Below are 57,671 nucleotides of genomic sequence, written 5' to 3' on the forward strand. Positions count from 1 at the left end.
CCTGCGTGATGGATGCCGTCGAACCGGCCGAGCTGGTCTGCGTGATCGTCGCCTGGTTGTTCACGTCCGTTTGCGTGACGGTCGCGCTGTTGCCGAAGCCGAACTGCTGCGTGATCGTCGCGGTGTTGGAGGCGGCCGCCTGGTTGATCGTCGCGCTGTCGCCGAACTCGAGCGTCTGGTTGACCGTGGCGCTGTTGCTGTCGGCCGTCTGCGTGATCGAGGTCGTGTTGCCGTTCGACAGGAGCTGGTTCACCGTCGCGGTGTTGCCGGCCACGCCGCCCGATTGCGAAATCGTCGTCTGGTTGCCGCCGCCGAACGACGAAGTCACGTTGGCGGTTTCGGCGCCGCTCTGGGTCGTCGTGACCCGGTCGCCGCCTTCCGCGAACTGCGTCACGTTGGCGTTGGTCACGCCGCCCGTCTGCGTGATCGACGTCGTGTTCGCGCCGGCCCACGAGGTCTGGACCGTCGCCGTGCCGTTGTTGCCGGTCTGCGTGATGCCGACGGTGTTGCCGACCGTGTCCGTCTGCGTCACGGTCGCGTTGTTGCCGATCGCCGACTGGCTCGGCGTGCCCTGGTTGATCGTCACCGTGTTCCAGCCGCCGCCCTGCTGCGAGATCGATGCGCTATCGATGTAGCTGTACTGGTTGATCGTGTTGGTGTCGTATTGCGGGCCGCCCGTGTACGCCGACGTCGTCTGGGTGATGTTCGCCGAGAAGTCGCCGCCGCCGGACTGGGTCACGTAGTTCGATTCGTGCGACGTGCCCGTCTGCGACACGTTCACGCTCGAATACGGTTGCGCCCACCAGGAGTTCTGCTGGATCACGGTCGTGTCGCCGCTGCCGCCCTGGGTCGTCACGTTGGCGACGAACCCGTACGCCGGATTGTTGCCGAGTGCCGACTGCGTAATCGATACCGAATCCCCGCTCGTCGCCGCCTGTTCGACGGTCGCCGAGTTGTAGTTGCCGGACTGGCCGACGTTCACGGTGTTCCCGGCCGAGTCGGCCTGTGCGGCGGCCGATGCGAACATCAGCACGGCGATTGCGATTGCAGACTTGGTCACCTTCATCTCTTGCTCCTGATTCGAAAGAAAATTCGCCGGAAAAGTCGGTCTTTTACCGGCACCCCCGCCAATTGAGGGCGCTCTCACGCCCACACGTCACACCACTTCATGCCCGTCACTTGCAACCTGCGTAACCGTCGCTACCGCGTCAGCACCGTGGCGCGCGCGCCGTTGCCGGTCTGAATCACCTGGATGCCGGTGTTCGTGCCGCTCTGCACGATGTTCACCGCGTTGTTGCTGCCGTTCTGCGTGACGCGCGCCGACAGCGACGTGCCGACCTGCGTCGAGCTGACCGAATTGCCGGCGCCGTTCTGCTGCACCTGCAGCGTGTTGCCGTTGCCGCGCTGGGTCGCGTTCAGCGTATTGCCGACGCCGGACTGCGACGCCGCGACCCAGTTCTGCGCACCCGTCTGGCGCGCGACGATCGCGTTGTTGTCGCCGGCCTGCAGGGTCGTCGCGCCGTTGTGGCCGCTCTGGTCGAGCGACGCGGTATTGCCGCTGCCGCCCTGCTGGACCGAGACGATGTTGCCGCTGTAGTCGAACGCCGGTTCGGGCGGGCCGAGATCGCTGTACGCCACGGGCGCGCCCCACGCCGCCTGCACGGCGGCCGCCGCGCACATGGCTGCCAGCACCCGCCGCACGACGCGGGCGCGGCCGTTCCGATCACGCTGTCGATTCATCATGTGTTCTCCGCTGGCCGGCTTCATGCCGGTTCAATGACTGGACGCCCCCGCCCGTTCGACCTTCTGCGGGTCGTACGCGGTGTTGGCGTCTTCCATGTCCTGTGCGTACTGGCGGTCTTCCTGCAGATACCGCTGCATCGTCGGGTCGTACCAGTCCTGGTCGTTCTTCAGCGCCCAGGTCTGGTTCGCGACGCCCTGCACGATCAGGTGCGTGAGCGCCGATTCGATCGCCTCGTTCACGCAGATCTGCGCGGGTTCGTTGCGGGTCAGCCCGGCTTCCGCCTGCAGCAGGTCCTTGAATCCGACGAAGCGGTAGACCCCCGTGTCGACCTGGTAGGAGTAGACGGTCTTGGTCGTCGATACGCTGTTGAGCACCTGGCCCGTGCGGATGTCGATCGCGCGCAGGTTCACGGTGACCTGGTCGATCCGGTACTGCGTCGACCCGCTGATCCCGAGATACGCCACGCCGGCTCCGCCGGTGCGGACGTTCGTGTCGTAGCCGACGATCCCGCCTTCGAGCACGATGTTCGCCGGCAGCAGCGGCGCCATCGCATCGTTCTGCGCCTTCTTCGCATCCGCGCCGTCGGTGGCGCGCATGATCTTGCGTTCGGTCAGGAGGTCCTGCAGGTTCTCGCGCTCCACCGGCGTGAACCAGCCCGAGTCGCGCATGGCCTTGACCAGGAACGACGCGCCGCCCTGCGTGACCTGCGACGAGAAGGAGCTGTCCGGCGACGCCTTGTACTGCCCGGTCAGGTCGCGGAAGCCGTACACGGCGGCGACGATCTTGCCCTTCGGCGGCGGGAGGTGCGTGAGGTCGCGCGTGGTGCGCGTCGGCGGCGTCAGCGTCGCATTGCTCAAGGCCGGCATCGGCCGCGTGACGCAGCCGGCCAGCGACAGCAGCAGCGCCGCGCCGGTTGCAATCCGTTTCATCCCCGTGTGGAAGCGCACGCGTTCAGCGTTTTTTTTCATGATGTGCCCGATCGTTATTCTTGGATTTATTGGCCGTTGCTGACGATGAACGTGGAGGTCGCGCCCGTCGTCTTGTCGGTGGTCGTCACCTGCAGGTTGCCGTTGCCGGCGGAGCTCACGACGATCGTGAAATTGCCGGTGCTGATCGTCCCCGGCTTGAGTTCGCCGTTGGTGCCGACGATCGAGTTCGTCACCGAGCCGGCGACGCGCGACAGGATCGCCTGCTGCAACTGCGCGTTGAACTGGTCGAGGGACGACGTCGACGTCGGCGATGCGCTGGCGGACAGCGACGGATCGGTGTACTTGCTCTGCGCATTGGCCTCGTTGAGCAGGTTGGGGCCGTTGGCGGGGTTGCCGCCGAAATTCGGGTTGTTCGGCTGGTAAATCAGCGCCGACGACCACGCATACGGCGAAACCGCGGTCATGGCGACCAGGGCGATCAGGCCCAATCCGTTTCGACTCATTTTCCGTAACCCCTTTGTTCGATTAATCGACTAAATCTCGTCTTTCGCCAGATCCGAATCGGGAAACAGCAAATTCGACAGATCGTCCTGAATGACGGTTTGAAAGGAAATATTGGCGGCGCTTTCGGCCACGGCCCGGACGTTGGCGCGGGCGATCGGCAGGAAAGTCTGGAATACGCGTTTTTGCTGGAATTCCACCCAGATCAGGCTGCCGTAACGTCCCGACGGCCGTTCGTGAATGGCGACGATATAGCGCTCGCTCAGCGGGATGTCCGCCCACGTCTGCGAGAAGTAGGTATAGAAATCGCGGCCGGCGAGCGTCACCGCGTCGGTGGTGACCGTGCCGCCGAGCCGGTCTTCCGGAAGCGCCGCGCGGGCGGCCGCCTTGGCGCCGGCCGCGGCGCTTGCGGCCGGCTTGCCCGCCGCCGGGCCCGTGCCGGGTGCGGGCTTCGGCGTTTCAAGGACGCGTTCGGCGTTCAGCAGGGTCGACGGCGGCGCGATCGGATGGCCGCCGTTCGCGGCGGCCGGAGGCGGCGCGTCGAGGGTGTCCTGGGCTTGCGCGCGCGCCGCCGCGACCAGCGACAGACACGCCACGGCCCCCCAGGCAATGCGCCTGCTTGCGCTCGATCCCATTTCCCCGACCCCGATGAATTTGTACGACTCACGACGCCGCTCGATTTTCGGGTTATTCGTTCCCGGCTGAACACGGCACATGGTGGGGGGAGTCAGCAAGAGGCATGCCTGCCCTTGTTTCAAACGGAATGGCTTATTCCTTTTCCATTCGTCTTATTTTTCAATTACACATCCCGTTCACGTGAAACGTTTGCGCGCACGATATTCATTAACAAGCTTTCTTTTGGTATTCGGAAATCCGCTTTTAAATCGGACGATATTTCCCGCCGCCCGTCATTTGGAAATTCCTGATCGCGCCGGGGCGGGCAAACGTAACGTGCCGCTACGGGGCGCGCGTAACGACATGACGTAACGTACCGTTACGCACGTAGAATCGTCCGACGAAAGCGCGGGTTCCGGCGCGCGGCGCCGCCGGCCCGTCCATTTCCACGTCATTCATGTGAACCGACTTCGGGAGCACGCATGTCATCTCGCACGTATCTCGTCACCGGCGCGTCGCGCGGCATCGGCCACGCGCTCAGCGCAACACTCGCCCGGCGCGGCCATCGCGTGATCGGCCTCGCGCGGCACACGCAGGGCATCGATTTCCCCGGCGAACTGATCGCGTGCGATCTCGCCGACCTCGAACGGACGGCGGCCACGCTGGCCCGCATCGGCGAGCGGCACGATGTCGACGGCATCGTGAACAACGCCGGCATCGCGTTGCCGCAACCGCTCGGGAAGATCGATTTCCCGTCGCTGCAGGCCGTGTTCGATCTCAACGTGCGGGCCGCGATCCAGGTCACGCAGCACTTCGTGGGCGCGCTGAAGGCGCGTGGCCACGGGCGCATCGTCAACGTCTGCAGCCGCGCGATTTTCGGCAGCCTCGATCGCACCGCGTATTCCGCCGCGAAGAGCGCGCTCGTCGGCTGCACGCGCACGTGGGCGCTCGAGCTGGCCGAGCATGGCGTGACCGTGAACGCGGTGGCGCCGGGCCCGATCGAGACCGCGCTGTTCCGCCAGACGCGGCCGGTCGGCAGCGAAGCCGAACGCAAGGTGCTCGCGACGATTCCCGCGCGCCGGCTCGGCACGCCCGACGACGTGGCCGCGGCGATCGCCTTCTTCCTGTCCGACGAGGCCGGCTTCGTCACGGGGCAGGTGCTGTCGGTGGACGGCGGCGGCAGCCTCGGCGGGCGGAGCTGACGCAACCGGTGCGACCTCGCGCGGTGTGGCCGGCGCGGGCGCGCGTCCCGCGTGCAGCGCATCGCACCGCGACGCACCGCATCGCACCGCGACGTCGACCGCGACCGCGACCGCGGACGGTCTGCCGGCTGGCGCACATATTCCGCCGCTCCGTTAGCATCTGACGAATCCGACTTTGGGGGCCGCACGCGCGACGCTAAGATCGCCGATCCTGTAGATCGAGCGTTCCAGAACAATGAAAAAGTCCGCTGCGCCGTTGCATGCCTTCCGTATCCGTGTCGCCTGCGCCGCGATCGCCGGCGCGCTGTCGCTCGCCTCGTGCGGCGGCGTCGACAGCGACGCGCCGTCGTCGCAGGCCGATACGACGACACCGCCGCTGGCGGCGAAGCGTCCGAACATCCTGTACATCATGGCCGACGATCTCGGCTATTCCGACATCCATGCGTTCGGCGGCGAGATCGACACGCCGAACCTCGACGCGCTGGTCGCGTCGGGGCGGATCCTGTCGAACCATCACACGGGCACCGTCTGCGCGATCACGCGCGCGATGCTGGTTTCCGGCACCGATCACCATCTCGTCGGCGAAGGCACGATGGGCGTGCCGACCGACGAGCGGCGCGGGTTGCCCGGCTACGAGGGCTACCTGAACGACCGCGCGCTGTCGTTCGCACAACTGCTGAAGGACGCCGGCTATCACACCTACATCGCGGGCAAGTGGCACATCGGCTCGGGGATCGTGGGCAGCGCGACGGGCAGCGGGCAGACGCCCGACCAGTGGGGCTTCGAGCGCAGCTACGTGCTGCTCGGCGGCGCGGCGACGAATCACTTCGCGCACGAGCCGGCCGGCTCGTCGAACTACACGGAAGACGGCCGCTACGTGCAGCCGGGCCAGCCCGGGCAGCCGGGCGGCGCGGGCGGCAGCCCGGCCGTGTTCTATTCGACCGACTTCTACACGCAGAAGCTGATCTCGTACATCGACTCGAACAAGCGCGACGGCAAGCCGTTCTTCGCGTACGCGGCCTACACGTCGCCGCACTGGCCGCTGCAGGTGCCCGAGCCGTGGCTGCACAAGTATGCGGGCGTGTACGACGCCGGCTACGACGCGATCCGCAACGCGCGGATCGCCCGGCAAAAGGCGCTGGGCCTGATCCCCGCCGATTTCCGGCCGTTCGACGGGCTGCCGGAAACGACCGTGGCGTCGCCCGCGACCGCGAACAACGGCGCCGCGAACGCGAAGTACGTCAGCGCGGTGCACTCGGCCGCGGACGGCTACGGCGACTACGGCCCCGGCAAGGTCGACAAGCTGTGGTCGAGCCTGTCGCCGGACGAGCGCAGGGCGCAGGCGCGCTACATGGAGATCTATGCGGGGATGGTCGAGAACCTCGACTACAACATCGGCCTGCTGATCCAGCACCTGAAGGACATCGGCGAATACGACAACACCTTCATCATGTTCCAGTCGGACAACGGCGCGGAGGGCTGGCCGATCGATTCCGGCGCGGACCCGACGGCGACCGACACCGCGAACGGGCAGGCGCCGATCTACGCGACGCTCGGCACCGACAACGGCAAGCAGAACGCGCAGCGCCTGCAGTACGGGCTGCGCTGGGCCGAGGTGAGCGCGGCGCCGTTCCGGCTCACGAAGGGCTACTCGGCCGAAGGCGGCGTGTCGACGCCGACCATCGTGCGGCTGCCCGGGCAGAGCCGGCAGTTGCCGACGCTGCGCGCGTTTACGCACGTGACCGACAACACGGCGACGTTCCTCGCGGTCGCGGGGGTCACGCCGCCGTCGCAGCCGGCGCCGCCGCTCGTCAACACGCTGACGGGCGTCGACCAGAACAAGGGCAAGGTGGTCTACAACAACCGCTACGTGTATCCGGTCACGGGCCAGTCGCTGCTGCCGGTGCTCACGGGTTCGGCCAGCGGCGAGGTGCACACCGCGCCGTTCGGCGACGAGGCGTACGGCCGCGCCTACCTGCGCAGCGCCGACGGCCGCTGGAAGGCGCTGTGGACCGAGCCGCCGCTCGGCCCGCCCGACGGCCACTGGCAGCTTTACGACCTCGCGTCGGATCGCGGCGAGACGACCGACGTGTCGGCGCAGAACCCGTCGGTGATCGGCACGCTCGTCGACCAGTGGAAGACCTACATGAGCAACGTCGGCGGGGTCGAGCCGCTGCGTCCGCGCGGCTATTACTGAGGACGGCGCGATGCGGCTCCGCTTCTGGACGACCGGCGCGACGCTTGCCGCCGCGCTGTTCGCCGCCGCGTTCGCGGTGGGCTATGCGAACCCGGCGGCGCAGACGGGAGGCGCATTCGACGACGCGAATCGCGGCCGCGCGCTCGCGCCGCTCGGCTCCGAGTCGCAGTGCCGGCGTTACGCGGGGCTGCCGGCCGGATGGCGCGACGATCCGCAGGCCGGGATGGTGCACCTGCGCGGCGGCGCGTTCGTGTTCGGCAGCACGCGCGGCTACGCGGACGAGCGCCCGGCCGGCGACGGCCGCACGCGCGTCGGCGGCTTCTGGATCGACCAGACCGACGTGACGATCGCGCAGTTCGCCGCGTTCGTGCAGGCGACCGGCTACGTGACCGAGCCCGAGCGGCAGGGCGGCGCGGCGGTGTTCCACGTGCCGACGCGCGACGAGATGAACGCGCGCGACATCGCGTGGTGGTCGTGGGTGCCGGGCGCGTCGTGGCGTCATCCGCGCGGCCCCGGCAGCGGTGTCGACGGGCTCGGCAACCTGCCCGTCACGCTCGTCACGCAGCGCGACGCGCTCGCGTATGCGCGCTGGCTCGGCCGCGACCTGCCGACCGAGGCCGAATGGGAATACGCGGGCAAGGCCGGCCGCGACGACGCGTCGCTCGACGCGGCGCCGCGCGACGCGCAGGGCCGGCCGGCCGCGAACTACTGGCAGGGCGTGTTCCCGGTGCTCGACACCGCCGAGGACGGCCATGCGGGGCTCGCCCCCGTCGGCTGCTATGCGGCGAACGGCTTCCGGCTCTACGACATGATCGGCAACGCCTGGGAATGGACGAAGGACAGCTACTCGGGCCCGCACCAGCCGCATGCGAACGGCGACACGGCGGCCGTCGCACCGCCGACGCGCCGGCACGATACGCCGATGGTCATCAAGGGCGGCTCGTTCCTGTGCTCGCGCGACTACTGCGTGCGCTATCGCGCGTCGTCGCGCGAACAGCAGGAAGCCGATCTCGGGGCGTCGCACATCGGCTTTCGCACGATCCTGAGGGATGCATCATGAAGCAACGTATCGCGCGCGTCGTGTCGGTGTGGCTGCTCGCCGCGTCCGGCATCGCGCTCCAGGGCGCGGCGATCGCGGCCGAAGCCGCCGCGCCGCCCGTGCGGGTCGGCGTCACGCGCGGCGTGCACGCGCAGATCCTCGACGAAGTGAAGCGGGTTGCGGCTTCTCGCGGGCTGGGCGTCGACGTCGTCGAATTCGACGACGCGTCGCGCATCGACGCGGCGCTCGCCGACGGCCGGATCGACGCCGCCAGCTTCGAGGATGCGCAGCAGCTCGCCGCGACGCGCGCGCGGCAACGCTACGCGCTGACCGAAGTCGCGCCGACCGTCACGCTGCCGATGGCGCTCTATTCGCGCAGGCTCAAGAGCCTGAACGAGCTGCAACCCGGCGCGACGGTCGCGATTCCCGCCGACCGGCGCGGAATGGCGCGCGCGCTCGTGCTGCTGCAGAACGACACGCTGGTGACGCTGCGCGAGCAGGCCGGCCTGCATGCGACGCTGCGCGACGTGACCGGCAACCGGCTCGGGCTGAAGCTCGTCGCGCTGCGCCGCGACCGTCTTTACGCGGCGCTCGACACGGCCGCGTTCGTCGCGATCGACAGCGACGACGCCGCGCGCGCCGGGCTGCAGCCCGCGCGCGACAGCATCAGCCTCGAGGACGCGCGCTCGCCGTACGCGAACGTGCTGACGGTGCGCAGCGCCGATCGCGCGCAGCCGTGGGTCGCGCAACTCGTCGCCGCGTATCACTCGGACGACGTCGCGCGCTTCATCCTCACGCGCTACCAGGATTCGGTGCGGCGGCCGTGGTAGAGACCCTCCTGCTCGCGTGCCACGCATGCGGCCGCTGCTGCAACAGCCCGCCGACCCTGTCGCTGCGCGAGCTGTTCCGGCACCGGCACCGCTTTGTCGGCGCGCTCGCGCTCCGGCGTCTGCCGAAACGGCGGATCGGCGAGCGCTGGCGTGCGGGCGGGCGCGAGCATGTGCTCGACGCGGACGACGTCGCGGCCTGCGACGCGCTGGCGGAGCGGCTGTTCCATCGCCCCGGCGGCGCGGGCGGCGAGTGGCTCGCGCTGACGCTGCAAGGCTACGACTATCCGTCGCTCGGCCGGTGCGCGGCGCTCGCCGCCGACGGCCGCTGCGGCGTGCATGCGCACAAGCCGTCGATCTGCGGCGCGGTGCCGCTCGATCCGATGCTGCCGGACCGGCTGCAGTCCCGCGTGCTGGCCGCGCGGCGCGACGATGCGGCATGGCTCGGCGCGAACTGCATCGTCGATGGCGAGGCCGCACGCGCGTCCACCGGGGCGCCGTTCCCGATTCCGCTGGTGACGGACGGACAGGTGGCCGAGCGCGCGGCGCTCGACGCGCATCGCGACGCGCTCGCGTTCGAGCGCGCGGTGTGGCGCGACGCGGTGTGCGCGTCGCTGGCCGGCGGCGGGCAGACGTTGCGCGACGCGCTGTCGCGGCTCGCGCCGGGCGGCTACCTGACCGTGTCGATCGTGCCCGTGCTGCTGGCCGTCGCACCGGTTTCCGCGCATTGCCGCGCGTTGTGCGTGGACTTCATCGACGCGCAGCTCGCGCTGATCGGCGCGAACGTCGAGGCCGCGCTCGCGCGCCGGCATGTCGACGACCGCTCCGCGACCCGCGAACTGCGCGGCTTCGCGCAGGCGCTCGAACGCGCGCGGCAGGCACTGGCCGCGATGCCGGCGCCCGCGGCGGGCGCGCGAGACGATGCGCCGCGCATCGATGCGTGGCTCGGCGATACGCGCGGCATCGACACGCTCGCCGCGTGACGATCGCGGCACGCGGCGCGTGCCTTACACTGGCCGCTTTTCCATCGCTATCGCGGGAGCGGGCATGTACGCGTCGACCTTCATTTTCCGGGCCGGGCAATTCGACGACGAATTCCACCGGCTCGACCGGCAGATCGCCGAGATGGCGCGCGCGACGCCCGGCTATCTCGGCGAGGAGACCTGGGAGAACGCCGAGTCGGGGCTGATCCAGAACGTCTACTACTGGGAGTCGGAGGCGGCGCTGCAACAGCTGATGCAGCATCCGGCGCATCGCGAAGCGAAGGCGAAGCAGGCGCGCTGGCTCGACGGCTATCGCGTCGTGATTTCGCAGGTGCTGCGCGAATACGGCGACGGCCGGCTGGCGCAGCCGCACGCGGGCGAATCCGCCTGATTGGCTGCCGTTTCACCGGCTTCGCGTGACGGACGGGCGATCGCGCGCTGCGCATGCGTCGCGCAAACGCAAGCGCGAACGGGTCGATGCGATGCGCGTCGCGCAGCGCCCGCCCGAACCGCGTCACCGCATCACAGCGCCTCGACCAGCAGCCGCTTGCTCTTGCCGCAATACTCGTGACACGCGGCCCGCGCCGCGATCGCCGCGCCGTGCACGTACCTCGGCGCGTCCGCGCGCCGCGACATCGAGACGACGATCGACGGCGGCGACGGCTGCAGCGGCAGCTCGACGACTTCGCCGCGCTCGATCAGCGCATCGACGAACAGCACCGGAATCGCGGCGACGCCGAAGCCGTCGCGCACCAGCTGCACGATCACCGAGATCGACGGCGAGCCGGTGATGCGCGTGTCCGACAGCGGCACGCCGTGCGCGTGCGCGAGCGTGCGGACGATGTCCTCGAGCGCGCGATGGGGCGCCGTGCCGCGCCCGTAGGTCAGGATCGGCTGGCGCAGCACCTGCCGCGCGAGGCCCGTGCGCGTATTCGGCAGCAGCCCCGCGCGCGCGATCCAGCGCACCGGATAGCTCGCGAGCGCGTCGCACACGACCGACGCCTCGTCGCTGCCCTCGACGCGGATGATCAGGTCGAGCTCCCCGGCCATCAGCCGGCGCTGCAGCACGACGCTCACGTCGACGGTCAGGTCGATTTCAAGCTGCGGATAGTCGGCCGCGAGCCGCCGCATGCAGTTCGGCAGCCAGCTGTGCACGACGGTCTCGATCACCCCCAGCCGCAGCTTGCCGCGCAGCGCGCTCTCGCCGGACGCGGCGGCCTGCAGCTCCTGCGTCGCCTCGACCACGGCCTTCGCGTAGCCGAGCAGGTACTCGCCGTTCGGCGTGAGCCGGAATTCGCGGCTGTCGCGGTCGACGAGCACCGTCTGCAGCTCGTCCTCGAGCGCCTTCACGCGCTGCGAGATCGCGGCCGGCGTCGCATGCAGCGCGGCGGCCGTCGTGCGGAAGTTGCGCAGCTTCGCGAGCGTGACGAAGGTTTCGAGAAAACGCGTGTTCATGGCGGTCGGGCGGACGGTGGCAGCGCAGCTTGCCGGTGAGGAAAAGTGAACGGAGCCGGGGAAAACCCCGAGATCCGTTAAGAAATTCTATACACGAAGCGCAAAAAAACTCGTTGGCGACAAAATTTTTTCTTTTCTATTCTTCGCCGTATCCGATGACACACCGCCGTCATCGCCACGTCATCCCGATCCGCGAACGACTCTCATGACCCCTTCCGAATTCCGCCAGTCCGTGCGCCGCGGCGCGTTCCGCGGCCCGACCGCCGGCCATTGCGGCCCGTTCGCGCAAGCGAATCTGGCGATCCTGCCCGACGCGTACGCGCACGATTTCCTGCGCTTCTGCCAGGCGAACCCGAAAGCGTGCCCGCTGCTCGGCGTCGGCGAGCCGGGCGCGTTCCGGCTCGACGCGCTCGGCGAGGATCTCGACATCCGCACCGATGTGCCGAGCTATAACGTATACCGCGACGGCCGCCTCGCCGAGCGCGTCGAGTCGCTGGAGGCGTTGTGGCGCGACGATTTCGTCGTGTTCGCGATCGGCTGTTCGTTCTCGTTCGAGGACATGCTGGCGCGCGAGGGGATCGGGCTGCGCCACGTCGAGGAGGGGCGCAACGTGCCGATGTACCGCACGTCGATTCCGAACCGCCGCGCCGGCATCTTCGGCGGCCAGCTCGTCGTGTCGATGCGCCCGATGCGCGGCGCCGACGCGATTCGCGCGGTGCAGATCACGAGCCGGTTCCCGGGCGTGCACGGCGCGCCGATCCATCTCGGCGATCCGCGCGAACTGGGCATCGCCGATCTGGGCGCCCCCGAATTCGGCGACGCGGTGACGATCCGCGACGGCGAACTGCCGGTGTTCTGGGCGTGCGGCGTGACGCCGCAAACCGCGCTGATGGAGGCGCAACTGCCGATCGCCATCGCCCACACGCCCGGCCACATGCTGATGACCGACATCACGAACGCATCGCTGGCCGTGTTCTGAGCCGCGACGACGCCCGCCCTCATTCGACGCCATTTCGACGGCACACAACGACAGGAGCACCACCATGGAAAGCAAGACCCTCGCGGCGAGCGCCGCGGAGCCCGCGGGCCCCGAGCGCAACGGCCTGTTCTCGTGGTACGCCGATGCGCAGCCGCGCGAGCGCCGCGCCTTCTGGAGCTGCAAGGTCGGCTACATGCTCGACGGGATGGACACGCAGATGCTGTCGTTCGTGATCCCGACCCTGGTCGCGACCTGGGGCCTCTCGCTGGCGGACGCCGGCCTGATCGGCACGATCACGCTGCTCGCGTCGGCGGCCGGCGGCTGGATCGCCGGCATCCTGTCGGACCGGATCGGCCGCGTGCGCACGCTGCAGCTCACCGTGCTGTGGTTCGCCGCGTTCACCGCGCTGTGCGGGCTCGCGCAGAACTACCCGCAGTTGCTCGCGGCGCGCGCGCTGATGGGCTTCGGCTTCGGCGGCGAATGGACGGCCGGCGCGGTGCTGATCGGCGAAGTCATCCGCGCGCGCGATCGCGGCCGGGCGGTCGGCCTCGTGCAGTCGGGCTGGGCGATCGGCTGGGGGCTGTGCGCGCTGCTGTATGCGCTGCTGTTCTCGGTGCTGCCGCCCGAGCAGGCATGGCGCGCGCTGTTCTTCGTCGGGCTGGCGCCCGCGCTGCTGGTCGTCGCGATCCGCCGCTACGTGAAGGAGCCGGACGTCTACGAGAAGGAGAAGGCCGCGCAGGCGAAAACGGCCGATGCGCCGCGCCTCACCGAGATCTTCTCGCCGCAGCTGATCACGACGACGCTGCGCGCGGCGCTGCTGACGACCGGCGCGCAGGGCGGCTACTACGCGATCACGACGTGGCTGCCGACCTTCCTGAAGACCGAGCGGCACCTGACCGTGATGGGCACCGGCGGCTATCTCGCGATGATCATCCTCGGCTCGTGGGTCGGCTACCTGGCGAGCGCGTACCTGACCGACCGTCTCGGCCGCAAGCCGAACTTCATCCTGTTCGCGGTGGGCTCGATGGTGATCGCGTTCGCGTACACGTCGCTGAACCTGACCAACGCGTCGATGCTCTGGCTCGGCTTCCCGCTCGGCTTCTTCGCATCGGGCATCTTCTCCGGGATGGGCGCGTTCCTGACCGAGCTGTTCCCGACCCGCGTGCGCGGCTCCGGCCAGGGCTTCTGCTACAACGTGGGCCGCGCGATCGGCGCGCTGTTCCCGTTCCTGATCGGCGCGCTGTCCAAGCAATACGGGCTCGGCACGAGCATCGGCCTGTTCGCGGTCGCCGCGTACGGCGTGGTGATCGTCGCCGCGCTGACGCTGCCCGAAACGCGCGGCCGCGAACTCGACGCCGCGTGAGCGGCGGGGCGTCCCGCCTTTCGCCGCCGTTTTCTTCCCCCGTTCCATCGCCACCGTGACACGGCGCGCGCCGCGCGCCGTGCGGCGGCGCTCGTCTCCCGATTCAACGACGCTTCGACCCGACATCATGACCGACCGACACCTTTCCCCCGTTCCCTCCGACACCGCGCGCTGGCAATTCTGGATCGACCGCGGCGGCACGTTCACCGACATCGTCGCGCGCCGGCCCGACGGCACGCTCGTCACGCACAAGCTGCTGTCGGAGAACCCCGAGCAGTACCGCGACGCGGCCGTGGCCGGCATCCGCCACCTGCTCGGCCTGGCCGACGGCGAGCCGATCACGCCGGAGCGCGTCGACATGGTGAAGATGGGCACGACGGTGGCGACCAACGCGCTGCTCGAACGCAAGGGCGAACGCACCGCGCTCGCGACGACGCGCGGCTTTCGCGACGTGCTGCGCATCGCGTACCAGAACCGGCCGCGCCTGTTCGATCTCGACATCGTGCTGCCCGACGCGCTGTACGAGACGGTCGTTGAGATCGACGAGCGCGTCGGCGCGCAGGGCGAGGTCGTCGCGCCGCTCGACGAACGGGCCGCCGAAGCCGCGCTGCGCCGCGTGTTCGACGACGGCGTGCGCGCGCTCGCGATCGTGCTGATCCACGGCTATCGCCATACCGCGCACGAACGCGCGCTGGCCGCGCTCGCGCGCCGCATCGGCTTCACGCAGGTCTCGGTGTCGCACGAGGTGTCCCCGCTGATGAAGATGGTGTCGCGCGGCGACACGACCGTCGTCGACGCGTACCTGTCGCCGATCCTGCGCCGCTACGTCGAGCAGGTCGCGCGCGAGATGCCGGGCGTGAACCTGCAGTTCATGCAGAGCAGCGGCGGGCTGACGCGCGCCGACGCGTTCCAGGGCAAGGACGCGATCCTGTCCGGGCCGGCCGGCGGCATCGTCGGGATGGTGCGCGCCGCGCAGGCGGCCGGCTTCGAGCGGGTGATCGGCTTCGACATGGGCGGCACGTCGACCGACGTGTCGCACTACAACGGCGAATTCGAGCGCGTGTTCGAGACGCAGGTGGCCGGCGTGCGGATGCGCGCGCCGATGATGAGCATCCACACGGTCGCCGCGGGCGGCGGCTCGGTGCTCGGCTTCGACGGTGCGCGGCTGCGCGTCGGGCCCGAGTCGGCCGGCGCGAACCCGGGGCCGGCCGCGTACCGGCGCGGCGGCCCGCTGACGGTGACCGACTGCAACGTGATGCTCGGCAAGATCCAGCCCGATCATTTCCCGCGCGTGTTCGGCCCGCGGGCGGACCAGCCGCTCGACCGCGACGGCGTGGTCGCGAAGTTCGCCGCGCTCGCCGACGAGATCCACGCGGCGACGGGGCGGCGCGAGACGCCCGAGGCGCTCGCCGAAGGCTTCCTGGAAATCGCGATCGGCAGCATGGCGAACGCGATCAAGAAGATCTCCGTGCAGCGCGGCCACGACGTGTCGCGCTACGTGCTGACGACGTTCGGCGGCGCGGGCGGCCAGCACGCGTGCGGCGTGGCCGACGCGCTCGGGATGACGCAGGTGTTCGCGCACCCGCTCGCGGGCGTGCTGTCCGCGTACGGGATGGGCCTGGCCGACCAGACCGCGATGCGCGAGCGCGCGGTCGAGGTCGTGCTGTCCGACGCGTCGCTGCCGGCGCTGCACGCGGCGCTCGACCGGCTGGCCGACGAGGCCGTCGGCGCGCTGCGCGAGCAGGGCGTCGCGCCGGAGCGGATCGCGACCGAGCGGCGCGTGCACCTGCGCTACCAGGGCACCGATTCGGCGCTCGACGTGCCGGCCGGCAGCGTTGCCGCGATGCAGCAGGCGTTCGAGGCCGCGTACCGGCAACGCTACGCATTCCTGATGCCCGGCACGCCGCTCGTCGCCGAGCTTGCGTCGGTCGAGGCGATCGGCCGTTCCGACGCGCCGGTGGAGATCGCGCCGCTCGCGCCGCGCGGAGCGGGCGAGGGCGACGGCGCCGCGCCGCGCGCCGCTTCCGCCGTGCGCTTCCATTCCGGCGGCCAGTGGCACGACGCGGCGCTTTACGTGCGCGACACGCTGCTGGCCGGCGACACGATCGACGGCCCGGCGATCGTCGCGGAGCGCAACGGCACGACCGTGGTCGAGCCCGGCTGGCGCGCGCGGATGACCGCGCAGGGCAATCTCGTGATGACGCGCGCGACGCCGCTGCCGACGCGCCGCTCGCTCGGCACCGACGCCGACCCGGTGCGGCTCGAGATCTTCAACAACCTGTTCATGTCGATCGCCGAGCAGATGGGGCTGCGGCTGCAGAACACCGCGTACTCGGTGAACATCAAGGAGCGGCTCGACTTCTCGTGCGCGATCTTCGACGGCGACGGCAACCTGATCGCGAATGCGCCGCACATGCCCGTGCACCTCGGGTCGATGGGCGAGAGCATCCGCACGGTGATCGAGCGCAACCGCGGCCGCATGCGCGACGGCGACGTCTTCATGCTGAACGACCCGTACCACGGCGGCACGCACCTGCCGGACGTGACCGTCATCACGCCGGTGTTCGCGGACGGCTCGGACGCACCGCTGTTCTACGTCGGCTCGCGCGGCCATCACGCGGACATCGGCGGCACGACGCCGGGCTCGATGCCGCCCGACTCGACGCATATCGACGAGGAGGGCGTGCTGATCGACAACTGGCAACTCGTGTCGGCCGGCGAGCTGCGCGACGCGCAAACCCGCGCGCTGCTCGCGTCGGGCCGCTACCCGGCGCGCAACGTCGAGCAGAACATGGCCGACCTGCGCGCACAGGTCGCCGCGAACCAGAAGGGCGTGGACGAGCTGCGCCGGATGGTCGCGCAGTTCGGCCGCGACGTCGTGCTCGCGTTCATGGGGCACGTGCAGGACAACGCGGAGGAGGCCGTGCGGCGCGTGATCGGCGCGCTGCAGGACGGCGCGTACCGCTACCCGCTCGACAACGGCGCCGAGATTCGGGTCGCGATCCGCGTCGACCGCGCGGCGCGGCGCGCGGAAATCGATTTCACGGGCACGTCCGCGCAGCTCGACAACAACTTCAACGCGCCGAAGGCCGTGTGCATGGCCGCCGTGCTGTACGTGTTCCGCACGCTGGTCGGCGACGACATCCCGCTGAACGCCGGCTGCCTGAAGCCGCTCACGGTGATCGTGCCGGCACGCTCGATGCTGAACCCCGAGTATCCGGCGGCGGTCGTGTCGGGCAACGTCGAGACGTCGTCGGCGATCACCAACGCGCTGTACGGCGCGCTGGGCTGCGTCGCGTCGAGCCAGGGAACGATGAACAACTTCACTTTCGGCAACGAGCGGGTTCAGTACTACGAGACGATCGCGGGCGGGAGCGGCGCGGGCGACGGCTTCGCCGGCGTCGGCGCGGTGCAGACCCACATGACGAACTCGCGGCTCACCGATCCGGAGATATTGGAATGGCGCTACCCGGTGCGGCTCGACTCGCACCGGATCCGCGCCGGGTCGGGCGGCGCCGGGCGCTGGCGCGGCGGCGACGGCGCGGTGCGGCGGATCCGCTTCCTCGAGCCGATGACCGCGTCGATCCTGTCGAACAACCGGATCCACGCGCCGTTCGGCGCGGCCGGCGGCGCGGCGGGCGCGCTCGGGCGCAACACGATCGAGCGCGCGGACGGCACGGTCGAGGCGCTCGACCATATCGGCCGCGCGCAGATGGCGCCGGGCGACGTGTTCGTTGTCGAGACCCCGGGCGGCGGTGGATACGGCGCCGCGGACTGAGCCGCATCGCGGCGCGGGCACCCCGCGCCGCTGCGCGGACGACATTGCCACGGATTGTGAAATGAAGTCTGCGCATTCACGCATCATAAGAATGAAAAAATGACGGAAAATCGGGTCGCAGTCATGCGATCCGACCCTGCTGTCATGCGTCTGTCATCATGCGATCCGGGATTTCCCGGATCCGCCGCAAACGCCCGCCCGCCGGGCACCTTGCCGGTTGCGCCGGCCGCATTGCGCAGTGCGTCAAACGCGTTCTCGCGGACTGCCAATCATGAATAATCCGGCTTGCCAACTGAGCCCCGATTCCTTGACACTCTGCTCTAAATGTGAGTGCCAATCCCGATCGTCATTTGATAAGATGGGTCTCATCATTCGTTTGGCAGCACCTGCGCGCGTCATGCGCGAACGCCGGGTCGCATTAGTTGGAAACAAGTACGGGACGAGGCCCATCTTCACGGCAATCACCGCCGGCCGGGAGCGCGCGATGTGCGACCCGGAAGGGCGGCCGGCCGGCTCGCCTCCGTCTACACTGTGCGTTTTTTCTGGATCGGGGCGTCTCCATGGATGACGAAAACGATAGCGCGGTGCTCGAAGCGCACGTCGGTACGCGCAGCCCCTGCTGGCGTCTCGGCAGCGACAGCAACGCCCTCGAGCTGGCGGCCGTTCGCGGCCTGACCAACGTCGCCGTCGCACTGACGGCCGAGCAGGCCGCATGCGTGCGCGCGCTGACCGGCGTCACGTCGCACCTGGTGCTCGACATCGTGCTGTTCGGCGAGTCGGTCAGCCTTCATCTCGTCGGCAGGAAGGTCGACACCACCGACTGGGCCGGCACCGCCTCCGCCTATTCCGACACCGAATCCGTCGCGGGCGATCTCGCGCACGGGCTCGCGTTCGCCGAGCAGGTCGTGTCCGAAGTGAATTCGCTCGTGGTCATTCTCGACCGCAACGGAATGGTGCAGCGCTTCAACCGCCTGTGCGAGGAAGTGACGGGCCGGCGCGAGGTCGACGTGATCGGCCGCAGCGCGTTCGAGCTGTTCATGAGCCCTGAGCAGGGCGCGCAGTCGCGCAGCAACATCACGGGCTTTTTCGCGAGCAACCATTCGTTCGCCGTCGAGCGCTACATCAACACGGTGAACGGGCCGCGCCTGTTCCAGTTCCGCAACAAGTTCGTGCAGAGCGGCAGCGGCGTGGACGAGCAGTTCCTGATCTGCTCGGGCATCGACATCACCGAGGAGCGCAGCGCGCAGCAGCGGCTCATCGAACTCGCGAATACCGACGTGCTCACCGGGCTGCCGAACCGTCATGCGATCAGCGAGCGCATCCACGCGGCGATCGCGGCGGAAACCGCCGCGTCGCGCGGGCAGGTCGGCATCCTGTTCCTCGATCTCGACAACTTCAAGCGCGTCAACGATCACTACGGCCACATCACCGGCGACCGGCTGCTGCAGGACGTGTCGGCGATCATCAACGGCTGCCTGCCGTCCGGCGCGACGCTCGCGCGGCTCGGCGGCGACGAATTCCTCGTGCTGTTCGAGCATGGCACGCGGCCGCTGCTGGAGGCGACCGCGCAGATCATCCTCGAGCGGCTGCGCACGCCGATCCATCTCGGGTTGATGGAGGTGTACACGAGCTGCTCGATCGGCATCGCGATGCATCCGCAGCACGGCGATTCGCTCGAGACGCTGATCCGCAGCGCGGATACCGCGATGTACGTCGCCAAGGAGGCGGGCAAGCATACGTACCGCGTGTTCTCGCTGGAGATGAACCAGAAGGTGGCGAAGTACATGTGGCTCGACACGAATCTGCGCAAGGCGCTGGAGGAGGAGCAGTTCGTGCTGCACTACCAGCCGGTCGTCGATATCGCGACGGGCGACGTGCACGGCGTCGAGGCGCTGATCCGCTGGCAGTCGCCCGATCGCGGGCTGGTCGCGCCGATCGAGTTCATCCGTTTTGCGGAGGAGTCCGGCCTGATCGCGCCGCTCGGGCGCTGGGTGATGCGCACCGCGGCCGCGCAGGCCGCCGCGTGGAAGGCGCAGGGGCTCGACATCCGGATCGCGGTGAACGTGTCGGCGCGGCAGTTGCAGGACATGAACATCGTGCACCAGCTGGCGTCGATTCTCGACGCCGCGGGGCTCAAGCCCGGCCTGCTCGACATCGAGCTGACCGAGAGCTGCTTCATCGAGGACGAGGATGCGGCCAACGGGCTGATGCGGCAGTTCCGCCAGCTCGGCGCGGAGATCCATCTCGACGATTTCGGCACCGGCTATTCGTCGCTGTCGCAGTTGTCGCGCCTGCCGCTCGACGCGATCAAGCTCGACCGCACCTTCATCACGGGCATCGACCGCAACCCGCGTTCGCAGGCGCTGGTGCGCTCGGTCGTGTCGCTCGCGAAGGCGCTGAATTTCGCGGTGATCGCCGAAGGCGTCGAAACGCATGCGGAAGCCGAATTCCTCAAGCAGCTCGACGTCGATCACGCGCAGGGCTACTACTACGCCCGCCCGATGCCGGCGCAGGCGTTCGAGGCGTGGCTCGCGGAGACGAGAAAGCTCAGGCTGATCGCCTGAGCCCCGTTGCCGCGCAGGCGCCGCCGGCAAGCGGCGGCGCCTGTCGCGTTACACCGTGCGCAGCTTCGACACGCGCCGGTTCTGCAGCATCACGAGGCGTTCCATGTACGCGAGATCCTTCGGCTCGATCGTGAACGCCGCATGCACCCACGCTTCCGTGATGTCCATCAGCTCGGAGCGCGTCAGCTGGAACACCCGCTCGCGCGCGCGCAGCATCGCGCGCACGCCGTTCAGCTTCGGCTTCGTCACGTCGATGAAGGTGCGGGTCGCGAGATACGCGTCGCCGGCGTCGAACGTCTGGTCGATCAGCCCGCGATCCTCGTACCACTCGGCCACGTGCGCTTCACCGGTCGCGATCAGCGATTCCGCGAGGCCGCGGTCCGCCTTGCGCGCGACGAGCGAATAGCCGCCCATGCCCGGGAACAGGTTGAACGCGATCTCGGGGAACCCGAGCTTCACGCCCTTCTGCGCGAGCACGTAGTGATGCGCGAGCGCGGCCTCGAAGCCGCCGCCCAGCGCGCTGCCCTCGACCATCGCGATCGAGATCGCCCCGGTGCCGAAGCCCGTGTAGATCTCGTACACGCCGTCGATGCACGAACGCGCGTAGGCCATCAGCAGGTCGCGCTTGCCGCTGCGGATCGCGTCGACGAAGAAGCTCAGGTCGCCGCCGACATTGAACAGCTCGGGGACGAGCGAGCCCGTCACCCAGAAGTCGAACCGCAGGCCCGAGTCGCGTGCGACGCGCGCGAGATGGATGATGTCGGTGACGAGCTGCTGGTTGAAGCACGGCCTCGGCTCCGATCGCAGCATCATCCACATGACGTTGCGGCCTTCTTCGTAGAACGCCGTCAGTTGCGTGAGTTCGCCGGCTTCGTAAAACGGGCGGCAAGCGGGATGGGATTGGAGTTGCATGGTATGTCCTCGTGAGATGTGGTTTTTGAAGACCGCCGCGCCCGGCGCCATGCGGAACATCGGGTTGCCCGCCTGGGGCCGGGCGCGAGGCACCGCCATTGTTGCGCGCACAAACTTGGCCGATGTGTTGAATGGGTCACCCGATTGCGTGGTCGGCAAGCGCGCGGCGGCGGGACAATCGGCGGTGGGCGAGCGGATCGATGCACGACTTCCGTGCGCCGCGGAAAGCCGTTTTTCCGAGGATTTCACGCAACGCGCGTGCGCGGCTCGGGGGCCGCGCGGGTATTTCGCATGCGTTCTTTTTTGAGCGGCGTGCAGTGACGTGCAGTGACGACGGCAACGCGGACCGATCGCCGCTACAACGGAAACGGGATGGGCCGCGCTCGCGTGAGTGGAGCGAACGGGACGAAGCGGTCCCGCATGACAGGGGCAGGGGCGATCGTGGTCGATGCAAAGCGACGCGACGCCGATTTCGTTCGGCATGCAGATCGACTGACGGACGCGCGGCGGATCGATGCACGCGGCTGGTGCGCGCGACGTGCCGGCGGCACGAACGGGGCCCGGCATCGGGGCGCATGTGCGATCGGCACGCCGGCGCGGCCCGCGCATCCGGCGCGATCGTTCGGCGCGGGCGCGCCCCGGAGCGTGCGCCGGGGCCTGCGTTACGACGGAAATCCGGGCAGGGTATTCACCGATCGCGACGCGCTTCCGCCGGGATTTTTCGACGTTAGAATCCCGCGCGCGTCCTTACTAAGCGACGCGACGGCGAACGCGGTGCGCGGCCGGGCGACGCGGCGATGCGCGCTCACGGGAACTTGCCAGGATCGGCCCGAATCGGCCACCATTCGCTTCCGGCCCGACCGCGCCAACCCGTCGCGGTCCGGCCTCATACCGACAGAAATGCCAGTCCGCCGTGAGCGACCGAACGAAGCGGCCGACGCGACCGGCTTGGAGGAGAACAGCCATGTCAGAAAAACATCGGATCCTGGTGCTGGACGACGATCCGGAGGTGCGCGTCTGGCTGACGGGCGTGCTGGAAGAGGCCGGTTACGAGGTCTCGGCGGTCGACAGCGCCGCCCGGATGCAGCAGCAGCTCGCGGCCGCGCCGCACGCGCTCGTGATCCTCGACCTGAAGCTGCGCGGCGAGGACGGCCTGACGGTCGCGCGCGAGCTGCGGCGCCGTTCCGACGTGTCGATCATCATGATCAGCGGCCTGGGCGACGAGACGGATCGCATCCTCGGGCTCGAAACCGCGGCCGACGATTTCGTCACCAAGCCGTTCTCCGGGCGCGAACTGATCGCGCGTGTGCGCGCCCAGCTGCGGCGCACGATCGAACTGTCGATGCCGCGCCCCGCGTCGAACGGAGGCGGCCCGCGCTACTGCTTCGACGGCTGGACGATGGACCTGGCCGCGCGCACGCTGACGCACCATGGCGGCCCGTGCGCACTGACGCAGGGCGAATTCGAGCTGCTCGCGGCGATGGTGCAGCAGCCGTCGCGCGTCTGGTCGCGCGACCAGTTGCTCGAACATACGCGCGGCTTCGGCATCGACGTGTACGACCGCACGATCGACGTGCTGATCCTGCGCCTGCGCCGCAAGATCGAGCCGAACCCCGAGCAGCCGACCTATATCCGCACGCAGCGCGGCGTCGGCTATGTGTTCGCGGTACCCGTCGTGCGCGTGTGACGCGATGCGTACGACGTTCAGGCTGTTGCCGCCGTTGAGTGTGCGCGCGAAGCTCATCGCGACCTTCCTGCTGCTGTTCGGCATCACGCTCGCGGTCGTGGTGGTCGGCGTGCTCGGCATGCGGGCGAACCAGAACGCGCTCGACGAGTACGAGGCGAACGTGGTGCCGGAGATCGCCCGCGCGCTCGAACTGTCGGACAAGGTCGCGCAGCTTGCGGCGGTCGCGCCGAGCATGATGCTGACCGATTCGCCGGACTTGCTGCACAACGACACCGAGCTGCTGCGCGGCCTGCTCGGCGATATCCGGCGGCTGTCGCCGGGCTTCGGCAGGCAGCCGGGGCCCGCCGCGAAGGCCGGCGAGCAGCTCGCGGTGATCGACGATCTCGACGCGATCGATCAGGATCTCGCGCGGTTGCTGGTCGTGTCGGGCCGGCAGCGGCAGCTCAAGGAGGCGCTGAGCGACCTGCGGGTCGCGAACGACCGCATCGGCGAGCGCATCGCGCGCGACAAGAGCCGGATCGCGCAGCGCGCGCCGACGCTGCTCGAGATCTGGGCCCGCACGGCCGGCGCGCTGCAGGCGGCCAACGCGGCGGAGCTGGGCAGCGCGGAAAGCGACAACGAGGCGCTGTGGCTGCGCGTGCGCGAACGCGGCGAGGACCGCCTCGAGCCGGCGCTGGCCGAGGCGCTGCAGCATCTCGACGGCGGCGCGCTCAGCGTGTTCGCGGTGCGCCGCGAGTTCCTGTCGAGCGAGGCGCAGACGGGCTATCTCGTCACGCTCCTGCGCGGCCATTCGGATCACCTGAGCGGCAAGTCGGCGCGCTACGTCGAGCGGCTGCGGCAGATCGCCAGCGAGCGCAGCGACAAGGTGCGCAAGGTCGCGGTCTCCAGCCAGTCGGGCCTGCTGCTGCTGGCCGTCGCGGGCGTCGCGGTGGCGCTGCTCGGCGTCGCGTACGCGAGCCGCATCCTGCACAAGCTGCAGGCGATGACGCGCGTGATGGGGCGGCTCGCGAAAGGCATCACGTCGGACCGGATGCCGTCGACCCACCGGCCGGACGAGATCGGCGAGCTGGCGCGCGCGTTCGAGGTGTTCCGCACCAACCTGATCGAGAAGGAGCAGCTGACGCAGGGCCTCGAGTCGCAGCGCCGCCTGCAGGAATCGGTGCTCAACTCGATGAACGACGGGGTGTCCGTCCACGACACGCACGGCAGCCTGATCGCGTGGAATCCGACTTTCGCGACGCTGCTCGGCATCGATGCCGGCCTGCTGCACGCGGGCCTGCCGCTCGCCACGCTGCGGCAGGCGATGCACCGCCCCGCGCGCTGGCGCCAGGTGTCGCGCGAAACCGCGACCCGCACGTCGGACGGCGCGCGCATCGCCGTGTCGGCCGAGCTGCACCTGCACGACCGGCGGACCCTCGAATTCCACTGCCAGCCGCTTCCGGACGGCGGCTGGGTGGCGGTGTGCCGCGACCTGACGAGCCGGCGCGCGGTCGAGGCGGAGTTGCGCCAGGCGCAGAAGATGGACGTGCTCGGCCAACTGACGGGCGGCGTCGCGCACGATTTCAACAACTTCCTCGTCGCGATACTCGGCAACCTGGAGCTGCTGCTGCCGCGGCTCGACGGGCAGCAGGACGCGCAGACGATGGCCGAGCGCGCGCGCCGTGCGGCCGAGCGCGCGTCGCGGCTGACGCGGCGGCTGCTCGCGTTCGCGCGGCGCCAGCCGCTGCAGGCCGAACGCGTGTCGGTCAGGGCGATGCTCGCGGAGATGCTCGATCTGGTCGAGTACTCGGCGGGCCAGCGGGTCGCCGTCGTGCTGGAGCCGGCCGTCGACGCGATGTGGGTGAACGTCGACCGCGGCCAGCTCGAGAACGCGGTCCTCAACCTCGCGCTCAACAGCGCCGCCGCGATGCCGGAAGGCGGAACGCTGGCGCTGGCCGCGCGCCGCGCACCGGCGGCCGGCGGCGGCCCCGCGCCGGACGCGATCGTGCTGAGCGTCACCGACACGGGGTGCGGGATCGCGCCGGTGCTGCTCGACAAGGTGATCGAGCCGTTCTTCACGACCAAGGCGGCCGGCGAGGGGAGCGGGCTCGGGCTCAGCAGCGTCTACGGCTTCGTGCGCCAGAGCGGCGGCGACCTGCGCATCCACAGCGAGGTCGGCCGGGGCACGCGCGTCGAGCTGTGGCTGCCCGAGAGCGCGCCGCCGGAGCGGCGCGGCGCGCCGGTCGAGGCGGCGGCCGCGCAGGTTGCCGCGCCGGCCGGGGCCCGCGTGCTCGTGGTGGACGACGATCCCGAGGTGCGCGACACCGCGCTCAGCCAGTTCGCGGCGCTGGGCGCGCGGGCCGACGCGGTGGCGACCGGCGACGCGGCCTTGCGCTGGCTGGCCGAGCACGGCCCCGTCGCGCTCGTGCTGTCGGACATCTCGCTCGGTGCGGGCGGCAGCGGCATCGCGTTCGCGGCGCGGCTCGCCGAGCGCTGGCCGGCGCAGCGCGTCGCGCTCACGTCGGGCCTGCCGCCCGAGGTGCACCAGGCCCATCCGGACTGGCGCGCGGACCTGCCGTTCGTGCCGAAGCCGTTCGATCTGGCGGCGCTCGCCGCCCTGCTGGGCTGACCCGCGCCGGCGATTGTTTCGATTGTTAATGGCGCGGCGCGTTTCCGAAATCTTCGATTAACCGGACTGGGGTCTCATGACACCCACGGCACCCGGTGGCGCGCCCTCGACGGCGCGCCGCACGATGCGAACGATTCGAAAAAAACTGGAGACATCGAATGACGAAGCTCAAGGCAGGTTTGCTGACGATGGCGCTCGCGATGACGGCCGTCACGGCCGCCACGGCCGGCGCGGCGACGCTGCGGATCGCGTGCGGCGCGGCCGGCGTCGACCAGGACATTTGCCAGGTCTCGGCGAAGCGTTGGGCCGAAAAGACCGGCAACGAGGTCGAGTTCATCAGCATGCCGAACAACTCGAGCGAAACGCTGGCGCTCTATCAGCAGTTGCTCGGCGGCGGCTCGGACAAGATCGACGTGATGCAGATCGATACCGTCTGGCCGGGCATTCTCGCGAACCACCTGATCGACCTGAAGCCGTACAGCAAGGGGCTGGAGAGCCAGTCGTTCCCGAGTATCGTCGCGAACGATACGGTGAACGGCAAGCTGGTCGCGATGCCGTGGTTCATCGATACGGGGCTGCTCTACTACCGCAAGGACCTGCTCGACAAGTACCGCGCGAAGGTGCCCGCCACGTGGGAGGAACTCGACGCCACCGCGCGCAGGATCCAGTCGGGCGAGCGCGCCGCCGGCAACGAGAAGGTCTGGGGCTACGTGTGGCAGGGGCGCGCGTACGAAGGGCTCACCTGCGATGCGCTCGAGTGGGTCAGCAGCTACAACGGCGGCACGGTGGTCGACGACAAGGGCCGCGTGACGATCGACAACCCGGGCGCGATCAAGGCGCTCGAACAGTCGGCGAAATGGGTCGGCACGATCAGCCCGAAGGCCGTGCTGAACTACGGCGAGGAGGAGGCCCGCGGCGTGTTCCAGGCCGGCAATGCCGTGTTCATGCGCAACTGGCCGTACGCGTGGGCGATCGCGAATCGCACGGGCAGCCCGATCAAGGGCAAGGTCGGCATCGCGCCGCTGCCGAAGGGCGGCGCGGACGGCCGTCCGGCCACCGCGCTGGGCGGATGGCAGCTCGCGGTGTCGCGCTACTCGCCGAACCCGAAACTGGCCGCCGATCTCGTGATGTACCTGGCGAGTGCGGAAGTGCAGAAGATGCGCGCGATCCAGGGTTCGTACAACCCGACGATGCCGGCGCTCTACCGCGACAAGGACATCCTGCAGGCCAGCCCGTTCATGGCTGACCTGCTGCCCACGTTCAACACGGCGGTCGCACGGCCGTCGACCGTGACCGGCGCGAAGTACAACCAGGTCAGCAACCAGTTCTGGAACGCCGCCCACGACGTGCTCGCCGGCAGCGACACCGCGTCGGGTGCGCTGGCGCGGCTCGCCGCCACGCTGAACCGGCTCGCGCCGGGCGGCGTCTGGCACTGAGCGCCGCGGCGCGCGATTGACCGATCGAGCCGGCCCGCCCACGGCGCCGGCCTGACAGGAGACACCGGATGAGAACCGGAAGCATCGAATTGGGTAGTAGTCCTGCCTTTGAGGGGAAGCCTGCGCGGACCCGGGCCGGGATGGCCCGCGCGCGGCGGCGCCAGGCATGGCTGCTGGTGGCGCCCGCGCTGCTCGTGCTGGCCGCGATCGCCGGCTGGCCGCTGCTGCGCACCGCGTGGTTCAGCCTGACCGACGCGCAGCTGTCCGACCTGTCGCAGCACCGCTTCGTCGGCCTCGACAACTATCTCGGCGCGGCGGGCGTGCTGCGCGACGCGGCCTGGTGGCAGGCGGTCGGCAATACCGTGCTGTTCGCCGTCGTGTCGGTGGTGCTCGAGACGGCCTCGGGCCTTGGCGTCGCGCTGCTGCTCGACGTGCCGTCGCGGCTGCGGACGCTGCTGCGCGCGGCCGTGCTCGTGCCGTGGGCGATCCCGACCGTGGTGTCGGCAAAGATCTGGAGCTGGATGCTCAACGACCAGTTCGGGATCGTCAACGCGATGCTGATGTCGATCGGCGCGATCCGCGAGCCGCTCGCGTTCACCGCCGACGCGCACCTCGTATTTCCGACCATCGTGCTCGTCGACGTGTGGAAGACCACGCCGTTCATGGCGCTGCTGATGCTCGCCGCGCTGCAGACGGTGCCGCGCGATTGCTACGAGGCCGCACGGGTCGACGGCGTGCCGCGCTGGCGCGTGTTCCGTTCGGTGACGCTGCCGCTGATCCTGCCCGGCGTGCTGGTCGCGATGATCTTCCGGTCGCTCGACGCGTTGCGCGTGTTCGACCTGATCTACGTGATGACGTCGAACAGCCGGATCACGAAAAGCATGTCGGTCTATGTGCGCGAGCAACTGATCGATTTCCAGCAGGTCGGGTACGGATCGGCGTCGGCGATGCTGCTGTTCGCGACGATCGTGCTGTTCACCATCGGCTACATGGCGGTGAGCCGCCGCCGGCTGCAGGAGGCGTGACATGAAGAAGCATCCGCTCGACGTCGCGGTGTACTGGCTGCTGTCGGCACTCGTGCTGGTCATCTCGCTGTTCCCGTTCGTCTACATGATCGGCACGTCGGTCAAGCACGGCGACGCGCTGTTCGATACGTCGCTGTTCCCGGCGAGCCCGTCATTCGACAACTATCGCCAGCTGTTCCGCGACCAGCCGTTCGGCGCGTACCTGCTGAACTCGGCGCTCGTCGCGGGCGGCGCGGTCGCGCTGTCGCTCGCCGTGTCGGTGCTCGCCGCGTATGCGCTCGGCCGCGTGTCGTTCCACGGGCGCGGGGTGCTGATGATGTGCATTCTCGGCGTGTCGATGTTTCCACAGGTCGCGATCCTGTCGGGCCTGTTCGAACTGGTTCGCGCGCTCGGCCTGTACGACCACCTCGGCGCGCTCGTGCTGTCCGACCTGATCTTCACGCTGCCGTTCACGATCTGGATTCTCGTCACGTTCATGCGCGAACTGCCGCGCGAACTGGAGGAGGCGGCGCTCGTCGACGGCGTCGGCGTGTTCACGCTGATCTTCCGGATCTTCCTGCCGCTGCTGCGGCCGGCGCTGGCCGCGACGTCGCTGCTCGCGTTCGTGTCGGCCTGGAACGAGTTCCTGTTCGCACTGACCTTCATGATCTCGTCGAGCCAGCGCACGGTGCCGGTCGCGATCACGATGATCTCGGGCGCGAGCAGCTACGAGCTGCCGTGGGGAACCATCATGGCCGCGTCGGTCATCGTCACCGTGCCGCTCGTGCTGCTGGTGCTGGTGTTCCAGCGGCAAATCGTCTCCGGCCTCACCGCCGGCGCGGTCAAGGGTTGACGCGCATCGGCCCGCACAGGATCAAGAGGGAAAACATGAGTCAGATCAAGTTGAGCGGTCTCCACAAGCGGTTCGGCGCGACGCCCATTCTCAGCGACGTGAATCTCACGGTCGAGCCGGGCGAGTTCTGCGTATTCATCGGCCCGTCGGGCTGCGGCAAGTCGACGTTGCTGCGGATCGTCGCCGGCCTCGAGGAGCCGTGCGAGGGCGACGTGTGGATCGACGGCCGCTGCGTCAACGCGCTGGCGCCCGCGCAGCGCGACATCGCGATGGTGTTCCAGAGCTATGCGCTCTATCCGCACATGTCCGTCTACGAAAACATGGCGTTCGGCCTGCGGCATCTGCGCCTGCCGAAGGACGAGATCGACCGGCGGGGGCGGGTCGCGTCCGAGTCGCTGCGGCTCGGCGAGCTGCTCGAACGCAAGCCCGGCGCGCTGTCCGGCGGCCAGCGGCAGCGCGTCGCGATCGGCCGCGCGATCGTCCGCAAGCCGAAAGTGTTCCTGTTCGACGAGCCGCTGTCGAACCTCGACGCGGCGCTGCGCGTGAAGACGCGCGTCGAGATCGCGAAGCTGCACCGCAGCCTCGACAGCACCAGCATGATCTACGTGACGCACGACCAGGTCGAGGCGATGACGCTTGCCGACAAGATCGTGCTGCTGCGGCCGCTCGAAGGGCGCAGCGGGCTGGCGAGCATCGCGCAGATCGGCACGCCGCTCGACCTGTATCACCGCCCGGCGAGCCAGTTCGTCGCCGGCTTCATCGGTTCGCCGGCGATGAACTTCCTGCCGGCCGTCGTCGCCGCGCCCGGCGCCGACACGGTTCGCACGCTCGCGGGCGACTGCCCGCTCAGCGCCGACGTGTCCGGGGACGGCCTCGAGACGGGCGCGGGCGTGACGCTCGGCATCCGCCCCGAGCACGTGCGGGTCGGCGCCGGCGCGGTGACGGGCCAGGTCGCGCACGCCGAGCAGATGGGCGAACACACGTATCTGTATCTCGACACGCCGCTGTGCGCGCAGCCGATCGTCGCGAAGACGGAGGCCGGCGGCGTGGGGATCGGCGAGCGCCTGCGGTTCGATCTGCCGGCAGGCGCACTGCATCTGTTTCATCCGGACGGGCGCGCGGCGGTACGCAGGCCGCGCGAACCCGCCGCGCCGGCGCTCGTCGCCGTCTGAACGGCGCGCGTCGCCCGGCCGGTCCGGTTTCTGGTTTCAGGCGGCCACGGCGCATGGCCGCTGTCGAATGGGCGCCAAATCATCGATAAAGGATAGTCATGCAAAATAAAAAACTTTCAGTGATCGTGTGGAACGAGTTCGAGCACGAACGGGAAAACGCCGGCGTGCGCGCGATCTACCCCGACGGCCTGCACCAGGTGATCGCCGCCGCGCTCGCCGAGACGCCGCCGCTCGCCCATGGCGCGTTGCCGCTCGAGATCGGCACCGCGACGCTCGACCAGCCCGAGCACGGCCTCGACGAAGCGCGGCTCGCCGCGTGCGACGTGCTGATCTGGTGGGGGCACAAGGCGCACGCGAAAGTCTCCGACGAGATCGTCGAGCGCGTGCAGCGCCGCGTGCTGGAGGGGATGGGCCTGATCGTGCTGCACTCCGGGCACTTCTCGAAGATCTTCCGCCGCCTGCTCGGCACGAACTGCTCGCTGAAGTGGCGCGAAGCGGCCGAGAGGGAGCGGCTGTGGGTCGTCGAGCCGTCCCATCCGATCGCGGCCGGGCTCGGCGAGTATTTCGAGCTGCCGAACGAGGAGATGTACGGCGAGCGCTTCGACATCCCGCAACCCGACAGCACCGTGTTCATTTCGTGGTTCGAGGGCGGCGAGGTGTTCCGCTCGGGCTGCTGCTGGGAGCGCGGCCACGGCCGGATTTTCTATTTCCGTCCCGGCCACGAAGCGTACCCGACCTATCACGACCGCAACGTGCAGCGCGTGATCGCGAACGCGGTGCAATGGGCCGCGCCGCGCGTGAACCTCGTCGACCGGTGCCCGGAATCGGCGCCGCTGGAAGTGCTCAGCGAGAAGGACGGCCAGTTCGCGCACGTGGGCATCCGGCAAACCCGGGGAGACCTCGCATGAACGACGACTACAAGGTCGAGCTGCCGGAAGCGGCGGCCATCGCACGCGGCCGGCGCCTGCGCGTCGGCGTGATCGGGCTCGGGATCGGCCGCAAGCATGTCGAAGGCTGGCGCGAGCATCCGGACGTCGACGTGGTCGCGCTCGCCGACCCCGACGCGAAGCGTCTCGCGAAGGTCGGCGATGCGTTCGGCATCGATGCGCGCTACGCGTCGGCCGCCGACATGTTCGTGGCGCAGAAGCTCGACGTCGTCAGCGTGTGCACGCCGAACAAGTTCCATCGCGAACTGACGCTCGCCGCGTTCGAGGCCGGCTGCCACGTGCTGTGCGAGAAGCCGATGGCGATGAACGCCGACGAGGGGCGCGAGATGCTGGCCGCCGCGCGGCGCGCCGACCGGCGGCTGATGATCAATTTCTCGTACCGCTTCAGCGCGCAGTCGCGCGCACTGAAGGCGCAGGTCGAGAGCGGGCTGTTCGGCGATTTCTATTTCGGCCGCACGGTCTGGCATCGCCGGCGCGGGATGCCCGGCTTCGGCGGCTGGTTCGGCACGAAGGCGCTGGCGGGCGGCGGGCCGCTGATCGATCTCGGCGTGCACCGCCTCGATCTCGCGCTGTGGCTGATGGGCTATCCGAAGCCCGTGTGGGTGATGGGCAGCACCTACGATCCGATCGCCCGCGAGCTGGCCGCGCGTGCGGGCAAGACGTTCGACGTCGAGGATCTCGCGGCCGCGCTGATCCGCTTCGACAACGGCGCGACGCTCGCGCTCGAGGCGTCGTGGGCGACCAACATCCAGGAAGCCGAACTGATGGAAACCCGCCTCCTCGGCACGCGCGCGGGGCTGCTGCAGAAGAACCTGAACGAGGGCTACACGTTCGACGCGCACGTGTTCATCGAGCAGAACGGCGCGCAGTTCGACATGCGCCTGAATCCGCCCGCGGAAGGCGCGCACTCGGCGATGTACGACTACGCGGAAGCGATTCTGTGCGATGTCGCGCATCCGGCGCCGGGCGAGGAGGGGCTGATCGTGATGGAGATCCTCGACGCGATCTATGCGAGCGCGGCAGCGGGCGAGCCGATCCGCATCGATGCGCCGGCGGCGGCCGCCGCGCCGCCGGTGCTCGATCTCGACGTCGCGGGCTGACGCCGCACGGGGCTGGCGCGCGACTCGTCCACCGCGCCGGCCCGTCGGTTTCGTGACGGACGACGCAGCACACCTACCGATTCGAAGACGCCGCGCATCGCACGCGGCGCACCGACAACGTTTGGAGACACGTTCATGATCGACGAAGCAGGCTGCGCCGTGCGCGGCCCCGCACGCATGCCGTTCAGGCTCACGCGGCTCGGCGCCGCGCTCTCGCTGGCCGTCGCGTCGGCCGCGCTGCATGCGGCGCCCGACCCGGCCACGACCGTCGCCGCGGACAGCGCGCCGGGCGGCCTCGCGCAGGCCACCGGCGTGGTGCCGGCGGACACGAGCCCCGCCAACGTGGTGACGCCGACGCCGTCGTCGGCGTGGAACCAGCTGACGCCGTGGACGCAGTTCCATGGCTATCTGCGGGCCGGCGTGGGCACGAGCGACGGCCATTCGCAGGCCTGCTTCCAGTTGCCGGGCGCGCCGAGCAAATACCGGCTCGGCAACGAGTGCCAGGTCTACAGCGAGCTGGAGATCGACCAGACGCTGTACCGCTTCTCGAACGGCATGCAACTGTCGGCGGTGGGCATGGCGAGCCTCGTCAACGATCTCGACCGCACACCGACCTTCGACGGCGATCATGGAAAGATCCGCCTGCCGCAGTCGTACGTGCAGCTCACGAATTTCCCGGGGCTCGACGACATGCGGATCTGGTTCGGGCGCATCTACTACCGGCGCAACGACGTTCACATGAACGACTTCTATTACTGGAACCCGAGCGGCCTCGGCGCGGGGATCGAGAACGTGCCGATCGGCGGCGGCCTGAAACTCAGCTATGCGCTGTTCCGCGAGGATTACATCGACCAGCCGAACTACGCGACGCGCCACGACCTGCAACTGTCCGGCGTGCATCCGAACCCCGGCGGCGAACTGCAGTTCGGGCTGTCGTACATTCCGGCGCGCGCGCCGGTGCTGAATTCGAGCGGCGTGCTGCAGGACGCGCACGGCGGCTGGTCGTTCACGGTCCAGCACGTGCAGACCAACCTGCTCGGCGGCAAGAACAAGCTCGCGCTCCAGTACGGCGTCGGCCCGGGCACCGGCCTCAGCTATACGGGGACGCTGACGAACGACAACCGCTACAAGAGCCTGCGCGTGCTCGACGCATTCGACTGGCAGGCGACGCGGGATTTCAGCGGCCAGGTGGTCGGCATCTACGAGCGCGACATCGCGCCGTCGGGCGGCTCGCAGACGTGGGTGTCGATGGGCGTGCGGCCGGTGTATGCGTTCACGCAGCACATCAAGCTGCAGGGCGATCTCGGGCACGACCGCGTGACGCCGTCCGGCGGCCCGACCCGCACGCTGCTGAAGGCGAGCGTCGCGCTGACGCTGGCGATGGACCGCTCGTTCTGGTCGCGGCCCGAATTCCGCGTGTTCTATACGTATGCGCACTGGAACCAGGCGGCGCAGGATGCGGCGACGCCCGGCGATCCGTTGTCGACGACGGGCATTTTCGGCACCTCGCGCTCGGGCTCGACGGTCGGCGCGCAAGTCGAATGGTGGTGGTGACGCGATGACGGAACGCTGTACGACGATATCGCTCGGGGCCGAAGGCGCGCCGTTCTCGCGCATCGTGTTCGGGATGTGGCGGATCGCGGACTGGGCGCTGTCGGTCCGCGAACGCCGGGCGCTGATCGAAGCGGCGCTGGAACTCGGCGTGACGAGTTTCGACCATGCCGACATCTACGGCGACTACGCGGCCGAGGGCCTGTTCGGCGACGTGCTGGCCGAGGCGCCCCATCTGCGCGAACGGATGCAGATCGTCACGAAGTGCGGGATCCGGCTCGTGTCCGCGCGCCGGCCCGCGCACGGCATCAAGCACTACGACACGCGGGCCGCGCACGTTGTCGCGTCGGTCGACGCGTCGCTGCGCGCGTTGCACACCGACCGGATCGACCTGCTGCTGCTGCATCGCCCGGATCCGCTGATGGATGCCGACGAAGTCGCCGCGACCCTGGCGTCGCTGCGCCGCGACGGAAAGGTGCGGGCGTTCGGCGTGTCGAATTTCACGCCGGCGCAGGCCGCGTTGCTGCAGGAGCGCATGGCGGCGCAGGGGATGTCGCTCGCGACGAACCAGGTCGAATGCTCGCTGCTGCACCTCGCGCCGCTCGACGACGGCACGTTCGACCAGGCGCAGCAGTGGCGCTGCCCGCCGATGCTGTGGTCGCCGCTCGCGGGCGGCCGGCTGCTGACGGAGGCGGCGCCCGCCGCGACGCGCGTCCGCGCGACGGCGGTGCGGATCGGCGACGCGCTCGGCGTGTCCGCGACGACGGTGCTGTTCGCGTGGCTGCTCGCGCTGCCGTGCCGGCCGCTGCCGATCGTCGGCTCGGGCCGGATCGCGGCGCTGCGCGAAGCGGTCGCGGCCACGCGCGTCACGCTCGAGCGGGAGCACTGGTTCGCGCTGCTGGATGCGGCGCGTGGCGTGGAGGTGCCATGACGCGCGCGATCGACACACGAGGACGGATCGGGAGACACGATGAGTGAAGCGACCCTGAACGCGCCGCCGGCCGCGCGTGGCGGCATGCGCGACGGCGAGCCGCGCCTCCTGGCGGACATCGGCGGCACGCATGCGCGCTTCGCGCTGGAGACCGCGTCCGGCGGGATCGGCGACGTGCGCGTCTATCGATGCCGCGACCATGCCCGCGTGGACGACGCGGTGCGCGCTTTCCTGCGCGACATGGGCGGCGCGCGGGTGCGGCACGCGGCGATCGCGATCGCCAATCCCGTGGACGGCGACAGCGTCGCGATGACGAATCATGACTGGCGCTTCTCGATCGACGCGACGCGCCGCGTGCTCGGCCTCGACACGCTGCAGGTCTGCAACGACTTCACGGCGCTGGCGATGGCCGTGCCGCACCTGTCCGCCGGACAACGGCGGCAGGTCGGCGGCGGGCGTGCGACGCCCACCGGGACGATCGGCGTGCTGGGCGCCGGCACGGGGCTGGGCGTCTCGGCGCTGGTGCGCGCGGGCGACGCGTGGGTGCCGGTGTCCGGCGAGGGCGGACACGTGTCGTTCGCGCCCGCCGACGCACGCGAGGCCGATGTGCTGCGCCATGCGCGAATGCGCTGGCCGCACGTGTCGTTCGAGCGGCTGGTGTCGGGGCCCGGCATTGCGGTGATTCACGCGGCGCTCGCCGCGCGCGACGGCCGCGACGCACCGGAGGCCGAGGCGCCGGATACGGCCGCCATCGTCGCCCGGGCGCTCGCGGGCGATGCACGCTGCGCGGCGACGCTGGAATGCTTCTGCGGCATGCTCGGCACGTTCGCGGGCAATCTGGCGCTGACCCTCGGCGCGACCGGCGGCATCCATATCGGCGGAGGTGTCGTGCCGCGCCTCGGCGCATGGTTCGATACGTCGCCGTTTCGTGCCCGCTTCGAGGCAAAGGGCCGCTTTGCCGAATACGTCGCGAGGATTCCGACCTTCGTGATCACCGCTCCGCATCCGGCTTTCGTCGGCGTGTCCCGCGTGCTCGCCCGCGCGTTGGGCGAGGCGGGTTAGGGCCTGTTTGAGGTTACGCTTCGGAGATGGAAATCTCCGAAGCCCGATTCAAATGGATCGAACATTGCCTGCTGCGGCAGCGAGGCAATGTGAGCCTGTCGAACCTGCAAGTGCTCAACGCGATCCGCCCTGTTGCCGAACACGGATGTAAATGGCGCGGCTTGCCGCCCGTTTCGGCCGCTGGCACACGATCTATACGTGGCGAACCGCTGGTTGCGCAACGGCCTACAGGACCGAGTGTTGACCGAATTGCAGCGTGCGCAGATCATTCTCGTTCGGATTGAAGTGGTATCGCTGGATAGCGTGATCGTGAAGGTTCATCCTGACGGCCCCGATGGGTTAAAAAATAGACCCCAAGCCATCGGCAAGTCTCGCGGAGGATGGACAACCCAGATTCATATGATTGCCGCGGACGCTCGAACAGCCATAGCGTTCAGACTGTCGCCCGGCCAAGCCGGTGATGTGCCGCACGGACGTGCATTACTCGAACGCCTTGGGCTACCGAATCGGTCGCTGCACCTGTTGATGAAGGCGTACGAAGGCAACGAAACCCGACAACTCGCGCTCGATCTCGGTTTCGTCCCGGTCGTTCCTCCGTTGGGTACGCGCGTCGACCCTTGGTAGTACGACCGGGAAAGGTACAAGCATCGCGACGAAGTCGAGCGGTTGCTCCGTCGATTGAAGGGCTTTCGTCGCATCTTTTCGCGCTTCGACAAACTCGATTGGATGTTCATTGCCTTTATCGACGTCGCCTTGATCGTCGAAGCCCTTCGTTAGGGTGAACAGACCTCAGGATAAAGCCGAGGCGAAGTGATGAAACGCAGGTGGTGCAGAAGGTGATGAGTCTGATGAACCAATTTGTTGATTATCGATAAATATTTTAATCATCTAATTTTAATTGGCGATCGTTGAGTATCAAGGATCGAAAAATCAGACTCGTCTGATAGACCTAATCAAGTCTTGTGGTGTAGTTTTTTCGTATATCTTATTGAATCAATCCGGATCGAAAAAACCGTGCTAATACATTGGGTGCCAGATGATAAGTCAGCTTGAGGCACTGTGCTTGCCGAGACGAGGAATTCATGTCTTTACCCACGCAGTCCCGTGTCGTGTCGAATCCACACGTGTAATCGAATTCCCTATTCACGAAACGGAGCTGGATATGAAGAATGCGCAAGGCCGAAACATGGTGCGTTTGGGTGATGTTGCCGACCACGGCGGTCGTGTGATCGAAGCGACCGACGAGCCGACCCACATGGGGATCGGTGTAGCGCTGTATGGTCATCTGGTGTTTTGCCCTGAATGCGGTGGATCGTTTCCGCTTCTGGCAACCGGACCGCGTAGCCATCGCGGTCGACTCGTCGGCTATATCGACGGCAAGACGGGTTGCGGGGCCACCGTGATTGGTTCTTGATCGAGGGAGAAGCGGGATCATGGTGACGTTCACGCAAGCACGCACGCTGTCCATTTCCGGCGCTGCACTTCCGACCTATTCGACGGATGGTCTGCCAGTGTTTGCTCCGGTGCGGCTGCAGGGCAGCGAGGCGATTGGCCGCCTCGAGGCCTGCCGCTATCTCGTCACGCTGCGCACCGACGACGCGTTCGCGTTTTCTCCGAGCGTGACTGCCAACCTTGACCTGGACAAGCTCGTGGGTACCGAGGTGACAGTGTCGATCCAGTTGGAAGGCAACGGGCAATTCATTCCCGGCCTCGCCGGTGATGTCGGTCTTGGCAACATCGGTGCGGGCGCACGCGAGATCACGGGACTCGTCACTGCGGCGCGCGTGACCGGCGAGGACCGGCACTCGATCCTGTACGAACTCGAACTGCGTCCGTGGCTCTACCGCGCGACGCTCGCGCAGGACAGCCGGATCTTCCAGGACATGAGCGTGGTGGAGATCACCGACGCCGTGCTTGCTAAGTATCCGTACCCGGTCGACAAGCGGCTGGCTGGCGCGTTTCGCGGCATCTATCCGAAGCGCGACCTGCAGCGTCAGGCGTTCGAGACCGACTGGGCATTCCTGCAGCGGCTGTGGGAGGAATGGGGCATCTGGTGGTGGATCGAGCACGACAGGGGCCATCAGCGCCTGGTGTTGTGCGACACGATAGGCGGCCACCACCCGCACGGAGCAGCGTACGAGACGGTGCGCTATCTGTCGCCGGACGGCAAGCGCATCGACGAGGAACACATCCACGCGCTGTCGGTCACGAGCCGGCTGACTTCGGGCAGCGTGACCGTGGTGGACTACGACTACACGCGCCCGCGCGCGAACCTGACGGTCACTGAGGAGAATCCCCGCCAGACGGCAAGCGCGGACGGCGCGGTCTACGACTGGGGCGACTACAGCCAGCCGCTGGCGGGCGCGCAAGGCGCGGCAGGTCAGCCGAACGACACCGGGCAGGAATCGCGGCATCTGGCGCGCGTGCAACTGGAGGCACGACGTTGCGCCGGATTGCGTGCCCACGGCAAGGGCAATTTGCGCGGCCTGACGGTGGGCCGCACCTTTGCGCTGACAGGCTACCCGCAGCAGGCGGCAAACCGTGAATACGTGGTGTTGTCGGCGACTCTCGACATCGAGGAGGTGGGCGACCGCACGGGCGCCAGCTCGACGTATCGTTGCGAAGCACAGTTCGAGTTGCTGCCGGCGAATGAGCCGTTCCGGCTCGAACGCAGTGTGCGCAAGCCGGTGATGAGCGGCCCGGAGAAGGCGATTGTGGTGGGGCCGGCCGACGCGGAAATCTGGACCGACGTTTATGGCCGCGTGAAGGTCCAGTTTGGCTGGGACCGGCAGGGCAAGCTCGACGAGCATGCGGGGATCTGGCTGCGGGTGGTGTCGCCATGGCAGGGCATGGACATGGGGGCGACGTTTCTGCCACGTATTGGTCATGAAGTAGCCGTGATGCATTATTCCGGCGACCCGGACCTGCCGGTGATCATGGGCAGCCCGGTGAACGCGCTCCGCCAGCCGACGCTGGACCTGCCGGCGACCCAGGCGGTGGCGGTGCTGCGCGGCCGCGAGTTCCAGGGCACGGCGTCGGGCCATGTCGCGATCGACGATACGCAAGGGGAGATTCAGACGCAGATTTCCAGCGACGCGGGCAACTCGACACTCTCGCTCGGAAATATCCGGCGCATCGTGCGGAAGAAAGGGCGGGCGGACGCGCGCGGCAAGGGCTTCGATCTGCGCACCGACAACTGGGGTGTCGTGCGCGCGCTAATGGGACTATTCATCTCGACGGATGGGCAGACGGGCGGGGCGGGCCATGCGAAGGATGCCAAGGAAGCGGTCGGCCGGTTGGCACGGGCGCGCGAACTTCAAGAAAGTTTGGCGGGCCTTGCGCAGAAACATGGCGCGCAGCAGTACGACATGGAGCAGAGCGATGTCGCGAAGGCGATCAAGGCGCGCAATGACGCAATTCGAGGTGGTGTGTCGACTCGCGAGAATGAATTCCCGGAACTTACGGTACCGGACATCGTGCTGGCGAGCGCAGCCGGAACCAGTCTCACCGCCGAGCGTAGTGTGCACGTGGCGAGCGACGAAGACATCGCGTTCACCAGCGGCAGGCATGTCGGTCTCGCGGTCGGGCATTCGTTGTTTGCGAGCGTGGTGAACGGGGTCTCGCTGTTCGTGCATAAGGCGGGCATGAAACTGATCGCGGCTTCGGGGCGGGTGCGTATCGAGGCGCAGGCCGACGGTATCGACGTGAAGGCGAAGCAGGTGGTCAAGATAATAAGCACTGCAGATAGTATCCATCTTCACGCGGCCAAGGAAATCGTGCTGCATGCCGGTAGTACGGAAATGCGCATCAGTGCAGGCGGTTACGTTGTACGCACGGCGGGCGAGCATACGATTCACGCGGGTAGTCACCGGACCGAAGGCCCGGAAGCAGCGGCAAGACAATTTCCGGGAATGCCCGGCGCGGACTACGAACAGCATTATGTGCTCCACGACGAAGCAGGAAAGGCGATGCCTGACGTGCCTTATCGACTGACCCGGCCAGACGGTAGCGTAGTAGAGGGGCGCAGCGATATGCAGGGACGGACCGTGAGCACTTACTCCGAAGCGGTTGTGGCGCTACATTGCGAGGCTGATCCCGAGGGCGATGCACAAATTGTGAATGCTCGGTACTGGGATGAAGAGTCGGAATACGCACTGGATTTCGCAAAGCCGAGGAAGGGGGATTCCCGGTAATGACCCAAAAACCAGGAAAGAGTGCGCCACGTGTCCCGAAAGCAGGCAAGAGCAGCCGGACAACCCAACCGGAAAATGCCGGAACAGTGTTGCCTGTCGAGAACCCGATGGATCTTTGGTATCTATGCCAGAAAGCAGGCTTTGCTGAAAAATTTCCGATGATCGATTCGGAAGGCCGGGCCCTAAAGCAGCGACAGGTAACACGCTGGGTGCACTACGACTGCAAGTTGAGTGGCTGGCAGTGGCCGTACTGGGGAGAGGTGGGATTCAATATGCTCCCCGATAGCGGGCGGCCACCCGAAGCAATCATGAGTCGACGCGAGCCATCTCGACCGTCAACGATGCCACTGTCACGTTATGAGATCGTGCGCCGCCGCGTCGCATTTCAAGCGGGTATCGACTCAGGAGCGTTACCGTGGGTACAGATAGGGTTGGAGGAGCCACTGGTAACAACTGAGTACCTTGAAAACAACTTGTCGCCCGATGAGGTACGCGAGGCATACAAGCTGGTACAAACGGCTGGTCCAGGATGGGACTGGGTGTCTGGCCGGCCCAAAATACCTGGTCTGCTGAGAATCCCGGACGTGATTCGTGTGCGCGATTTCCGAGGGCGTACCGGAGTAGATCGTTTCGCTGCCGATAACATTGAATTCCTGGTCGAAATCAAGTTCGAAGGTGACCGGTTGACACCCGATCAAGTTGAGGATTACAGAAAGATCGTCAACCACGATCGAATCAAGTTTCGCGAATTGCAAACGAAGGCGTGTAAGGCGTCCCGCCGCAGACGTCGAGAATGGTTGGAAAAGGCGCGAAACTCGGAACCGGTTTATCGAACAGTCGCCGGGCGAGTGACTTCACCGGAACGCCTCAAGGAACTGTCCAATCAACTTCCGCAGGCTGCATTGCTGCTGGAGGATCTTGAGGCTGAGCATCGCTCGGTACGTCGATTGTTCGAAGTGGCTCGGCCAGTCGATGGTCAGCGCGAGATGGCGGAGTTGCGGGCGTGGGATCCTGCTAAAGCGCAGAGAGAGGAGCAAGCGCGTCAACGAGTGCGACAGCAACTGACGCTGGTCCTAGGTGCTCCATTGGCTGCTGCGGCTGCCGGGACGGCCGCGGTCGGGATCGGCACACTTGCAGAGGCTGGAGCAGTATTGGGGGAAAGCGTTCAATTGGTTGGGCGAGGTGCAGAGACTTTGGCGCGTTTCCCGGTTGGGCGAGTGGCTGTCACGGGTGCGGCAGCGAACGCAGCGATTTTCGAAGCAGCGGCAAAAACGTCAGACTCTCCATCAGGCACTAATCAAGACGGGGCGACCCAGCGAACCATGAAGATGTTCGAGGTGCTGAATCGGGGGCTGTCATTGCGAGTGCTGTATCAATCAGATTGAGCGGGGAACGCATGGATTTCTTTGAGCAATGGGACGAAGCGAAATGGCACTTCACTTACAGCGACGAGGACGAGCCGGACAAGACGGTATTGCAGGGTGGATTGGTGATCGTGCTGCACATGCTGAAGTCGTACCTGAAAGGAAATCGGGACGCGTTGGCGAGTGCGATGTATCGAATAAATGAGGTATTTGGAACTCAGTTCCACTGGGGCTATTGGGAACATCCAAATCGGGAGGTGGCGTACACGCGTGAACGATTTGCGGAATCTGCGGAGTGGGTGCGTACACGACCGGTTACGCATCCGGCATATTTCACGTGGTCGTCGGGTCCGGGCTATGATTTTGTGGGCGACTACGGTATCGACGCGTTTTCTCAAATGAGCCTGAAGGAAGAAGAGTGGAAAACAGTTTCGTATCTCCGTGTGTACCTTCCCGTCGAAATATTACGCGGTGAAGGACGGCAGGGTTTCGACGCGCTGGTAAAAGATCTCTCCTCGCGACTTCCGGTGTCGCATGGCTATGCCGGATTAGGATTTCAGCAGTGCAATGAGTATTCGCGCTACGAGAATCTGGAACTGGAGTTGGCCGAACAATTCCTGGGGTTCGATGTTGCTGATCCGAATGGCCATCCGGAACTGCGCGACGGTATCAAGAGTGTGAACTGGTACACGATCCTTAACTCGAGCTGGCTTGAAAAACTGGGTGGTCGCGACGCGCTTGCGCGTGCGGTACAGGACGAGGCACCGAATGGGCTGTCACTCTTGGAGTACGTGAATGGGGTGATCGTAAAGGCTGGCGATTGGCCATCGTTGGGATGGATTGAGCATGATCCCCAGCCGGCCGCGTATGTGGCCGCGAACCGCGTACTGAAGCCAGTGCGGGTTCCCGAACTGCGCTGCTTGCATATGGGATCTATCGTGGGTGAAGTTCGGTTCGACAACGTGTCGACAGATCAATGGTTGCGACGATTCGATGCGCCAGGAATCTGGCCGCCGAGCGTGAATGGTGGGGTCCTGATTCAGCCTACTCCAGATGTCGAGAACGTAGTTGATATTGAATCGTACGCACCCAAGCCGCAGCCACCGAGCGGAAGAACGTTGCGAGCATATCCGGGGCAGCCGTGCCCGCAGTCGGGAGAGTGGTTCAGTCCGCTTGTGAAAGGTGCTGCGGTGAGGGTGAATCAGGGCGAGTTGATGCCTGGCCCCGAAACGACGAAGCAGGGCGCGGTGACGTGGTACCTGCGGTTGCCGGAATCGGATTGATGGCCGACAACTTTGTGCGACGGGTTGAGCAGAAGGCCGATGAATGTGGCTGAGCGAGGACAAATCGACAAACGCACGACTCGGCACCTGCTGAGCCCGCGCAAACGCAAATGTATCGAGCCGTGCTTCGGCTGGGGCAAGACGATAGGTCCGTTGCGACAGGTCATGGTTCGTGGTCTCGAGAAAGTGGACCCACTGCTGACCCTGACGATGGCAGCCTACAACCTGACGCGACTGCGATCGCTGGCCGCGGTTGCGCCCGCAAAGCGCCTGAGATACCCGCGTGGGCACCGGGAAGCCCACGACCTTGATCCATTTGCATGGAAATCGGTCGAATGAGCCCAACCCGAACGATTAGCGGCGATCACCGCAAACGGCCAAAGGGAAAATACGTCCGGCCCGACAGTAATTCAACGACCTGCTAAGGCGTGTTGTGCGTAGTAGCTCAATCGAAAATGTTCTTGCAGAGCTTCTGCGGATGCCGACAAAGGCGCGAACCTGCGCCATTGCACGCAACGCATGCGTGACGCGGCAGCGTCGCGGGCATCCGTCTTGCACGTTTGTAGCCCGATCGTCTGCAGCGTGTCGGCAAGCTGTCGGCAGGTTGAAAGCGGACGGGCCGCGTGCGATGCACTCCTATGGAATACGCCGACTGGAAGTCGTCCCGGAACTCATTTATTTTTAGAGCAGTGTCGCCGATGCGTCGTGCGTTCCGGAGGAATCGTGGCTGCATTCCAGAAAGTGTGGCAGTTGCTGGTCGGCAAACCGCTGGACCCGCTCGATCCGCGCACGCGGCATGCGATCGCCGTGACGCCGCTGCTGGCCTGGGTCGGGCTGGGCGCCGACGGGCTGTCGTCGTCGTGCTACGGCCCGGAGGAGGCGTTCCTCGCGCTCGGCCAGCACCACGCGCTCGCGCTGTTTCTCGCGCTGGCGACGGCGGCGACCGTGTTCATCATCGCGCTCGGCTACAACCAGGTGATCGAGCTGTTCCCGACGGGCGGCGGCGGCTACCGCGTCGCGACGTCGCTGCTCGGGTCGAAGCCCGGGCTCGTGTCGGGCGCGGCGCTGCTGGTCGACTACGTGCTGACCGTCGCGACGTCGCTCGCGAGCGGCGTCGACGCGTTCTTCAGCCTGCTGCCGGTCAGCGCGCAAGCCTTCAAGCTCACCACCGAGATCGTGCTGATCCTGATGATGACGGGGCTCAACTTCCGCGGGATGCGCGAATCGATCATGGTGCTGCTGCCGATCTTCATCGGCTTCGTGATCCTGCACTTCGGGCTGATCGTGTACGGCGTCGCCGTGCACGGCAGCAACCTCGCGATGGTCGTGCCCGACGCCGTGCACGAGGCGCACGGGATGTCGCAGTCGCTCGGCCTGTTCGTGCTGCTCGCGCTGCTGATGCGTGCGTTCTCGCTTGGCGGCGGTACCTACACGGGCCTCGAGGCCGTGTCGAACAACGTGAACATGCTCGCCGATCCGCGCGTGCCGAACGGCAAGGTGACGATGTGGTACATGTCGACGTCGCTCGCGTTCACGGCCGGCGGCATCATCCTGCTGTACATGCTGTGGCATGCGAAGCCCGTCGACGGCGAGACGCTCAACGCGGTCGTGTTCGGCAGCGTGATCGACCATCTCGGGCTCGGCTCGGCCTTCGCGCGCCATGCGTTGCTCGCGGCCGTGCTCGCGTTCGAGGCCGGGCTGCTGCTGGTCGGCGCGCAGACGGGCTTCCTCGACGGCCCGGCCGTGCTGTCGAACATGGCGTCGGATTCGTGGGTGCCGCGCCATTTCCGCGACCTGTCGGGCCGCCTCGTGCGGCAGAACGGCATCATCGTCGTCGGCCTGTCGAGCCTGCTGATCCTCTTGTGGACGCACGGCAACGTCGACGTGCTCGTCGTGCTGTACAGCATCAACGTGTTCCTCACGTTCAGCATGTCGCTGCTCGGGCTGTGCACGTACTGGTGGCACCATCGCAGCGAGCAGGGCTGGTTCAAGCACTTCTTCCTGTCGGCGCTCGGGCTGAGCGTGACGTCGACCGTGCTGGTCATCACGCTGATCGAGAAGTTCACCGCGGGCGGCTGGCTCACGGTGCTCGTGACGAGCGCGGTGATCGCGCTGTGCGTCATGATCAACCGCCACTACGCGTATACGCGCGCTCAGCTCGCCAAGGAGGACGAACTGTTCTCGGGCAAGCCGCCGGTAGTCGACGAGGCCAGGGCGCCGGGCAAGCCCGACCCGTCTCAGCCGACGGCCGTGCTGCTGGTCGGCAAGCATCGCGGCGCGAGCATGCATGCGCTGCTGTGGGTCAACCGGCTGTTTCCCGGGCACTTCCGCAACGTGATCTTCCTGGCGGTCGGCGAAGTCGATGCGAAGGCGTACGACGGGCACGAGCATCTCGAACGGCTGCGGCGCGCGATCACCGAATCGCTCGACTACTATGTCGCACACTGCCGCCGCAACGGCATCGCGGCCGACTACCGGATCGCGTTCGGCACGAATCCCGTCGTCGAATTCATGAACCTCGCGTCGACGACGCTCGATGCGTATCCGAACGCCGTGTGCTTCGCGAGCAAGCTGATCTTCCGGCGCGTGAACTTCCTCACGGCGTGGCTGCACAACCAGACCCCGGTCGAGCTGCAGGCGCGCCTGCATGTCGAGGGCAAGCAGATGGTGCTGCTGCCGATGAACGTCGGTTGAACGTCGCCCGGCGCGTGCGAACCGCGGCGCTGCCGGCGTGGCGACTGCCGGCCGGCGCCGCCGTCAGGTCCGGTCGCGCCGATGCGGGCGGTTCGGCCGCCGCAGCGGCGAGTGGTGGAATCTGGCCCTTGCGCGGTCGCGCCCCGGACGCTTGAGGATGAACAGCACGGCGAGCGCGACGAATGCCAGCAGCACGACGGCTTCCACGATCGCGTTTTGCATGGTGCCTCCCGGTCGCGCGCGACGCCGCGCCGACGATTCATTGTAGGCCGGCGCGCGCCGGCTTGACGCGTGCGGATGCGTCGCCGACACTGGCCGGCACGAGGGCCGCGCGCATGACCTTGCCCGCCGCGCGGCCGCGACTTCCGTGAACCGCGACGAGGTGCGATTTGGTGCGCTTTTCTGCCGGCCTGGCCGGCTGGATGCTGACATGCGCCGCCGCGCTCGGCGCGCCGCCGGCCGCCGATGCGGGCCCGGACACCCGCCCGAATACGAGCCAGCCGGCGGGCGACGTGCACGACGCGGCCGACACGGCGCCCGTCACGATCGTCAGCGACGTCCACGAATTCGTGCTCCAGCGCGACGGATCGCTCGACGAACACGACGATTCGATACTGCGCGCGAACAATGCGAACGGCATCGACGCGGTCGCGCAGCGCTACGTGTGGTACGACAAGAATCTCGAACGGGTCGACCTGCTCGCGGCCGAGGCGATCGACCGCGACGGCGTCGCGCATCCGGTCGGCGCGGACGGCATCCGCGACGTGCAGGAGCCGCGCTCGGCCGGCGCGCCGACGTTCCAGGACGGGCTGCTGCGCACCGTCGTGTTTCCCGGCGTCGAGGCCGGATGGAGCACGCGCGTGGCGGTCCGCAAGACGCGCACGAAGCCGGTCAACCCCGGCTATTTCGGCTATACCGTGGAGCCGTCGCGCGGGCCGGTCGACAGCCAGCGGCTGATCTTCGACCTGCCGGCCGACCTGCCGCTGTACGCGGATGCGCGCGGCTACGTCGCCGTGCCGCCGGTGACCGCGAACGGCCGCACGCGCTACGAATTCGACTACCGGCACGGCCCGTACGACCGCATCGAGAGCGGCGCGGTCGGCTACCCGACCTACGGCGACCGGCTCGTCGTGTCGACGCTGCCCGACTATGCGGCGTTCGCCGCGCGCTACCGCAACGCGGCCGTCGATCCGTCGGCGGGCGATCCGGCCGTCGTGCGGCTGGCGCGTTCGCTCACCGCGCAGGCTGCCGATCCGCGCGACCGGGCGCGCATCCTGTACGACTGGGTGCAGGCGAACGTGCGCTACGTCGGGCTGTTTCTCGGCGAGACGGCCGCCGCGCCGCATCGCGTGACCGACATCCTGCGCAACCGCTACGGCGACTGCAAGGATCACGTCGCGTTGTTCGGCGCGCTGCTCGCGGCGGTCGGCATCCGCAGCGAGCCGGTGCTGATCGGCCTCGGCGCCGTCTACACGCTGCCGGCGGTGCCCGGCTACGGCGGCGGCGCGATCAATCACGCGATCACGTGGCTGCCCGATCTCGGGCTCTACGCGGATACGACGACGGCCGGCATCGCGTTCGGCTATCTGCCGCCGATCGTGATGGATCGCCCCGCGCTGCTCGTCGATACGGGCGTGCTGTCGCGCACGCCGGCCACGCAGCCGCGCGGCCGCGTCGCGCGGGTCGAGATCGACGCCGCCGGGCCGGGCGCCACGCGCTTTCATGCGTACGTCGAGGACGACGGCTGGACGGCCGAACTCGAACGCAACCTGTTTCGCCGTGCGACGCCCGACGTCATCGGGCAGCTCGCGACCGACCGCCTGCGACAAAGCGGCCTGCGCGGCCGGGCGCAGCTGTCGACCGGCGACCGGCGCGCGACCGGCGGGCCGTTCGACGTGACGCTCGCGGGCACGCTCGATCATTTCGTGTGGCCCGACGGCACGACCGCGTTGCCCGCGCTGTCGAGCGTGCCGGGCGGCATCGCGGCGCAGGTCGAAAGCTGGCTCGCCGAACCCGTGCGCACGCAGCCGTGGGGCTGCATCGGCGGCACGTTCGACGAGACCGGCCAGATCGCGCTGCCGGCCGACGTGGTCGTGACCGACCTGCCGGCCGATGCGGCCGTGCACGACCGCTTCGTCGATTTCACATCGCATTACGTGTTCGACGCGGCCGCGCGCGTCGTGCAGGTCACGCGTCGGATGACGGCGGATTTCGGCCGGCAGGTGTGCACGCCGGACGAGTTCGCGGCGCTGCGCGCGTCGCTCGAACGGATCGAGCGCGACACGCAGGCGCAGATCGTCGTGCGGGCGACCGCGCGTTGAGCGGGGTGGGCGCCGGGCGCCGGCTCACGCCTCGACGGCGGCTTCCCCCTCGGCCCGCACCGCTCCCGGCGGCTTGCCGACCACGCGCTTGAACGCGCGGCTGAACGCGGCCAGCGACCCGTAGCCGAGCCGGTAGGCGACGGCCTCGATCGCTTCGCGGTCGCGCGCGATCCACTGCGCGGCGAGCCGCATCCGCAGTTCGGTCAGGTAGCGCACCGGCGTCATCCCGGTTGCGGCGAGAAAGCGCTCGGCGAACACCGAGCGCGACACACCGGCTTCGGCGGCCAGCTCCGCGACGCTCCAGTTGCGGCCGGGGTCGCGATGCAGCGCGACGATCGCGCGGCCGAGCTTCGGCTCGCGCAGCGCCTGCACCCAGCCGCTCGCGTCGCCGCATCCGCATTCGACCCAGCCGCGCACGATGAACGCCGCGACCACGTCCGCGAGCCGCGCGAGGATGCCCGCGAAGCCCGCGCGCGCCGAGCAGGATTCGCGCTCCATCGCGTCGAGCATCGGGCGGATTTCCGGGTAGCGCGCGAGCAGCGTGCCGACGTGCATGAACTCGGGCATCGTGCCGACGAGCGGCTGCATGCCGCCGAGATCGAGTTCCATGCACGCGCTGAAGATCAGCGCATCGCCGGCGCCCGGCTCGGCCGTCGCGCAGGCGCCCGGCGACGCGCCGGCCGACGCCACCGACGCCACCGACTCGCAGAGCTTCGCCGCCTCGAAGCCGTTGATCTCGCGGCACGGCGCGTCCGGATCGGACACCAGCGCGTGCATGCGGCCGTGCGGCAGCAGAACCGCGTCGCCGGCCTCGAGCCGCATCGTTTCGCCGGCCGCGTCGCGCAGCAGCACGGGCCCGCGCCCGACGAAATGGAACTGCGCGCGGCCCGGCGCGTGGCCGAAACTCAGCCCGAACGGCCGCGCGACCTGGATGCGGCGGTACTGGACGCCGCTCAGGCGCATCCCCAGCAGCAGCTCGCTGACGAGGTCGTGCGCGTCGGGTACGGGAGGGGACAGGGGCTCGGACATCGTGAGATTCGGACGATCGATCAACAAGAGCGGATTGTATGTCATAGACCGTCCTGCTGCCGATCCTTACGATAGGCCGTCATCAGTATTTCCCCTTATCGATACGGAACGACGCATGAATCCCGGAATCTCTTCGGCCGCCCCGCTGGCGGCCCCCCGCGAACCGGCCTGGGGCGCGGTCTTTGCAATGACGCTCGGCGTATTCGGGCTCGTCACGGCCGAATTCCTGCCCGCGAGCCTGCTGACGCCGATGGCCGACAGCCTGGGCGTGACCGAGGGCGTGGCCGGGCAGGCCGTCACGGCCACCGCGACGGTCGCGCTGGTCACGAGCCTGCTGATCTCGGCGCTGACCCGCACGATCGACCGGCGGCGCGTGCTGCTCGCGTTCTCGGTGCTGCTGGTCGCGTCGAATCTCGCGGTCGCGTTCGCGCCGAACCTGACGCTGCTGCTGGTCGGCCGCGTCGTGCTCGGCATCGCGCTCGGCGGCTTCTGGACGATGGCGACGGCGACCGCGATGCGGCTCGTGCCGACGGCGATGGTGCCGCGCGCGCTGTCGATCATCTTCAGCGGCGTGGCGGTCGCGACGATCGCGTCCGCGCCGATGGGCAGCTACTTCGGCCACTTGATCGGCTGGCGCAACGTGTTCCTGATCGCGGCCGTGCTCGGCGGCGTCGCGTTCGTCTCGCAGGTCGTCACGCTGCCGTCGATGCCGCCGAGCGGCACGACGCGCCTGCGCACGCTGCTCGACGTGCTGCGCCGCCCGACCGTCGGCCTCGGGATGTTCGCGACGATCCTCGTGTTCACCGGGCATTTCGCGTTCTTCACGTACCTTCGGCCGTTTCTCGAACAGGTCGCGGGCGTGGGCGTGAACGGGCTGTCGGCGATCCTGCTCGGCTACGGCGTCGCGAACTTCGTCGGCACGTCGCTCGCGGGGCGCGTCCTCGAACACCGGTTGCGGCCGATGCTGATCGGCATGCCGGCGCTGATGGTCGTGCTCGGCGTCGCGCTCGTGGCGCTCGGCCGCGCGCCGGTGCTCGACGCGGTGCTCGTTGCGTTGTGGGGAATGGCGTTCGGCGGCGTGCCGGTTGCCTGGTCGACGTGGGTCACGCGCACCGTGCCCGACGAGGCCGAGAGCGCGGGCGGGCTGATCGTCGCGGCGATCCAGCTTGCGATCGCGACCGGGGCGGCGGCCGGCGGCGTGGTGTTCGATGCGAACGGCGCGGCCGGGGTGTTCGTCGCCGCGGCCGTCGTGCTGGCCGTCGCGGTCGCGACGATCGCGACCGGCGTGCCGAAGCGGGTCGGCGTGGTGCCCGCGCTTGCGGAATGAACGCGCCCGGCGGGCCGCACGGTCCGCCGGGTGCAGCGGTGCAGCGGCCCGGGACCCTTCGTCATTCGCGCCGCTGCCGCAGCAGGGAAAAAGCGGAAAGCCAGCCCGGGCGCGCCCGGGTTCAACCGCGCTCGGCCGGATCGGTCGACAGCGCGCGCAACTGGCCGCGCAACCGGTCGACTTCGCCCGGCGCGAACGGCCGTTCGACCTCCGCGTGTGTCTGCTGCCACAGCGGAAACGCGTCGGCGAGCAGGTCGCGGCCGGCCGGCGTCAGTTCGAGCAGGCGGCTGCGCCGGTCGTCCGGATCGTGCGCGATCGTGACCAGGCCGCGCCGCTCGAGCGGCTTGAGCGCCGCGGTGAGCGTGGTGCGATCCATCGCGAGCAGCGACGCGACCGATTTCATCGGCGCCGGTTGCGGCCGGTTCAGCGACATCAGCAGCGAGAACTGGCCGTTGGTGAGATCCAGCGGACGCAGCGCATCGTCGAAGATGCGCGCCAGATTGCGCGCCGCGCGCTGCATGTGCAGACACAGGCAGCAATCGCGCACCATCAGCGTCGCTTCGAAGGGGAGCCTTTCTTTTCGTGCCATGTTGAAATTGTGTTGATATCAACCTATTGTGTCAAGGGCGAGGCGCGGCAGCCCGTCGCGTCCGACATCGGAGGAGGCAGCATGAGCGCTCAACAGCAGTTGTATCTCGCCGTGTTTCTCGGGGCCAAGGACAGCCCGGCGATGCAGGCCTGGCTGGCGCTGCCGGACGAGGCGCGGCGTGCGCGCGAGCGGGACGGCATCGCGGCATGGCATGCGTGGGTCGACCGGCACCGCGACGCGATCGTCGAGATGGGCGGCCCGCTCGGCAAGACCAGGACCATCGATGCGGGCGGCATCCGGGACACGGTCAACGCGATGAGCGGCTTCACCGTCGTGCGCGCGGCCTCGCACGAGGCGGCCGCCGCGCTGTTCGAAGGCCATCCGCATTTCACGCTGTTTCCGGGCGTGGCGGTCGACGTGATGCCGGTGCTGGCGATCCCCGCTGCATGAGCGACGCGCAAGGCCGCGTGCCGCGCACGGGCGAGGCGCGGTGGCGGGCAGGCGCGGAGTCTTCCCGCCCTTCGGATGGAGACTGGCGATGAAGCTATATGGATGGGCCGGCACCCGCACGCAGCGCGCGCTGTGGGGGCTGAAGGAACTGGATGCCGAGTTCGAGTTCGTCCCGGTGAACCTGCTGCGGGGCGAGCACCGGCGGCCCGAATTCCTGCGCCTCAACCCGGCCGGCAAGGTGCCCGTGCTGGTCGACGGCGATCTCGTGATTCCCGAATCGGCCGCGATCGTGCTGTATCTCGCGGACAAGTACCCGGAGCGGGCGCTGCTGCCGGCCGATCCGGCGCTGCGCGCGCAGGCCTACCGGTGGGTCATGTTCGCGGTGACGGAACTCGAGCAGCCGCTGTGGCGCATCACGCGGCATGCGTTCATCTATCCGCCGGAGAAGCGCTCGCCGGCCGACATCGACCTGGCGCGCGAGGATTTCGCGACGATGGCCGCGATCCTCGACACGCATCTCGAAGGGCGTGAATTCATCGTCGGCGATGCGCTGACGGTGGCCGATTGCGTGACGGCCTACCTGATCGACTGGGCCGACGAATGCGACCTGATCGAACCGTTCCCGCAATTGCGCGCGTATCTCGAACGGCTTTACGCGCGGCCGAAGGCGCCGCAGCGGATCGCGGACGCGCGCAAGGCGGCGTGAACGCGCGGCCGGCCGCGCGCCGCATCGGCGCGATCGGCCGCGCGCGTGCGGTCACGACAGGTCGGCGGGCCCGCCGAGCGCGCGGCACAGCATCGACAGGTCGCGCAGCGTGAGGTGCGGCGTCGCGTCGGGCCGCGGGGCGTGTTCGTCCTCGGTGCGCGGATCGCGAACGACCCATGCCGCCTGAAGCCCCGCGTTCAGCGCGCCGACGATATCGAGGTGGAAATCGTCGCCGACGTGCAGCAGCTCGGCCGGGCGCACGCCGAGTGTGTCCGCCGCCGCATGGAAGATTTCGGGCTCCGGCTTCGCGAAGCCGAACGCTTGCGCGCTGAGCGTCGCGCGGAAGAATTCGCCGCCGCCGGTCAGCCGCAGATTCGCGTTGCCGTTGGTGACCGCGACCAGCGGAAAGCGCTCGCTCAGCCACGCGAGCGCGGGCAACGCATCCTCATAGAACTCGACGCGGTTCCGCGCCGCATAGAAGACCTCGTACGCGCGGTCGGTCAGCGACACATCTTCGTTTGCGCGCGTCAGCGCCAGCCGGATCGACCCGATCCGCATCGCGCGGAAGTCGTTCGCGAGATCCGGGTGCAAACGTTCGTATTCCTCACGCAATGCGCTCAGCGCCTGTTGCGTGGGCAGCACGCTCGCGGTATTGGGCGCGTGCTCGACCAGCCATGCGCGAAGCGCCGCTTCGGCCCGCGCGACGGACGGCCCGAACGGCCACAGGGTGTCGTCCAGGTCGAACGAGACGGCGGATACTTTGGCGAGACGCATGGCGGGTGGCGGAGAGTCGTTTTACCAGGGCCACGGAATGGCGATTCCGGTGCCGTTTTCGAGGGCCTGTCGATACAGGAGCCGCGCGACGGTCAGGTCCTGAAGCGCGAGCCCCGTCATGTCGAAGACGGTGATGTCGTGCGGCGCGCGGTCGAACGCGGCCGCCCCGGAGAGGATGTCACCGATTTCGGTGCATGGCAAATCCGGCGACCACTGGCATTCGCCGATGCTGCGCGCCTGGTCGCGATCGTCCACGACAACCCGCGCACGTTCCAGCACGCCGGCCGGCAGCTCGCGCTTGCCCGCCGTGTCGGCGCCCACGCAGGTCAGGTGCGTGCCCGGCCGGACGGCCTCGGCATCGAACAACGGGCCGCCGCCGGGCGTTGCCGTGATCACCACGTCGCTGGCGGCCACCGCGTCGTTCCGGTCGCGCGCCACGCCGATCGCGCATCGGTCGAGGAACGCCGCCTCGAACGCCGGGTCCGGCTGGCCGCCGACGTTCACGTACTGCACCGTGCACCGCTGCGGCAGCAGCCCGAGCGCGTAGTCGAGCTGGACGCGCGCCTGCACGCCCGTGCCGAACACGCAGATCCGCGTGCTGTCGCGGCGCGCCAGATGCTGCAGCCCGAGGCCGCCTGCCGCGCCGGTTCGCGCGGTGGTGATCCCATTGCCGTCCATGATGCACAGCGGGCGGCCCGTGTCCGGATCGAACAGCGCGACGGTGGCCTGATGCGGCTCGCCGCCGACGCGCCGGTTGCCGGGCCAGAACCCGGCCGCCTTGAAGCCGAGCACGCCCTGGCTTGCGATATCGCCCGACTTGATGCCGAACACGCCGCCGGTGTGCAGCTTCTCGCGCACCACGGGGAACACGCGCCCGGCCCGCTGGCTGTGCAGCACGAATGCCTCGCGGACCGCGGCCATCACCTGCGGGGCCTGAAGGGCGGGCTCGACGGCGTCGCGGTCGAGGAGCAGGAGTCGGGCGTCTGTCGGCATGTCGGGGCGGCCTTGGCGGCGCGGGGCGGATCGAGGTAATTTAAAGTTTGTCCAAATCTGGATGAATAGTCAAGTTGCGCGCAGGACGGCGTGGCGGCGGGCGTCGTTCACCATCCATGAAAGCGCGGCCACGTCTGCACGACGCCGTCTTCCCCGACGGCCTGATAGTCGGGGTGCTGCGCGCCGGTGGCGCATGCGTGATTCGGCAGGATGCGCAGGCGCGTTCCGATCGGAAACCGCTGCGCGATGCCCGTGTCGGGCGAGCCCGCGCGCGACACGATCCCGTGCTCCTGGTTGGCGGCGCTCATCACGTAGTCGCCGAGCACGGCGCCGTCTTCGGTGCAGACTTGCCCGTAGCCGAAATCGTGCGCCTGGCGCTGCGTGCCGCGATCGCGGCTCATCGCCATCCAGCCGGCGTCGACGATCGCCCAGCCTTTCCCTTCCTGGTGCCCGATCACGGTGGTCAGCACCGACAGCGCGATGTCGGACAGTTCGCACACGCCGATGTTGCGCATCACGAGGTCGAACATCACGTACACGCCGGCGCGCACCTCGGTCACGCCGTCGAGCCGTTGCGCCGACAGCGCGGTGGGCGTCGAGCCGATACTCACGACCGGGCAGGGCAGCCCGGCGGCCCGCAGGCGCGCCGCGGCCCGCACGGCGCCGCCGCGCTCCTGTTCGGCGACCGCCGCCAGGGCGTCCTGCGTGTCGTGGTCGTAGCTGGAGCCCGCGTGGGCGAGCACGCCGCCAAGCGCCATGCCACCGTCAACCAGCGCGCGGCCGACGTCGATCAACAGGCCGGCTTCGGGCGGGATGCCCGAGCGGTGGCCGTCGACGTCGACCTCGATCCAGACGTCGAAGCGCTCGCCGTGCGCGCGCCCGAAGCCGGCGATCGCGTGTGCGGCCTCCAGGCTGTCGGCGACGATCTTCAGGTCGCAGCCCTGCCGGCGCAGCGCCAGCGCCTGGCCCAGTTTCGCGGGCACCATGCCGACCGCGTAGACGATGTCGCGGATGCCGTCCGCGAAGAACCGCTCGGCCTCCTTCAGCGTCGACACCGTGATGCCCTGCGCGCCGGCCGCGATCTGCGCGTCGACGACGTGCCGGCATTTGGTGGTCTTGACGTGCGGCCGGAAGCGCACGCCGAGCACGTCCAGATGCGTCTGCATGCGATCGATGTTGCGCTGCATGCGGCCGACGTCGATCAGTGCGGCCGGGGTGTTGAGGGTTCGAAGATCCACGATGCGTTGCCTCGGAGTGTTGCCGATGCGAGCACTGTAGGGCCGGCGATGCGCCGCGTGTTTAACGCAGCGCTAATCTGTCATTAAATATCGTTTAATGGTCGGATCTTGCGGGATGGGGCGGGCCGGCGTTCACGTGTTGCCGCGCCACGGCGGCGGATCGAGAAACCGCCGCGCGGCGTCGAGAAACACGCGCTGCCGCGCGGAATGGCCGGTGCGCGACGGCAGCAGCGCCGTGACCGGCGCGGCCGGCAGGCGCCAGTCGGGCAGCAGGCGGACGAGCTTGCCGCTCGCCAGCAACGGGGCGACGTCCCATTCCGAGCGCTCGACGATCCCGAGGCCGGCCAGCGCCCACTCGGTGATGACGGTGCCGTCGTTCGACGACAGCGCGCCGCCGACGCGGATGACGACCGACCGCCGCGACTCGCCCTTGACGTCGCGGCCCGGCGAGAAGCGCCAGCGCGGGATGTCCTCGTCGTTTTCGCGCAGGCACAGGCAGTCGTAGCGCGCGAGGTCGGACGGGTGGTTCAGTGCCTCGATGCGGCGCGCATAGGCCGGGCTCGCGCACAGGAAGCGCTCGTTGGGCGCGAGCGGATAGCCGACCCACGACGACGGCTTGAGGCTGCCGACGTGGACGACCACGTCGGCGCCCGCCGCGCCGGTCAACGGGCTCTCCGACAGGTGCAGCGCGATCTCGAGTTTCGGATGCGCCCGCTGGACGTCGCGCACGATCCGCGCGACGTACTTGCGCCCGAAGCCGAGCGGGGCGACCACCCGCAGCGTGCCCTGCACGTCGCCCCGGTCGCCCGCGAGGCTGGCCGGCAGCGCCTCCACCCGCTCGAGGATGCCGACGGCTTCCTGGTACAGCCGCTGCCCTTCGTCGGTCAGTGCGATTCCTTTCGGCTGCCGCACCGCGAGCCGCGCGTTCAGGCGCGCCTCCATCCGCTGCAGGCGAATCGTGACCGCGGGCGGCGTGAGGTCGAGCAGGCGCGCGGCCGCGGCCAGCGAGCGCGACGCGCCGATCGCGCGAACGAGCCGAAGGTCGTCGAGATCGAGCATTTCATGTTCCTTAATGCTGATGATGCGGAGCATTAAACCGCATCTCACGGGCCGTAGCCATCGCGGCCGCACCGATGCGCTGATCCTGTCGGGCTTCCCGGTCGGCGCACTGCTGTCGGCGGCCGTGTCGTATCTCGTGCTGAACCAGTTGCCGGCCGAGTGGGCGTGGCGCGTGGGCTTCGGCCTCGGCACGACGATGGCGCTGGTGTTCTTCTGGATCCGCCGCGTGATTCCGGAATCGCCGCGCTGGCTGATCCAGCAGGGGCGCGTGGCGGAAGCGGAGGCCATCGTCGAGCAGGTCGTCGCGAGCGCTGCGCGTGACCCGCTTGCGCCGGCCGATCGCGCGCAGTTGGCGAAACGCTATACGCCGACCCGTTTCGCACACCAGGCGCCCGCATTCTGGCGCAACGTCCGCGAACTGTTCGGCGCGTATCGCGCGCGCTGCGCGCTGGCCGGTGCGCTGAACTTCTCGCAGGCGGCCGTCGTGTACGGCGTGCTGTCGCTGATGGCGCTCGTGATCCTGCCGTACCTGAAGGTCGCGTCGACGGACATGCCGATCTACTACATGATCGGCAACGCGGCGGCGCTCGCGGGCGGCATCGTCGAGGCAGTGCTCGTCGAGGCGTGGGGGCGGCGCGCGTCGCTGTTCGCGAGCTACACGTTCACGGTCGCGGCGATCGTGTTCATCTATGCGATGCACGCGCTGCCCGGCATGGTGCTCGGCTATTGCCTGATCCAGTTCGGCGTCACGTGGGCGTACATCTCGGGCTATGTCGTGTCGTCCGAGATCCTGCCGACGCGGATTCGCGCGACGGGGCTCGGCGTGTCGGTCGCGATCGGCCGGCTCGGCGCGGTGGCCGCACCGCTGATGCTGACGAGCGTCCATGCGATGTCCGGCGCGCCGTCGGCCGCGCTGGTCGTGTTGCTCGTGCTCGCGTTGCCGGGGCCGCTCGCGGCCGGCCTGTGGTGGCTCAACGGGCGCGAAACGCGGCGGATCTCGCTCGAGGAGTGCTGCATGGAGGGCGGCGCGGAACCGGCGGTGGAAGCGGCGCCGCGCGCCGCGTGACGTCGCGTTGCAGCCGGCAAGATGCCCGCTTACGCGCGCAGCCCGAAAATCAGCGACCGATGCGCGGCGACCCCGGCCATCACGCCTGACGCCGACGCGAACGTCGCGTTGGTCATCGGTGTCGACGTGTCACCGGCCGCGAATACGCCGGCGACGCTCGTCTCTTTTCCCGCATCGACGCGCACGACGGCGCCGAGCGGCCCGTCGTCGAATGCACAGCCGAGCTGCTGCGCGAGATCGCTCGCCATGGCCGTACGCGCGCCGACGAACAGCGCATCGATCGGCACGACCTGTCCGTCGGCGAGCCGCAACGCGTCGATACGCGGCGCGTCGCCCAGGATTTCAACGACCGGCGAGCGCTCGATGCGTACGCCGCGCGCATCGAGCAGCGCGGCTTCTTCCTGATTCGCGTCGGCCACGCCCTGCGTGAACCACGTCGTCGGGCCCCAGTCCGGAATCAGGATCGCCTGATGCACGGACAGCGGATGCGTGGCGAGCACGCCGAGCCGCCGGCCGCTCACTTCGTATCCATGGCAATACGGACAATGCAGCACGCTGACGCCCCAGCGTTCGGCGAGCCCCGGCAGCGCGGGCAGTTCGTCGCGAATGCCGGTTGCGAGGATCAGCCGGTCGGCGCTCGCATGGCTGCCGTCGGCCAGCGTCACCTGGAAGCGGCCGTGCTCATCGCGTTCGGCCGTGCGCACGTCGCCCGCGATCCGCTGTACGGTCGGATACGCGGCGAGCTGCGCGGCGGCTTCCTCGACGATTTGCACGGGCGGCTTGCCGTCCTGCCCGAAAAAGCCGTGCGCGTGCGCGGCAAAGCGGTTGCGCGGCCGGCCGGCGTCGATCACGAGCACGCGGCGGCGCGCCCGCGCAAGCTGCATCGCGGCCGACAGCCCCGCAAAGCTGCCGCCGATCACGATCACTTCATGATGGTCATGCATGCACCCACTCCTTTCCTGAACCTGCGTGAATGACGGACATGTTCCGATGGCGGCCAACTCATGAAACATGAGAAGTTGCATGATAGGGCGGTGGTATCATTCACGCAACTTTAAAAGTTTCGAGAGAGAGGGGCGCCGCCCGTGAGGACCGATAGCCGTTTGTCGCGCATGCTGCACGTGCTGATCCACATGGACCAGGCCG

The 57,671-nt window shown here is 68.3% G+C and carries 46 protein-coding genes and 3 pseudogenes (2 of these 49 running past the window's edge); 34 read left to right on the forward strand and 15 right to left on the reverse strand.

All coding sequences use genetic code 11. The features are described 5' to 3' along the window. The 5 genes from GQ57_RS03855 to GQ57_RS38085 form a co-directional block, all read right to left on the reverse strand. A protein-coding gene (locus GQ57_RS03855; protein WP_034197121.1) for a beta strand repeat-containing protein crosses the window boundary here: on the reverse strand, positions 1–1,066 show its 5' portion. Its footprint begins 311 nt before the window's first position; 1,066 of the gene's 1,377 nt are visible here — the first part of the coding sequence; the start codon lies at positions 1,064–1,066; its stop codon lies beyond the left edge, outside the window. Positions 1,067–1,200: 134 nt separating this feature from the next. After that, entirely contained in the window at positions 1,201–1,743 is a 543-nt protein-coding gene (locus GQ57_RS38080) for a hypothetical protein (RefSeq protein WP_031398303.1), read from the reverse strand. 30 nt (positions 1,744–1,773) lie between these two features. Further along, positions 1,774–2,712, reverse strand: coding sequence for a CsgG/HfaB family protein (locus GQ57_RS03865; protein ID WP_052001047.1), 939 nt, complete (start codon positions 2,710–2,712; stop codon positions 1,774–1,776). Positions 2,713–2,738: 26 nt separating this feature from the next. Further along, the gene (locus tag GQ57_RS03870; RefSeq protein ID WP_235212667.1) at positions 2,739–3,161 is read right to left on the reverse strand and encodes a curli assembly protein CsgF; all 423 of its coding nucleotides are present in this window, start codon (positions 3,159–3,161) and stop codon (positions 2,739–2,741) included. 45 nt (positions 3,162–3,206) lie between these two features. After that, entirely contained in the window at positions 3,207–3,908 is a 702-nt protein-coding gene (locus GQ57_RS38085; protein WP_152603184.1) for a CsgE family curli-type amyloid fiber assembly protein, read from the reverse strand. 363 nt (positions 3,909–4,271) lie between these two features. Between GQ57_RS38085 and GQ57_RS03880 the strand changes: the two genes are divergently transcribed. The 6 genes from GQ57_RS03880 (at position 4,272) to GQ57_RS03905 (ending at position 10,428) form a co-directional block, all read left to right on the forward strand. Next, positions 4,272–4,991: an SDR family oxidoreductase gene (locus tag GQ57_RS03880; protein ID WP_034197122.1), complete on the forward strand. Its 720-nt coding sequence runs from the start codon at positions 4,272–4,274 to the stop codon at positions 4,989–4,991. A gap of 235 nt (positions 4,992–5,226) precedes the next feature. After that, positions 5,227–7,188 carry an arylsulfatase gene (locus tag GQ57_RS03885; protein ID WP_034197123.1) on the forward strand — a complete coding sequence of 654 codons (1,962 nt, stop codon included), beginning with the start codon at positions 5,227–5,229 and terminating at the stop codon, positions 7,186–7,188. A gap of 10 nt (positions 7,189–7,198) precedes the next feature. Further along, positions 7,199–8,248, forward strand: a complete 1,050-nt coding sequence (locus GQ57_RS03890) for a formylglycine-generating enzyme family protein (protein ID WP_034197124.1) — start codon at positions 7,199–7,201, stop codon at positions 8,246–8,248. Then, positions 8,245–9,057 (forward strand): MetQ/NlpA family lipoprotein, encoded by an 813-nt coding sequence (locus tag GQ57_RS03895; RefSeq protein WP_034197125.1) that lies wholly within the window; start codon positions 8,245–8,247, stop codon positions 9,055–9,057. Before GQ57_RS03890 ends, GQ57_RS03895 begins: the two co-directional genes overlap by 4 nt. After that, on the forward strand, positions 9,051–10,037 hold the full coding sequence (locus GQ57_RS03900) for a hypothetical protein (protein WP_034197126.1): 987 nt from the start codon (positions 9,051–9,053) through the stop codon (positions 10,035–10,037). The genes GQ57_RS03895 and GQ57_RS03900 overlap by 7 nt, the downstream gene beginning before the upstream one ends. 64 nt (positions 10,038–10,101) lie before the next feature. Continuing rightward, positions 10,102–10,428 (forward strand): antibiotic biosynthesis monooxygenase family protein, encoded by a 327-nt coding sequence (locus tag GQ57_RS03905; RefSeq protein WP_031398294.1) that lies wholly within the window; start codon positions 10,102–10,104, stop codon positions 10,426–10,428. A 131-nt stretch (positions 10,429–10,559) separates the two neighbouring features. On the opposite strand, the gene GQ57_RS03910 is transcribed toward GQ57_RS03905, so the two are convergent. Beyond that, complete coding sequence (locus tag GQ57_RS03910) at positions 10,560–11,492, reverse strand: LysR family transcriptional regulator (RefSeq protein WP_031398293.1); 933 nt, start codon at positions 11,490–11,492, stop codon at positions 10,560–10,562. Between the two features lie 205 nt (positions 11,493–11,697). Here GQ57_RS03910 and GQ57_RS03915 point away from each other — a divergent pair, with 205 nt between their 5' ends. From GQ57_RS03915 to pdeR, 4 genes are all read left to right on the forward strand, one after another. After that, positions 11,698–12,471, forward strand: coding sequence for a putative hydro-lyase (locus GQ57_RS03915; RefSeq protein WP_031398292.1), 774 nt, complete (start codon positions 11,698–11,700; stop codon positions 12,469–12,471). Positions 12,472–12,535: 64 nt separating this feature from the next. Then, entirely contained in the window at positions 12,536–13,834 is a 1,299-nt protein-coding gene (locus tag GQ57_RS03920; protein ID WP_031398291.1) for an MFS transporter, read from the forward strand. Between the two features lie 127 nt (positions 13,835–13,961). Then, positions 13,962–17,612, forward strand: coding sequence for a hydantoinase B/oxoprolinase family protein (locus GQ57_RS03925; RefSeq protein WP_034197127.1), 3,651 nt, complete (start codon positions 13,962–13,964; stop codon positions 17,610–17,612). 560 nt (positions 17,613–18,172) lie between these two features. Continuing rightward, positions 18,173–20,176, forward strand: a complete 2,004-nt coding sequence (gene pdeR, locus GQ57_RS03930) for a cyclic di-GMP phosphodiesterase (RefSeq protein ID WP_031398289.1) — start codon at positions 18,173–18,175, stop codon at positions 20,174–20,176. Between the two features lie 48 nt (positions 20,177–20,224). Here the strand turns inward: pdeR and GQ57_RS03935 are convergent, their stop codons facing one another. Next, positions 20,225–21,088, reverse strand: a complete 864-nt coding sequence (locus GQ57_RS03935) for a crotonase/enoyl-CoA hydratase family protein (RefSeq protein WP_031398288.1) — start codon at positions 21,086–21,088, stop codon at positions 20,225–20,227. 964 nt (positions 21,089–22,052) lie between these two features. Between GQ57_RS03935 and GQ57_RS03940 the strand changes: the two genes are divergently transcribed. From GQ57_RS03940 to GQ57_RS04015, 18 genes and pseudogenes are all read left to right on the forward strand, one after another. Continuing rightward, positions 22,053–22,775, forward strand: a complete 723-nt coding sequence (locus GQ57_RS03940; RefSeq protein WP_031398287.1) for a winged helix-turn-helix domain-containing protein — start codon at positions 22,053–22,055, stop codon at positions 22,773–22,775. 4 nt (positions 22,776–22,779) lie between these two features. Beyond that, the gene (locus GQ57_RS03945) at positions 22,780–25,383 is read left to right on the forward strand and encodes an ATP-binding protein (RefSeq protein ID WP_034197128.1); all 2,604 of its coding nucleotides are present in this window, start codon (positions 22,780–22,782) and stop codon (positions 25,381–25,383) included. A 158-nt stretch (positions 25,384–25,541) separates the two neighbouring features. Then, positions 25,542–26,819, forward strand: a complete 1,278-nt coding sequence (locus GQ57_RS03950) for an ABC transporter substrate-binding protein (RefSeq protein ID WP_174923238.1) — start codon at positions 25,542–25,544, stop codon at positions 26,817–26,819. A gap of 68 nt (positions 26,820–26,887) precedes the next feature. Next, complete coding sequence (locus GQ57_RS03955; protein ID WP_034197129.1) at positions 26,888–27,844, forward strand: carbohydrate ABC transporter permease; 957 nt, start codon at positions 26,888–26,890, stop codon at positions 27,842–27,844. Position 27,845: 1 nt separating this feature from the next. Beyond that, positions 27,846–28,676, forward strand: coding sequence for a carbohydrate ABC transporter permease (locus tag GQ57_RS03960; protein WP_034197130.1), 831 nt, complete (start codon positions 27,846–27,848; stop codon positions 28,674–28,676). Between the two features lie 35 nt (positions 28,677–28,711). After that, entirely contained in the window at positions 28,712–29,848 is a 1,137-nt protein-coding gene (locus tag GQ57_RS03965; RefSeq protein WP_034197209.1) for an ABC transporter ATP-binding protein, read from the forward strand. Positions 29,849–29,946: 98 nt separating this feature from the next. Continuing rightward, positions 29,947–30,756: a ThuA domain-containing protein gene (locus tag GQ57_RS03970; protein ID WP_031398281.1), complete on the forward strand. Its 810-nt coding sequence runs from the start codon at positions 29,947–29,949 to the stop codon at positions 30,754–30,756. Further along, complete coding sequence (locus GQ57_RS03975) at positions 30,753–31,895, forward strand: Gfo/Idh/MocA family protein (RefSeq protein WP_034197131.1); 1,143 nt, start codon at positions 30,753–30,755, stop codon at positions 31,893–31,895. Before GQ57_RS03970 ends, GQ57_RS03975 begins: the two co-directional genes overlap by 4 nt. A 135-nt stretch (positions 31,896–32,030) precedes the next feature. Beyond that, positions 32,031–33,449 (forward strand): maltoporin, encoded by a 1,419-nt coding sequence (locus tag GQ57_RS03980; RefSeq protein WP_081894874.1) that lies wholly within the window; start codon positions 32,031–32,033, stop codon positions 33,447–33,449. A 4-nt stretch (positions 33,450–33,453) separates the two neighbouring features. Next, positions 33,454–34,377, forward strand: a complete 924-nt coding sequence (locus GQ57_RS03985; RefSeq protein ID WP_034197132.1) for an aldo/keto reductase — start codon at positions 33,454–33,456, stop codon at positions 34,375–34,377. A gap of 39 nt (positions 34,378–34,416) precedes the next feature. After that, a pseudogene (locus GQ57_RS03990) lies at positions 34,417–35,424 on the forward strand (glucokinase); the annotation flags it as partial. Between the two features lie 41 nt (positions 35,425–35,465). Further along, positions 35,466–36,216, forward strand: a pseudogene (locus GQ57_RS41305) (IS5 family transposase). 385 nt (positions 36,217–36,601) lie between these two features. Next, positions 36,602–36,853 (forward strand): PAAR domain-containing protein, encoded by a 252-nt coding sequence (locus GQ57_RS38845; RefSeq protein WP_081896574.1) that lies wholly within the window; start codon positions 36,602–36,604, stop codon positions 36,851–36,853. Between the two features lie 19 nt (positions 36,854–36,872). Further along, positions 36,873–39,632, forward strand: a complete 2,760-nt coding sequence (locus tag GQ57_RS04000; RefSeq protein WP_081896575.1) for a type VI secretion system Vgr family protein — start codon at positions 36,873–36,875, stop codon at positions 39,630–39,632. Continuing rightward, complete coding sequence (locus tag GQ57_RS41310) at positions 39,632–41,017, forward strand: VRR-NUC domain-containing protein (protein ID WP_152603185.1); 1,386 nt, start codon at positions 39,632–39,634, stop codon at positions 41,015–41,017. Before GQ57_RS04000 ends, GQ57_RS41310 begins: the two co-directional genes overlap by 1 nt. Positions 41,018–41,028: 11 nt before the next feature. After that, positions 41,029–42,279: a type VI immunity family protein gene (locus GQ57_RS38850; protein ID WP_081896576.1), complete on the forward strand. Its 1,251-nt coding sequence runs from the start codon at positions 41,029–41,031 to the stop codon at positions 42,277–42,279. A gap of 63 nt (positions 42,280–42,342) precedes the next feature. After that, positions 42,343–42,540, forward strand: a pseudogene (locus tag GQ57_RS38855) (transposase); the annotation flags it as partial. Positions 42,541–43,002: 462 nt separating this feature from the next. After that, on the forward strand, positions 43,003–44,973 hold the full coding sequence (locus GQ57_RS04015; RefSeq protein WP_034197136.1) for an APC family permease: 1,971 nt from the start codon (positions 43,003–43,005) through the stop codon (positions 44,971–44,973). 63 nt (positions 44,974–45,036) lie between these two features. Here GQ57_RS04015 and GQ57_RS42980 read toward each other — a convergent pair whose 3' ends face one another. Continuing rightward, entirely contained in the window at positions 45,037–45,195 is a 159-nt protein-coding gene (locus GQ57_RS42980) for a hypothetical protein (protein ID WP_160257500.1), read from the reverse strand. 200 nt (positions 45,196–45,395) lie between these two features. Between GQ57_RS42980 and GQ57_RS04020 the strand changes: the two genes are divergently transcribed. Continuing rightward, positions 45,396–47,294: a DUF3857 domain-containing protein gene (locus GQ57_RS04020; RefSeq protein WP_081894873.1), complete on the forward strand. Its 1,899-nt coding sequence runs from the start codon at positions 45,396–45,398 to the stop codon at positions 47,292–47,294. Between the two features lie 24 nt (positions 47,295–47,318). Here GQ57_RS04020 and GQ57_RS04025 read toward each other — a convergent pair whose 3' ends face one another. Then, positions 47,319–48,368 (reverse strand): AraC family transcriptional regulator, encoded by a 1,050-nt coding sequence (locus GQ57_RS04025; RefSeq protein WP_031398274.1) that lies wholly within the window; start codon positions 48,366–48,368, stop codon positions 47,319–47,321. A 70-nt stretch (positions 48,369–48,438) separates the two neighbouring features. Here GQ57_RS04025 and GQ57_RS04030 point away from each other — a divergent pair, with 70 nt between their 5' ends. Then, complete coding sequence (locus tag GQ57_RS04030) at positions 48,439–49,650, forward strand: MFS transporter (protein WP_031398273.1); 1,212 nt, start codon at positions 48,439–48,441, stop codon at positions 49,648–49,650. A 121-nt stretch (positions 49,651–49,771) separates the two neighbouring features. Here the strand turns inward: GQ57_RS04030 and GQ57_RS04035 are convergent, their stop codons facing one another. Continuing rightward, on the reverse strand, positions 49,772–50,239 hold the full coding sequence (locus GQ57_RS04035) for a MarR family winged helix-turn-helix transcriptional regulator (protein WP_031398272.1): 468 nt from the start codon (positions 50,237–50,239) through the stop codon (positions 49,772–49,774). Between the two features lie 81 nt (positions 50,240–50,320). On the opposite strand from GQ57_RS04035, the gene GQ57_RS04040 reads away from it, so the two are divergent. Beyond that, on the forward strand, positions 50,321–50,689 hold the full coding sequence (locus GQ57_RS04040; RefSeq protein WP_031398271.1) for a hypothetical protein: 369 nt from the start codon (positions 50,321–50,323) through the stop codon (positions 50,687–50,689). A gap of 88 nt (positions 50,690–50,777) precedes the next feature. Next, the gene (locus GQ57_RS04045) at positions 50,778–51,395 is read left to right on the forward strand and encodes a glutathione S-transferase family protein (RefSeq protein WP_034197137.1); all 618 of its coding nucleotides are present in this window, start codon (positions 50,778–50,780) and stop codon (positions 51,393–51,395) included. Between the two features lie 51 nt (positions 51,396–51,446). On the opposite strand, the gene GQ57_RS04050 is transcribed toward GQ57_RS04045, so the two are convergent. The 4 genes from GQ57_RS04050 to GQ57_RS04065 form a co-directional block, all read right to left on the reverse strand. After that, positions 51,447–52,169: an HAD family hydrolase gene (locus GQ57_RS04050; RefSeq protein WP_034197138.1), complete on the reverse strand. Its 723-nt coding sequence runs from the start codon at positions 52,167–52,169 to the stop codon at positions 51,447–51,449. Between the two features lie 21 nt (positions 52,170–52,190). Beyond that, positions 52,191–53,162 carry an ornithine cyclodeaminase family protein gene (locus GQ57_RS04055; RefSeq protein WP_034197139.1) on the reverse strand — a complete coding sequence of 324 codons (972 nt, stop codon included), beginning with the start codon at positions 53,160–53,162 and terminating at the stop codon, positions 52,191–52,193. 107 nt (positions 53,163–53,269) lie between these two features. Beyond that, a complete protein-coding gene (locus tag GQ57_RS04060) occupies positions 53,270–54,400 on the reverse strand; it encodes a DSD1 family PLP-dependent enzyme (protein ID WP_034197140.1) in 1,131 nt (376 codons plus the stop codon). Between the two features lie 132 nt (positions 54,401–54,532). Beyond that, positions 54,533–55,492, reverse strand: coding sequence for a LysR substrate-binding domain-containing protein (locus GQ57_RS04065; RefSeq protein WP_034197141.1), 960 nt, complete (start codon positions 55,490–55,492; stop codon positions 54,533–54,535). Between GQ57_RS04065 and GQ57_RS04070 the strand changes: the two genes are divergently transcribed. Further along, the gene (locus GQ57_RS04070; protein ID WP_235215015.1) at positions 55,479–56,525 is read left to right on the forward strand and encodes an MFS transporter; all 1,047 of its coding nucleotides are present in this window, start codon (positions 55,479–55,481) and stop codon (positions 56,523–56,525) included. The genes GQ57_RS04065 and GQ57_RS04070 overlap by 14 nt on opposite strands. A gap of 29 nt (positions 56,526–56,554) precedes the next feature. Here the strand turns inward: GQ57_RS04070 and GQ57_RS04075 are convergent, their stop codons facing one another. Beyond that, the gene (locus GQ57_RS04075; RefSeq protein WP_034197142.1) at positions 56,555–57,469 is read right to left on the reverse strand and encodes an NAD(P)/FAD-dependent oxidoreductase; all 915 of its coding nucleotides are present in this window, start codon (positions 57,467–57,469) and stop codon (positions 56,555–56,557) included. A 141-nt stretch (positions 57,470–57,610) separates the two neighbouring features. On the opposite strand from GQ57_RS04075, the gene GQ57_RS04080 reads away from it, so the two are divergent. After that, a protein-coding gene (locus GQ57_RS04080; protein WP_031398264.1) for an Rrf2 family transcriptional regulator crosses the window boundary here: on the forward strand, positions 57,611–57,671 show its beginning. The gene runs 380 nt beyond the window's last position; only the first 61 of its 441 coding nucleotides appear in the window; the start codon lies at positions 57,611–57,613; its stop codon lies beyond the right edge, outside the window.

Origin of the sequence: Burkholderia sp. MSh2 (assembly GCF_000731655.1) — a bacterium.
Taxonomy (GTDB): domain Bacteria; phylum Pseudomonadota; class Gammaproteobacteria; order Burkholderiales; family Burkholderiaceae; genus Burkholderia; species Burkholderia paludis.

Excerpts from the sequence above, each read along its gene's own strand:
- GQ57_RS03980 (WP_081894874.1), top strand. The coding sequence starts at position 32,031 with ATGATCGACGAAGCAGGCTGCGCCGTGCGCGGCCCCGCACGCATGCCG.
- GQ57_RS03975 (WP_034197131.1), top strand. The coding sequence starts at position 30,753 with ATGAACGACGACTACAAGGTCGAGCTGCCGGAAGCGGCGGCCATCGCA.
- GQ57_RS03945 (WP_034197128.1), top strand. The coding sequence starts at position 22,780 with ATGCGTACGACGTTCAGGCTGTTGCCGCCGTTGAGTGTGCGCGCGAAG.
- GQ57_RS04000 (WP_081896575.1), top strand. The coding sequence starts at position 36,873 with ATGGTGACGTTCACGCAAGCACGCACGCTGTCCATTTCCGGCGCTGCA.
- GQ57_RS03890 (WP_034197124.1), top strand. The coding sequence starts at position 7,199 with ATGCGGCTCCGCTTCTGGACGACCGGCGCGACGCTTGCCGCCGCGCTG.
- GQ57_RS03940 (WP_031398287.1), top strand. The coding sequence starts at position 22,053 with ATGTCAGAAAAACATCGGATCCTGGTGCTGGACGACGATCCGGAGGTG.
- GQ57_RS04030 (WP_031398273.1), top strand. The coding sequence starts at position 48,439 with ATGAATCCCGGAATCTCTTCGGCCGCCCCGCTGGCGGCCCCCCGCGAA.
- GQ57_RS04050 (WP_034197138.1), bottom strand. The coding sequence starts at position 52,169 with ATGCGTCTCGCCAAAGTATCCGCCGTCTCGTTCGACCTGGACGACACC.
- GQ57_RS03965 (WP_034197209.1), top strand. The coding sequence starts at position 28,712 with ATGAGTCAGATCAAGTTGAGCGGTCTCCACAAGCGGTTCGGCGCGACG.
- GQ57_RS04055 (WP_034197139.1), bottom strand. The coding sequence starts at position 53,162 with ATGCCGACAGACGCCCGACTCCTGCTCCTCGACCGCGACGCCGTCGAG.
- GQ57_RS03885 (WP_034197123.1), top strand. The coding sequence starts at position 5,227 with ATGAAAAAGTCCGCTGCGCCGTTGCATGCCTTCCGTATCCGTGTCGCC.
- GQ57_RS03935 (WP_031398288.1), bottom strand. The coding sequence starts at position 21,088 with ATGCAACTCCAATCCCATCCCGCTTGCCGCCCGTTTTACGAAGCCGGC.
- GQ57_RS38845 (WP_081896574.1), top strand. The coding sequence starts at position 36,602 with ATGAAGAATGCGCAAGGCCGAAACATGGTGCGTTTGGGTGATGTTGCC.
- GQ57_RS42980 (WP_160257500.1), bottom strand. The coding sequence starts at position 45,195 with ATGCAAAACGCGATCGTGGAAGCCGTCGTGCTGCTGGCATTCGTCGCG.
- GQ57_RS03865 (WP_052001047.1), bottom strand. The coding sequence starts at position 2,712 with ATGAAAAAAAACGCTGAACGCGTGCGCTTCCACACGGGGATGAAACGG.
- GQ57_RS38850 (WP_081896576.1), top strand. The coding sequence starts at position 41,029 with ATGGATTTCTTTGAGCAATGGGACGAAGCGAAATGGCACTTCACTTAC.
- GQ57_RS04065 (WP_034197141.1), bottom strand. The coding sequence starts at position 55,492 with ATGCTCCGCATCATCAGCATTAAGGAACATGAAATGCTCGATCTCGAC.
- GQ57_RS38080 (WP_031398303.1), bottom strand. The coding sequence starts at position 1,743 with ATGATGAATCGACAGCGTGATCGGAACGGCCGCGCCCGCGTCGTGCGG.
- GQ57_RS03920 (WP_031398291.1), top strand. The coding sequence starts at position 12,536 with ATGGAAAGCAAGACCCTCGCGGCGAGCGCCGCGGAGCCCGCGGGCCCC.
- GQ57_RS41310 (WP_152603185.1), top strand. The coding sequence starts at position 39,632 with ATGACCCAAAAACCAGGAAAGAGTGCGCCACGTGTCCCGAAAGCAGGC.
- pdeR (WP_031398289.1), top strand. The coding sequence starts at position 18,173 with ATGGATGACGAAAACGATAGCGCGGTGCTCGAAGCGCACGTCGGTACG.
- GQ57_RS04035 (WP_031398272.1), bottom strand. The coding sequence starts at position 50,239 with ATGGCACGAAAAGAAAGGCTCCCCTTCGAAGCGACGCTGATGGTGCGC.
- GQ57_RS03915 (WP_031398292.1), top strand. The coding sequence starts at position 11,698 with ATGACCCCTTCCGAATTCCGCCAGTCCGTGCGCCGCGGCGCGTTCCGC.
- GQ57_RS04020 (WP_081894873.1), top strand. The coding sequence starts at position 45,396 with ATGCTGACATGCGCCGCCGCGCTCGGCGCGCCGCCGGCCGCCGATGCG.
- GQ57_RS04070 (WP_235215015.1), top strand. The coding sequence starts at position 55,479 with ATGATGCGGAGCATTAAACCGCATCTCACGGGCCGTAGCCATCGCGGC.
- GQ57_RS03910 (WP_031398293.1), bottom strand. The coding sequence starts at position 11,492 with ATGAACACGCGTTTTCTCGAAACCTTCGTCACGCTCGCGAAGCTGCGC.
- GQ57_RS03905 (WP_031398294.1), top strand. The coding sequence starts at position 10,102 with ATGTACGCGTCGACCTTCATTTTCCGGGCCGGGCAATTCGACGACGAA.
- GQ57_RS03895 (WP_034197125.1), top strand. The coding sequence starts at position 8,245 with ATGAAGCAACGTATCGCGCGCGTCGTGTCGGTGTGGCTGCTCGCCGCG.
- GQ57_RS03960 (WP_034197130.1), top strand. The coding sequence starts at position 27,846 with ATGAAGAAGCATCCGCTCGACGTCGCGGTGTACTGGCTGCTGTCGGCA.
- GQ57_RS04040 (WP_031398271.1), top strand. The coding sequence starts at position 50,321 with ATGAGCGCTCAACAGCAGTTGTATCTCGCCGTGTTTCTCGGGGCCAAG.
- GQ57_RS03880 (WP_034197122.1), top strand. The coding sequence starts at position 4,272 with ATGTCATCTCGCACGTATCTCGTCACCGGCGCGTCGCGCGGCATCGGC.
- GQ57_RS04025 (WP_031398274.1), bottom strand. The coding sequence starts at position 48,368 with ATGACATACAATCCGCTCTTGTTGATCGATCGTCCGAATCTCACGATG.
- GQ57_RS03955 (WP_034197129.1), top strand. The coding sequence starts at position 26,888 with ATGAGAACCGGAAGCATCGAATTGGGTAGTAGTCCTGCCTTTGAGGGG.
- GQ57_RS03925 (WP_034197127.1), top strand. The coding sequence starts at position 13,962 with ATGACCGACCGACACCTTTCCCCCGTTCCCTCCGACACCGCGCGCTGG.
- GQ57_RS04075 (WP_034197142.1), bottom strand. The coding sequence starts at position 57,469 with ATGCATGACCATCATGAAGTGATCGTGATCGGCGGCAGCTTTGCGGGG.
- GQ57_RS03950 (WP_174923238.1), top strand. The coding sequence starts at position 25,542 with ATGACGAAGCTCAAGGCAGGTTTGCTGACGATGGCGCTCGCGATGACG.
- GQ57_RS03985 (WP_034197132.1), top strand. The coding sequence starts at position 33,454 with ATGACGGAACGCTGTACGACGATATCGCTCGGGGCCGAAGGCGCGCCG.
- GQ57_RS03970 (WP_031398281.1), top strand. The coding sequence starts at position 29,947 with ATGCAAAATAAAAAACTTTCAGTGATCGTGTGGAACGAGTTCGAGCAC.
- GQ57_RS04045 (WP_034197137.1), top strand. The coding sequence starts at position 50,778 with ATGAAGCTATATGGATGGGCCGGCACCCGCACGCAGCGCGCGCTGTGG.